The following is a 57,671-nucleotide window of genomic DNA, read 5'->3' as shown; positions in this document are numbered from 1 at the left end:
AAAGTTAGTAATATTTAACGAAGAGGCTGGTGGTTTTAGAAGATAAGTCTTATAAGTATAGGAATTAATATAAAAGCTATATTAATATATCTTATGAATTAGTATAATAATTAAATAAGATATATTATTAAGAAGGAAGGTGGATTAGCTCTGGGTATACTATTAAAGTATGCTGCAGACTAAAATGTAATTATGAATGAAAAGATTAGTACTATAATAAATGAAATGATAAAATACTATGCAAAAGATCCAAGAAGGGTTAATCACTTTTTAAAGGTATTTTCTTTTGCTAAATCTATAGGCGAACTTGAAAATATAGATAAGAAGACTCAGGAAATTTTAGAAGTAGCTGCAGTAATGCATGATATAGGAATAAAAATTAGTGAAGAAAAATATAATTCTTCTGCTGGAAATTATCAAGAGCTTGAAGGGCCTCCAGTTGCAAAGGAAATGCTTTCAAAATTTAATTTTAGTGAAGAATTTATTGAAAGAGTATGCTATTTGATTGGGCATCATCATACATATAGCAAAATTGATGGTATTGACTATCAAATATTAATAGAAGCCGATTTTTTAGTTAATATTTATGAAGATGAAATAAAAACTCCTCAAATTGAAATTATTAAAGAAAAGTATTTCAAGACAAAGGCAGGAAATGATTTCTTAGTTAATCTGTATTTGTAATAATTCTGAAGAGAAAATTATTTGAGAAATGTTTATAAAATATGTTGCAATAAATGAGTGACATATTCATATTATGTAGTAAATTTATTAATAAAACAATTAAGGGAATGATAATTGTGAATCTTTGCTATATAATAAAAAGTTTTAGTCAAATAGATTTACTAAGAAAATTTGTAAAGAGTAATATTAATATAATTGGGATTAATTCAATTTCGGAGTTAAAGGATGATTATTTATTAGTAATATCCAATAAAGATAGTGACTTTAATGAAGTGATGAACAAATTAACAAATGCTCTTGTTTGGGAAGAATTATATAATTATTTTTATGATTATTCCTTAGATAGATATATGAAGAATTATGATTTTTATCACTTAAAGTATTCATTAAAAAGAGCGCTAAAACCTGATAATGAAGCGATTGCAGTAGGTTCATCATATGCCTTATTTGGAATTGAAGAGAGTGTATTAAATTTTCCGTGTGTTAACTTGTCATTAGCGTCACAAGACATTTATTACGCATCTGTAATTGGAAAATATGCAATTAGTCAAAACAATAATATTAAAAAGATATTTATTGGAACTGGCTATTATTCATTTTATAATGATTTATCACTTAGCCAAGGTGGCGAATTGATGCGTTTAACAGACGTATACTACCCAATTTTTAAGGATAAGCATAATTGCAAGGAATTACCTGGTAATAATTCATGGATTTCATTTAAATATGAAATTTTTGACGTGGAACAAATATTGGATTTCTTTTCAAATAATTTTTTTGAAGAATCTGGTGGAAGGTATTTTGCTGGGACAAGAGATAGATTTAAATCGAGAATAGTCTTTGGAGAAAAAAAGGATGCTAAATGGTTTGAACTTGATGATAGTTTAAAGGAAAAGTCAGCATATGAGAGAGCTGATTCACACAATAAGGCTATTAAGTATATAGATTCGTATAAAGAAAATATCAATATTATGAATTCATTTGTATCTTTTTGCAATGAGAGAAATGTTAAAGTCTATTTGCTTGTATTTCCGGGAACTAAATTTTATAAAAAATATCTTTTGAAAGAGTACAAGGAATCTTATGCATCAGCCTTAAGTTTAATTAGTGGAGAAATAAGATTTATTGATCTTGACGAGTTTTGCGTATTTGATGATAAAGATTTTGTAGACATGGACCATTTAGATGAAGGTGGTGCAGTCAAAGTTTCATGGATTATAAACAATCTTAATTGACAGATAAAATATTAATTAGAGAATTTTAGGGTCATATTCTGAAGAATAGATATTTAAATATTCTTCAGAATATTTATTGTGAGGAATATTAGAATATAGAACACTTAATCATATATTCTAATTATTCTCTAGAATCGTAACTAGCACATTTAGTTTCGGTATATAATTGGGCTCCATTACCTGCTACTTGTATAGAATCTAAGCTACAAAGCTTGTTGTAGTTATGATTACATGTTTCAACGTTACAAGTTAGAGCATCGCATCTTCCTTGAGCATTAGTATTATTAGTTAAGTCGCTATAATGAGATTCTTGTAAAAATGAACCGCAGCAAGTTCCTCTTTCACTACTTGCAGACATTCCACCAATATCAACTCTATTTGAATAGCAAACTCCACTATTGTTATGTGAACAATTAGTTACTTCACAATTAATTTTTTCCACAAAAAACACACTCCTTTAAGTTAAATCTTAATCTAGTTATAATATTATTTGCTAAAGTATCTATCAAGTAAGCCTTTAAATGCTTTACCATGTCTTGCTTCATCTTTGCACATTTCATGAACAGTATCATGTATAGCATCTAAATTATGCTCCTTAGCTAAGGTTGCAAGTTTCTTTTTACCTTCGCAAGCACCATATTCAGCTTCAACTCTAGCACTTAAATTAGATTTAGTATCAGGAACAACAACTTCCCCTAAAAGTTCTGCGAATTTAGCAGCATGTTCTGCTTCTTCATAAGCAATTCTTTTATATGCTTCACCTACTTCAGGATAACCTTCACGGTCAGCTTGACGGGACATTGCTAAGTACATTCCGACTTCAGTACATTCACCTATGAAATTAGCTCTTAAGCCTTCTAATAATTCATCATTAAGACCGCCAGCAACACCGATTCTATGTTCATCAGCAAAATTTAATGAGTCAGTCATTTCCTTGAATTTGTCAGCACCTGCTTTACAGATAGGACAAAAGTCTGGTGGTGTGTCACCTTCATGGATATAACCACAAATAGTACAAACAAATCTTTTCATTTAAAATTCCTCCATAAACTATTATTGTATTTTTTAGGTATTAAACAACCTTAAAAATAGTATTACCAATTAAAACAAAAATATTAATATATAATTTTTATTAATTAAATTATTCAGGTGTCGTATAATTTTCTAAATATGTTATAATTTATTGGAGTGATTTAAGAGTGATAAACAAGGAGGAATTTTTACTTGAATAACAATTTTGAATATATATTATTTGATTTAGATGGAACACTTACTGATTCTGGCGAAGGAATAACTAAATCAGTTCAATATGCGTTAAAGTCTTTTGGAATTTTAGTTGATGATCTTAAAGAATTAAACAAATTTATTGGACCACCTTTAAAGGATTCATTTAAAGAATATTATAACTTCGATGAAGAAAAAGCACAGCTTGGGTTGGTAAAATACAGAGAATATTTTGCTGATAAAGGTATCTATGAAAATAAGTTATATGATGGAATACCAGAACTTCTAGAGGTACTTAAGAAAAATAATAAAAAAATTGTACTTGCTACATCAAAACCAGAAGTGTATGCAAGACAAATTTTACAATACTTTAAAATTGATAAGTATTTTGATTTTGCAGCTGGAGCAGATTTTGAAGAAACAAGAGTAAATAAAGGTGATGTAATAAAATATGCTTTACAAGAGGCTAATATTACAGACTTATCAAAGGTTATCATGGTAGGAGATAGAGAACATGATATTATCGGCGCAAAAGAAAATAATATAAAATCAGTGGGAGTTCTTTATGGTTTTGGAGATGTTATTGAACTAACCCAAGCCAGAGCAGAATATATAGTTAAGGATACAGAAGAACTATTGAATATTCTTCTTTAAAAAATTATAAATCAGTTATATAAGGATAATTATGTTGATACCTTCAATACTCAGTAAAGAAATATAAAAATTAATTTTATTGTAACATCAGTTACGGAAGTAATATGGAATAAACATTATAATAAGATTAAAGATAAACAATAAAAACTTAAAAGATAATTCATTAAGATATATGAGAGGAGAATGTCAACATGATAACTAAGGATTTAACAATAGGAGAAGTAATTCGTATAAAGGAAAATGCACCACAAATTTTAATGAGCTTTGGAATGGGATGTGTTGGATGCCCATCTGCACAAGCTGAAACAATTGAAGATGCAGTTAAAGTTCATGGAATAAATTTAGAAGAATTATTAGAACAATTAAATAAATAACATATTTAATAGAAAGGCTGCTTAAAACTAAGCGGTCTTTTTTTGTACAGAAAAATATAATCAAGTCAAATCAGTAAATAAATCTTGTAAGTGGCAGAAACACATCTCTGTAAAGTAGATTTTCCAATATTTTATTAAATCAATAGTTTAAATGTTATAAGAATAATATTTAAGTGTTAGATTATAATATTATCTATAATAAAAAATCGCAGTAAACTATGGTTAAGTGCCGTTTGTGCTTAGCACTCTATTTATATAAGTTACGTATTGTGCATAGCGCTCTTTTCATATAAGTTCCATATTGTGCTTCGCACTCTTTTAATATGTGTGGATTTTTTTGCGTATTTATCTTTTTAAGAAAATACACAAAAAATTTAGAAGGCAAATAGATTTGTCTTTTATTATCTTGGTTCACTTCAGATCAAGATAAATAGCCTGTTATATAATTCATGCTTTCAAGGGGCACCTTGCCCATAGATTTATCTGAGATATTATTTAAAATTTAAATAATCGAGAGGATTTTATATGAAAACTATTGAAAAAGAGTTTGTGGTTATTGCAGAGGGAAAATCATCTGAAACATGTTTGCAAGAATTTAACAGGATAGATATTAATTTGACTCAGCTAAGAAAAAACGTAGATATTTTAAGAAACACCTTAAATCCAGGAGTGAAATTTATGGCTGTTGTAAAAGGGGATGCATATGGACATGGATTAGTTCCTATAGCTCAGGAACTGGAAAAATGTAAATGTGATGCAATTGGAGTTGTGAGGCTGACTGAAGCTATTGCTTTAAGAAAAGGAAAAATTAAAATTCCAGTGGTAATATTGGCACCTTTAATGCCATCTCAATGCCAATGGGTTGTAGAGCATAATATTAGCGTAATGGTAGATAATGAGAAGATAGTTTCTGCGTTAGATAAAGAAGCCGTATCTAAAGATAAGATGGTTGACGTACATATAAAAGTTAATACAGGCTTGAATAGGTATGGAATTGAAACAGATGAAGTCGTAAGGTTTATTCATATTATCAATGAAAAATATCCTCATATAAATATAAAAGGTATATATACTCATTTCAAAGATCCAGAATATAATGAGCAGTTTACGTATGATCAAATGATGAAATTTAATAAGGTTTTGAAGAAACTTGAAGAAGTGAATTTAAGACCTCCAATTGCACATGCAGCTGGATCTGCAGGAATACTCATGTATCCAGAATCACATTATGATATGGTAAGATGTGGATTGATATTATATGGGCTTGAGCATAAGCCAGATGAAAAAATGCTGCCAGAAGGAGTAAGTCCTATTATGTCCGTAAAAAGTAAAATCATAAAATTGGATAAGGTTAAAGTAAATGCATCTGGTGGATATGGTGATAACTTTATAGCTAAAAGAGATAGTGTTGTTGCTGTTGTTGGAATAGGTTATGGAGATGGTATATCTAGAGGGTGGAAAGAAGTTTTAATTGCAGGAAAAAGGGTTCCAGTAGTAAATTACTTTATGGATGGTATGCTTGTTGATGTTACAGATATAAAGGAAGAAGTAAAAGAATTTGATGAAGTAGTTATAATAGGAAAACAAGGAGATGAATCAATCAGTTGGGAAGATGCTTGCCAGAGTATGAATTCATATATGGATGAGCAATTCCAAAGAATTACTGAAAGAGTGCCAAAACATTATTTTATTTATAAATGATAAAATCTAGATTATAATATCAAATAAAGGATTTTAGCTGAAAGGGGGGAAAACATTGACTTTGCAACAATTAAAATATGCTCTTGAAATTGCAAGGTGCGGGTCAATAAACGAGGCAGCTAAAAAATTATTTATATCTCAGCCAAGTCTATCTAATTCAATAAGAGAACTTGAAAGTGAACTGGGAATTGTAATATTTGAGAGGACAAATAGAGGAATTAGCATTTCTTCGGATGGGATTGAATTCTTAGGGTATGCTCGCCAAATAAGTGAACAAGCTGAATTTATTGAGGACCGCTATCATGGAAGAAAAGAAAAGATTATGCATTTCTCTATATCAACTCAGCATTATGCTTTTGTTGTAAATGCATTTACAAAACTCTTAAAGGAAATTGAAACAAATCAGTATGAGTTTAATTTAAGAGAAACAAAGACATATGAAATAATAGAAGATGTAAAAACTCTTCGTAGTGATGTTGGGATTTTATATATTAACGAAGTAAACTCTAAGGTTATGAATAGAATTTTTAGTGATAGTAATTTGAAATTTACTCCACTTTTTAATGCAAACCCACATATAATCATCAGTAATAATCATCCTCTTTCTACTAAAGAAAGTGTTACTACTAATGAGATGTTAGAATTTACTTATGTAACATTTGAACAGGGAATTAATAATTCATTTAATTTTTCAGAAGAAATGATGAATATGGCTAATGTACCTAAAAGTATTAAAGTTATTGATAGAGCAACACTTTCAACTTTATTAACCAGTACAGATAGTTACACAATAGGAACAGGATTTATAGACTCTGATTTTGATGAAAGCAAACTTAAAGCAATACCAATAGAATGTGATGAAATTTTCACAGTTGGATGGATAGCCCATAAGGATATTAAGCTTAATAAAATAACAACGCGCTACATTGAGATTTTGAACGAAATTATTTCAACAAATTATTTCGACTTAAATTATTATCTGTTATAGCAGTTTAAATGGAGGAAAATATGAGTAATGAGATTATAGGTACAAAGAGAAATAGTCCACCTTTTCGATATGATATAGTTGGAAGTTTTCTTAGAACTGATGAAATTAAGATTGCACGGAAACAATATAATAGAGGAGAAATAAATGCTCAAGAGCTAAGAAATATTGAAGACATAGAAATCAGGAAGCTCATAGAAAAGGAAAAAGAAATAGGATTAATAGCTGTTACTGATGGAGAGTTTAGGAGATCTTGGTGGCATCTTGATTTTTTTGTTGGAATAGAAGGTACAAAGAAAATAACATTAAATCAAGGAGGTAGTGTTCAAGGATCTAGAACAAAAGCTGAAAGCTTTCAAATTGTTGATAAGATAAGATTTAATAAGCATCCAATGTTAGAACATTTTAGGTATTTAAATAGTATTACTAAAGATGACAATATTGCTAAATTTACTATTCCATCACCATCTCTCTTTCATTTTGTTCAAAGTCACAACAAAAATAATGTATATAGTAGTGATGAAGAACTTATGGAAGACATTATTAGTGTTTACAAATCTGCAATAAAGGAGTTTTACGATGCAGGCTGTCGTTATTTGCAGTTTGATGATACTGCATGGGGAACCCTATGTAGTGAAAGACACAGAAGTTATTTTAAGAGTCAGGGAATTAACTCAGAAGCTCTTTCAAAGAATTATGTAAGATTGATAAATGAGAGCGTCAAAGAAAAACCAGAAGATATGATTATAACTTTGCATGTTTGCCGTGGAAATTTACATTCAATAGGATTTGCATCAGGTGGATATGAACCTATTGCAGAAGAATTATTTTCTAATGCTAAGGTGGATGGATTCTTTCTTGAATATGATAGTGAAAGATGCGGAGATTTTAAGCCGCTAAGATTTATAAATGATCAGTTTGTTGTATTGGGACTTGTGACAACAAAACATGGAGGCCTTGAAAGTAAAGAGCAATTAAAAAATCGTATTGCAGAAGCTTCTCAATATGTAGATATTAATAAACTTTGTCTAAGCCCACAGTGTGGTTTTGCATCAACAGAAGAAGGAAATATAATTACTGAAGAAGAACAATGGGAGAAAATTAAACTTGTTATTGAAACAGCTAATGAAATTTGGAAGTGAATTTGTTTGTTATAGGAAAATATTATAGCCAGTAATAGTTTTTTGAAGTTACCTTACTTGGGGTTAAACATGCTATACTGATTTCAAGAATAAAGCAAGGCAATTAAGGGGGATTAAAAAAATGAGTATAGAATTTAAAAATGCAAAACAAAGAAGTGTTGCACCATTTAGGGCTGATATTGTAGGAAGTTTTTTACGACCAGAGGTAATTAAAGAGGCGCGTGCTAAATTTCAAAATCAAGAAATTTTAAGTAGTGAATTAAGAAGAATAGAAGATGAAGAAATAATAAAATTAGTGAGAAAACAAAAGGAACTTGGACTTAAAGCAGTAACAGATGGAGAATTTAGGCGCTCATGGTGGCATCTTGATTTTATGTGGGGATTAGATGGGGTAGAAAAACGTGTACTAGAAGCAGGCTATAAATTTAATGGGTTAGAAACTAGAGCAGAAACAGCCACATTAACAGGAAAAATAGATTTTAGTAATCATCCGATGCTTGAACATTATAAATTTTTAAGAAGTATCTCTGGAGATGATATAGTGGCTAGACAGACGATTCCAGCACCTGCACAATTTCTTGCAGAACTTCAACGTGGTGAAAATAAGGAAATTACAGAATCTATTTATAAAAACATAGATGAATTAATTTTAGATATTGCTAATGCTTATAAAAAAGCTATTAAAGCATTTTATAACGAAGGTTGCAGAAATCTTCAACTTGACGATTGTACTTGGGGTATGCTTTGTGATAAAAAATATTGGGAAGCTAGACAACAAGAAGGCGTAGATACAAATGACATTGCTAAACTATATGCAAAGGTAAACAACTTAGCAATTGAAGACCATCCTGAAGATTTGGTTATTACAATGCATGTTTGCCGTGGAAATTATAATTCAACATGGGCAGGGTCTGGTGGATATGAACCAGTGGCAGAAATTCTTTTTGGAACTGTAAATGTAGATGGGTTTTATCTAGAGTATGATACAGATCGTGCAGGAGATTTTGCACCATTAAGATTTATTAAAAATCAACAAGTAGTTTTAGGGTTAATAAGTTCCAAGACAGGAATATTAGAAAATAAAGAAGAAGTTAAAGAAAGAATTAGAGAAGCAACAAAATACGTAGATATTAACCAAGTTTGCTTAAGTCCACAATGTGGTTTTGCCTCTACTGAGGAGGGAAATATTCTAACAGAAGAAGAACAATGGAATAAGATAAAGCTAGTAAGAGAAATTTCAGAAGAAATTTGGAAATAAAAATATATGATTTCTTCCTTAAGTGAGTATAATATAATTATATTTATAGGCTAATTTGAAAGATAAAAAGCAAATTAGAAGGAGGATTTAAATGAGAGTAATGACCTTTAATTTAAGACGCGATGTTCCTATAGATTTTAATGATAGATGGAATAATAGAAGGAGCTTGATTTATAACGTAATAAATGAGTATAAATGCGATATAATAGGGGTTCAGGAAATTAAAGATAATATGCTTAATGATATTAAAGAAAATATTGAAGGATATAATATTATTGGAGCTCCAAGAGGGAAAAAAGTTTCTTCAGAAAGAAATAGTTTATTAATCTCTAGAAATTATTTAATTGAAGATTATAAAACTTTCTGGCTATCTGAAACTCCAGATAAGATAGGAAGCCGCGTATGGTACTCATATCTTCCAAGAATTTGTACAACAGCCATTTTACAAATGGATAATGGAAGAAGAGTTAGGGTTTGTAATACTCATTTAGATAATCTGCTTCCAAAGGCAAGAATGTATGGTTTAAAAAAGATTTTAGAATTCATAGAAGATGAAAAACTTCCAGTTATATTAATGGGGGATTTTAATGATAGATCTAATAGTAAGTTGATTAAAAGTCTTAAAGAGGGGAAAATATCAAGTAAAAAATTATTACCAGTACAAGACGTAAATATGGGGTTATATAATGAATCTACAATAGGAAATTTCAAAAGGTCAGGAAAAGGGCTTCATATAGATTATATATTTGTATCGGAGGAAATAGATGTAGTTAATGCTGAAATAATTAAATATAATGTTAATGGGAAGTATCCCTCTGACCATTACCCGTTAATGGCAGATATATTAGTAAAATAGATTATATCGTAATCAATTCAAGTAATAATAGAAGAGTTGTTTATATAGTATATAAATAGAGAATATATGGCTTGGAATTATGTTATAACTTACAGAGATTACAAATATTTTAATCCTAAAAGCTATGAATATATTTATTATTTTTAGCGATGATAGATCTAAAATTTTAGCAAGAGTGTAGGTATATTTATCTAATAAGTCAGATCTTTAAATTGAATATATAAAAATTTAAATAAAGCATTAGTAAAAAAACTTGGAATTCTAAAATTATGAATCCAAGTTTTTTTATTGTCTAGAAAAGTATAAAAAAATTAAATTTTGAAAGCTAGTTATATCAATGGTTAAGAGGAGGTTGGTTTGTAAAAATATGATTAAGAAAATAAATCATATTCGCCTGTATAAAATGTTCTTATATGCACAATACGGAACTTAACCACAGTCGCCTGCGAATTTTTTACTTCTTTAGAATTTTATATTATAGTGGAATCTCAAGCTACACAGGCGGCTGGGATTTTGGTGTTATGTGATTTTTAGTAAATTAAGAAGTTAAAGTTATACTTTGTGCTGATTATACTGGATATAAATACATGATAACCCAATTAACTTTAAATTGAAGAAAAAGTGTTATATAATAGTATATATTGTAAATAAATTAAAAATAAAATAAAAAAATATATTATCTATATAAAGGAGAATAAATTTATTGTCGAAATTAGAGAAATGTGTATGCGTAACATACATATGTTTAGCAATTGTATTAGGTGGGCTTGCAGCTTATTATAAAGTAACATTTGGTGAAATAAATTACAGCAGCTTAATAGCTAGAAAAGATAAGGATACCTCTGATGCAAATGATAATGCTACTAATAAAAATGAGAATATAGAAAAAGTATTAACTGCCGCACCTAAAGTGCCCATAAAAGCAGAATTAACAGCCTACTGCAATTGCGCTATATGCTCAGAAGCCTGGGGCTCAGAAACTGCAATGCAAACCCATACTAGAGTTGGAACTATAGCTGTACCTAAAAATATTCCGTTAGGAAGTAAAATATATATTCCAGATTTAAAAGATTACAAAGATGACGGTATTTTTGACGCAGAAGATAGAGGTGGCGCAGTTAAAGTTAAAAGCGATGGCACCTACATAATAGATGTATGGCTTCCAACCCATGAGCAAGTCAAGGAATTTGGAAGAAAAAAGACTACGGTTTATTTAATAAAATAATAGTGGCTTGAAGTTTTTCCAATATTCAATTAAAATTATGTTAGTATGAGGAAATAAAGCAAGAAAAAAATAGAATATATATATTGCAAAAATAGTCCTTCATCATAATTCTAAAAAATATTACAAGAATTTTAGATGTAATTGTGAATTGTGAAATGTGCATTGTGAATTGCAATATATATTACATATATTTTGTTAAGAAGAGTCTTTTTTTAGACTAAGGGGGACAATAGGCTTATGGGTCAATCAAAAGAAAATGATCAAATATTTTGGGACAGTAGAGAAAACATTATATCACCAGAATTAGTTGAAGAAAGAATAGAAGAGATGAATGAAACGTTACTTGTTTATAGATCAGCAATAAAGGAAGTTAAGACTAAATTAGATATTTTAGATGATGAACTTAAGATAAAGAGGAAGAGGAATCCGATTGAATACATGAAATCTAGAGTGAAGACTCCAAGCAGTATTATGGATAAACTTAAACGTAAAGGATTCGAAATGAGTATTGAATCTGCTAAAAAGAATTTAAATGATATTGCGGGAATTAGAGTTATCTGTTCTTTTGTAGGTGATATATATGATATCGCCAATATGCTAATAAGACAGGATGATATAACACTAATTGAAGAAAAAGATTATATAAACAGTCCTAAGCCAAATGGTTATAGAAGTCTTCATTTAGTTATAGAGGTTCCAATATTTTTTTCGGATCATGTAGAGCCAGTCAGAGTTGAAGTTCAAATTAGAACGATAGCTATGGACTTTTGGGCTAGTCTTGAGCATAAATTATATTATAAGACATCTGGAGATGGACCACTGCATATTACACAAGACTTAAAGGAATGTGCAGAGCTTATAGCATCTACAGATATGAGAATGCAAGATATACAAAGAGAGGTAGAAAAACTAAGATAGGTGGGTTGTTAAAATGATAAAAGAGCTTGTATTGAAAAATAGATCATATAGGAGGTTTTATCAGGATAAGAGTATTGAAATGAATACTTTAAGAGAATTGGTAGATTTAGCGAGACTATCACCATCAGGAGCTAATAAACAAGTGTTAAAATACATTTTATCAAATGAAAAAGAACAAAATGAAAAAATAAGTAAATGCATATTTTGGGCAGGTTACTATAAGGATTGGGATGGTCCTAAAGAATGTGAAAAACCAAGTGCTTATATAGTAGTGCTAAAAGATACAAGTCTTGGCCAAGGTGCATCACAAGATGATGGCATAGCAGTACAAAGTATGTTACTTGGAGCTGTTGAAAATAATTTGGGCGGATGCATTATAGGAAATATAGATAGAAAGAATTTAAGAGAAGAACTAAATTTAGATGAAAAATTTGAAATTGCTTTGGTAGTAGCTCTTGGTTATCCTAAAGAAGAAGTAGTTATAGAAAATATAAATGAATCTGGAGATGTGAAGTATTGGAGAGATGACAACCAAGTACATCATGTTCCAAAAAGAACATTGGATGATTTGATTTTATAAGTAGTGAACTCGAATCTATTATTTGATGTGAATCGGTTAAGCAGACAGCTCAAAAGTGATGCTCCCAATCTTGTATTTGGCTATAAGTGAAGAGTTCTTAATTGCAGAATAGCTGTTTAATTTATAGGTGAAGAACTTTCTCTGTGAGCATCTATGATTTAATGATGGTTGCTTACTCTGTGAGTATCCAGTGAACAAATGAGAATTCATTTTCTTTAAAAAATATTGATATAATAGTGTGATTTTGAACATACTATACTTGTTACTTTGTAGAAAAAGGAGAATAGTATATATGGAAAGAATACATTATAATGTTGATGGATTAGCAAATGAAAATATGAAAACACAAGTTAAAAATGCACTGGAAAAAATCCAAGGTGTAGATAAGGTTTGTGTAGATCTTGCACGTGGAAGCGTTGAAGTAGTATATAATGCTCCTGCAACAGAAGAAGAAATTAAAAGCTGTATAGAGAATACAGGACATGATGCTAGATAAAAGAAAATATCTTTTTAGATTTATTGCTAAAGAGGAATGTATTTAGGTTTACATTCCTCTTTAGTTTTTATGTAAATATAAAATTTAACCAGGAAGGATTAGCCCTCTATTATTTTTACATAAAACATTCTATCCCTAGGGCCATCAAACTCGCAGAAATATACATTTTGCCATCTTCCTAAAATTAGATTGCCATTATTTAAAATTAGAGTTTGTGAAGCACCTACTGTTGAAGATTTTAGATGAGAATGTGAATTTCCTTCAAAATGCTTATAATTAGGATCTGTGGTTGGATAAGTTTTTTCAAAACCATATATTAAATCGCTAACTACATCTGGATCTGCATTTTCATTTATAGTTATTCCAGCTGTAGTATGAGGGCAATAAACTACTATGATTCCATTACTAATATTACTGTTTTTAATATCTTCTCTTATATAAGAAGTTATATCAACCATAGATTGTCTAGGTTTAATTTCGAGGGAGTGTTTAAATAAATTTGACATAATAAAGCCTCCTTAACATTGTTTTTACATAATATTATAATATACCAATTATGTAAATATATAAACAATTTTATAAATCTATATTGTAATAATAGACTTAGATTTTAGATTCTAATGAACCAGATGATTTATTGGAAGTAGAATGCAGAAACTTAATTGAACCATATATGCAGCAGTGTAATTGAATTTTTTTATTCTCTAGGAATTTTAAGTCTATTTTATAAATTATGTTAATAAAAATAATAGTAAATATAGATTTTTGATTTGGAGAGGATAAGAAAATGATAAAAACTATTAGTTTTAAATATATATTAATGTTAGGAACTTTATTAAGTATTGTATTTGCATTTCAATTAATTTGTGATGTAAAGGCAAATGGAGAATGGGTATATGTAAACAATAGCTGGCGATATTATAGTGGTCCCGAACAAAATACTGGTTGGTATAAATACAAAGATAATTGGTATTATTTAGATGAAAACGGTATGGCAAAAACCGGATGGCTTAAAAGTGAAGGCAAGTGGTATTATCTAGACACAGTTACAGGAAAAATGCTGACTGGATGGATTCAAAATAGAGGGAATTGGTATTATCTAAATAGTTCTGGAGAAATGGTGACAGGATGGCTTAGATATAATGGAAATTTATATTATTTAAATTCCTCTGGAGTAATGGTTAAGGACATATATATTGGAACCTATTATTTAGGACCAGATGGGGCATGGGAGGAAGGATAAATAGTTGAAATAAATTATCTTATAGATATAAAGTAAAATTATCAATTTATAAAAGCTTGAAAAAATAAAAAATACTATTTCAAAATGTATTAGTAAAAAACATTGAGAGATAGTATTTTTTTATAATAATTTTATATCTAAAAAGAAAAAAGCTTGTCCTAGAAAATGCTAAATTGTAGCTTTATTGACCTATCAACTTATCGTTTTCAAAGATATGTTCAATTAACCAATCATTTAAAAGTTGTAATAGAGTAGAAATCGATTCATTCTGATTTTCATCAATACTCCTAAAATCTACTTCATTAATTCTTTTTATAAAAGCGTCGTGTTCTATCTTTTGAGTGAACATTCTTTTATAGTTAATTTTCTTCATATATTCTTCTTCTGCTTTAAAATGGAATGAGGTATAATCACGTAGCTCATCTACTAACTCTAATATGTCATCATATTTATCAGTTGTAAAATCATTTTTTAGTAAATTGTAAGCTTTGTCTGCTATTTCGAAGAGAACTTTGTGCTGTTCGTCAATAAAATCAATTCCAGTCTTAAATTCTTCTTTAAATTCATACATTAAATGTTACCTTCTTTCTTATAATTGTATAATTACATATAAAATAATTATATATCACTTTTGTAAAATTTTCTAGATAAGGGATAAAGATAATTCCTATCAATAAGAGTAAATAACATTGGTATATATAAGAAACTATATAAATCCTGTTAAATTAATGATACAGTAGTATTAGATAATTTTGCAACAATTATAAATATAAACTATATACTGCAATTAAGTTTTACATTTTAAGATTAATTGAGCTCTTTTTTATTAATATTTTAAACGTAAACCGCTATTGCAATACAAAAACTATGAAAAAATAAATGAGAAAAGGAATTGGAATTATGGAAGTGATTCAGAACATAGATAATAATATTTTAGAATTTATACAAATCCATATGAGGACTCCCATTTTAGATAAGGTTATGCCACTTATAACTATACTTGGAAGCAAACTTACTATATGGACGTTTATTGCTTTAATACTTATAGTAGGAAAAAAATATAGGAAGTATGGTATTATGATCATATGCTCTTTGATATTATGTTTTATTGTAGGAAATTTAGGTTTAAAACCTTTGGTAGCAAGAACTCGTCCTTTTAATGCTGAACCAATATTAAATATGATTCATATGAAGCTGCCAACAGATTTTTCTTTTCCGTCAGGCCATACTATGTGTTCATTTGCACCAGCAACTATAATTAATTATATGAATAAAAGAGCTGGGATACTTGCATTAACTCTAAGTACATTAATAGGATTTTCAAGGTTATACTTGTATGTACATTATCCATCAGATGTTTTTGCAGCGATGGTTATTGGGCTTTTAATAGGTAATTTAGTTATTGCAGCATTTAATAAAAGAGCATTAAGTTCTATTTTGAGCTGAACCAAGTTACTATTGATTCCGATGTGATTTTTGAAGATGAAAGGAGATGTTAAGAATGAAAAACGAACAAGAAAGAATCCCATCCAGTTCACTGATCAAGACAAAGATAGCCGTATGATGAAGTTAAAGACGTTTTTTGATTCGGAAATAAAAGACGTTAAAATTATAGTTACTGGAAATGCTAAGGTATGGGATGTTAGCATCGCAGAAATAAAGCATTGGTGGGAGTAACTGCGATAACGAAGAAATATGTAATGTTAAGACAATCATCATCTTGGATATTATAAAGGTTATATAAAAACTAGTTATTCAACAACCCATATTTATTACTTTGAAAATAATTTTTTATTATTAGTAAATTATTATTTTGAAAATTAAAGATATACATTATAATAATTATGTGGAAGATTATTATAAAAGCAAATTAGTGAAAATGATATTGGAGCTTATTACAAAGGGGGAAGAATGTGAGTTGGGATTGTGCGGTATGGCACTGCAATAGTGTAAAAAGTAAAGAGGATGCAGAAATTCTATATAAACGACTATGCGAAGGAGATACTTCGTTAATTGGTCCTACACAAAAAATACAAGATTTTTATGAAGAATTAACAGCTAAGCATCCTGAAATTGATGATATAAGTGAAGAGGAAATTGGGGATTTAGATTTATGCCCATGGAGTGTAACTTTTGATAAATCAGAAGGACACATTATTATGTCTTGTGTATTTAGCAAGGCTGATTATGTAAGCGATTTAATAAAGGAATTAGCTCAAAAACATGAACTATCTTTCTACGAGCCTCAAAATAAAAATTTTATTTATAATTAAAAGTACATAGATAATAATCTTTGCTGTTTGTGGTTAAATGTGGTAATATAGAAAGGTGGTTTTTTATTATAATTTAAATTTTTTACTTTAAATTATAATGGGATATGAGAAAAATAAATTGGGGAGGGATATTAAATATTATATGGTCAAGGTAAAATATTCTGCTATATATACTGATAATTTTGGCTGTGAGCAGGCAGAACTATACTTTCTAAAAGGGGGACTTCAATTTAATATAAGAGATTGCGTCTTTTATGATGATCATTTTGATTTCGATTTTTATACTAAGAGACCTAATGAGCATAAACAACTTTTCTATTTAAAAGATGATGAATTAATAGAATATGTTATGGATGTAAGAATTCCATTAATAATGACATATGATGGTGAGGAATGTGTGAGAGAATCTATATTATGCATTAAGAGGCATAGAAATTCTTATAATAATATGCTTTCACTCGATCTAGATGGAAAATCTTATACTGTTGAAGGATATAATTTGCAAGAATTATTATATAAAATGAAGAAAAAACTGCCTAAAGAATATACTATGGAATCTGATTTTTCATGTATGCTGGGCGTATATTCTATTGAAACAAATAAAGAAAATGATTTTTATTGTTTTAGAAATTTCGAAGAGGAAGATGATGAAAGTGCTTCTAGCGAATCTTTTTATTTGGAATCCTCTGATTTTAGAAGTAGAGATGCTTTTGATGGACTTAAAAAGTATCCAATTACTTATATATTCAATGAATATTGTTTAAGTAAGATTTAATCAGTCATATTTATGTATAATAATATAAAAAAGAGATGGCGCATATAAGATGTGCTATCTCTTTTTGGTTAATACCACGATTCATAAGATCATGTTCATATAATAGTATAATCCGAATTTCAAAAAATTATACCAAGAGTTAAAAATTTATATTGCTTGATTTATTTTTTCCTTTGATTCTAGTGTTAGAGAAGAATTCAATTGTGTCATTAAATTTGGATCTAGAATTTGTTCTAATTCCTCAGAAGTTAATATACCTTTAGCTAGAACAAGTTCCTTTACAGAAATTCCTGATTTTAATGACTCTTTTGCAATGTCAGCAGAATTTTGGTATCCAATGTACGGGCAAAGTGCTGTTACAATACCAACACTATTGTCTAAGAGTTCTTTGCATCTTACTTCATTAGCAGTAATACCTATAATACAATTATCAACTAAAGTTGTAGTAGCATTTTGAAGCGTTTCTATTGACTCAAATAATTTATAGAATAGAACAGGTTCAAAAGCATTAAGTTCTAATTGACCAGCTTCTGCTGCCATAGTTATTGTTAAATCATTACCTATAATGTTAAATGCAACTTGTGAGACTACTTCTAAAATAACAGGATTAACTTTACCAGGCATAATAGAAGAACCATTTTGCATTGAAGGCAGATTGATTTCAGCAAAACCTGTTTTTGGACCGCTAGATAGAAGTCTTAAATCATTTGCCATTTTAGACAAATTAACTGCACATGTTTTTAGAAGCCCTGATACACTTACAAAACAGTCAAGATTTTGAGTCGCATCAATTAAATCATTTGATTGAGTTAAATTAAGACCGCAAATTTTTCTTAAATTAGGAGTTATATTATGAAAATATTCAGGGCTTACATTTATTGCTGTACCAATAGCTGTGCCCCCTATATTTAGAACAAGCATATCTTTTTCAGCCTCTTTTAAGCGTTCTATATCACGTTTTATCATCGATGCAAAAGCATTGAATGATTGTCCTAGTCTAATTGGAACTGCATCTTGAAGTTGAGTACGTCCCATTTTAATTATATTATTAAATTCTAGGGATTTTAATTTAAGAGTATTATATAAACGTTGAAGCTCTGCAATAGTTTTTGGAAGCATTTTTAGAACTGTAAGTTTTCCGGCTGTAGGAAATACATCATTAGTAGATTGGGCCATATTTACGTGATCATTTGGGTGTACAACATTATAACTGCCTTTAATTTCTCCAAGGAGTTCAATTGCACGATTAGCTATAACTTCATTAGCATTCATGTTAGCAGAAGTTCCTGCACCTCCTTGAATTGAATCTACTATAAATTCTTCATGTAATTTTCCACAAATAATCTCATCGCAAGCATTTATTATAGCATTGGCAATCGTTGAAGTTAAGAAATTTGCATCTCTATTTGTAATAGCAGCAGCTTTTTTTACTTCAGCAAGACTAATTATAAATTCCTTATTTAATTTCCTTTCAGTAATAGGAAAGTTGTTTTTTGCTCTTAATGATTGAATGCCGTAATATGCACTGGCTGGTACCTCCATAGTTCCTATTGAGTCTGATTCCATACGTGTTTTCATTTAAAAATTCCTCGCTTTCATAACTTAAATCATTTCAAAAATTTAAAATAATAGATTACTTAAAATAATTTCTAACAACAAAAGATAAATTTATAATCAAGATATATCTACCGTTATTTTTTTATTAATCTCTATGACTGAAGATTATCACGCTTTAAAATCAATGTAAATATTAGAAACAAAATTGTGAATAAAAGCTAAAAATTAGCATAATGCACTTAAATAAAATTATAGTAGATATAAAAATGCTTAATTTTATTAAGTCTGAAATTTTAAACAAAATGCGAACATAAGTATTGAATTATATCTATAAATTCGTAATGTTGCTAAAATTTTAGATGATGTTTTGCTTAATAATAAGAAAAAATTCATAAAGACAATAAAATAGTATAAAAATTGTGAATAAATAAGGAAAAGTTTGAAATATATAAGTAGCGTAATAGTTTATACTAAAATACAAAGTTAATTTTTTAAATCAAAACCTCAAAAAGTACTTGTAAATTTCTAATAATCACCTTAAAATATAAATATAACAGATAGGCAATTTGAATAAGTATGCAATAAGAATAGATTGCTGAAAATTTAATAATAGAGCGCAAAGGGGCGTATCAATAATCAGAAACTATTAGGATTATTTGATATGTTTTTTTATTCTTTAATTTTGCTATTATAATTAATTCATAAGGAGACAGAGGTATAGTATATGGACAAGATTGATTTTAAGATTATTGAACTTCTACAAGAAAATGCTCGTTATCCACTAAAGCATTTAGCAGAGGAAGTGTTTTTATCAACTCCCGCAGTATCAGCACGTATTGAAAAATTGGAACAAGCAGGTGTTATCACAGGATATTCTGCGCACGTTGATCCGCTAAAGTTAGGATATAATATTAAGGCGTTTATTAATTTAGAAATGACGCCTAAGCAGAAACCTGAGTTTTATCCTTTCATATCAAATTGCCCAAATGTACTTGAGTGCAATTGCGTAACAGGCAAGTATTCCATGCTAATAAAGGTTGCTTATCACACAACTTTAGAATTAGATGCCTTTATTGGAGAATTACAAAAGTTTGGAAATACGGAAACTCAAATAGTGTTTTCTACAGCTGTTGAGCATAGAGGAATAGATGTGACATCAGAAATTGGTGATAAATAGATTTAAGAAAGAAGACTGTTCTGAATATAAACATGGTTTATATTTAGAACAGTTTTTATTATTACAACATAAAATATAGAATAATCTGGAGGTCTATATCATAGAATTGTAATAGTATAAATATATGTCAAGGAAAGTTTCTATAAGAAAATAATTTGGGAATTATATATATGTCGAGTTGGAGGGAGGAAATATTGTGAGTGAATATGAAGAAAAGTTAAACGAAAATAAGAACATAATATTGAGAAACATTGAGCAAGGTAAAAAATCGGGGGTTAATAAAGTTTCTGCCGTTTTTGCCATAAGTAAAAGAGATGAGCTCCGAAAAAACATGGTTACAGATTTGGCTACATGGCTAATTACTGACGGATATAAAGTTTCTCTTAAAGAAGGGGAACTCGAGATATTAACTATTGAATGGGAATAAAACAGAAATTTGCACAAACCCTCAAAATAAGAGGGTTACATATATGCTATATAAAAAGCATAGTATTAAACATACTAACATAAATATCAAAGTTTTAAGCACCTAAACTTATAGGTGCTTTTTGTTATGTGAATAAATAATGCGATTTTTTTACAACAAAAAGAATTAATGCAAAAATATTGTTGTTTTATAGTCAGATTTGTGCGTTTAGAGTAAAAAGCATTTTTAAAGTTTGAATGTTGTGATAACATTTACAGTATAAGAGGTGAAATACTTATAAAATTAACACTTAATTTAAATTTTTTCTTCAGAATTTGCTACACAAATTTTACCAACTTAATTGTATTCTATAGAATATTAGAAGGGATGAGAATGGATGGGGAATATAATTAAAATAAACATATATTATGCAGAATTTACAAGAAAAAATAAAGGCAAATTAAGATTGGAAACAGTAGAAAAATCCATTTTGAGGTATGATAAATGGTTAAAGGATACAAATAGAAAAGATAATATAGAAACTTATGAAGAATTTTTACGGGCTCCGTAATATTGACGGGGGATAGTAAGTGATATTAATATTACTTACTATCATTTAGCGTTTCTAGTATTAGTTTGTTTATTATATTTGGTTGGCATGGAGGAAAACAAAATATATAGACATAAGTATAAGGAATTTTCATAAATATATTAATGTGGATACATATATAGATAAATCAGCTATAATCTAGACTTATGCGTATGTCTTGCCGAAATGAATAATATACTTAAATTTAACCACTAGAAGTTGTGTTTAGGTAGAAACGGAAGGACAAGTTATAGAGATATAATAAGGAAATTTAATATGTCTTTATAAAATTAATAATCTAAATAAGGGAGAGGTTTAAATGGTTAAAGATGAATTTAAAGGTTTAGTAAAAGAGTATAATGATGAAAGTTGTTCATGGTGCAAAAGCGAATCGAACTGCTTTTATAAAAGAAAGGCAATGGAGGCGACTAGAGAAGCTATAAAAGAAATCGTAATTTGTACATCAGCTTATTGCACTGCAAAGGTTTCTTGCGATTATTATAGAAGGGACAGCGAGAAATACAATCTTTATAATGTTAAAGAAGCTTAGGAATAATTGATAATTCTATGAAAGGTGCTACTTTTTATTGTGGTGCCTTTTTTATTTAAAAAAGTTAAGTATTCAATTAAAGCTGGAATATAGAACTTCAATTTGAATGTATATCTTTATTTGGAATTAGCTATAGATATCCAATTTAAGAATTCGGCTTATTAGATGAACAGATTTACAAAATTGCTAGAATTTTAAGCTCATATCTTTACTAGAAATCATAAATATATTTTCATAGCTTTTCGGAACAAAATATTTATGATTTCGGCGAGTTATATGCATAAGTTCAGGTCTTAGTTGGGTTATCTATAAGAGTACTAGCAAGAATATAAATGCTTTTATAAAATAAATAAGCAAAAAATATATGCTAGATAGGAATATAATTAAATATTACTCATATACATCTATATTGTCTGATAATATTATAGGACTAATATATGGATGCGTTATGGAGGGCAATATGAAATTCGACTATAATTTATTAATTTTAATGCTAATTAATTTCTTTTTGTTATTCATAGTTATAGGTGTAGTATTTAAAGTAGTTAGAGGTTATAAGGCACATGTAGACAGGAATAAAAAAATTGAACAGAAATTTGATGAGATATTAAATGAGTTTATAATAAAAACATTAAATAATAGTAAATAAAGCGTTAATACAAGAATATTGCTGCTTTAGGCGAATATATCAATGAATAACATGTAAGTAAATCCACTAAGTACTTAGGGACGTAAAGTAATATTAACTAATACAAGCTATCAATACTATTTTTGTTAATATTTTTATAGATTATATTTTGTGTTATTGGTTAATATATTACTGCCAAACAAAATTAAAATAAAAGGAGGTAGATTCAAATGGCATCAAATAATAGTGGAAGCAATAGAACATTAGTACCTGAAGCAAAGCAAGGTTTAAACAGATTAAAAACTGAGGTTGCATCAGAAATCGGATTACAAAACTATGAAAACATCGATAAAGGGAACCTATCTTCAAGGCAAAATGGTAGCGTTGGTGGAGAAATGGTAAAAAGAATGATAGAAAGCTACGAACAAGGGTTATAAAAAATAACTATACAAAAAAGGCATTCATAGAAGTATGAGTGCCTTTTTAATATAAAAATGTATATTAGTTTATATGTTAAAAACAGTTAATAACATATATTGCTACAATGAACGTATGTCTAATATTCTAATAAACCTAGGATCAATTAAGGAGAAATGTATAAACTAAATTCGGGTATATCACATTCTTTATAAATTAAACAATATGAACCATAAAATATGATATAATTAATATTATAAAAAATATTATAAAAAATATGGAGGGACTATTAATGAAAATAAATGATAGAGTTGAATTTTTAGAAAACGATAATAAAGGTAAGAAAGGTACTGTGATTAAGTTGATGGGAGAACATAGTGCTGTTGTTGTAATAGACGGAGAAGAAGATGATGTTCCAACTTTGGCAAGAGTGACGAACTTAAAGGTGATTTAATTGAATTTTTAAATTTACATATACATTAATATATATTTAGAATTTTATTATATGTTACGTATGAAGCATAAAAATAATTTCCTCTTTTTCATATAATTGGTTATATATTTCGTTTGATTATATATAATTAATTATATATAAAGGAGGGAGACTTATGTTAGACGGTAAAAAAGAGATATTAACAATGTTTAAAAATAAAAATGATGGGTTGACATTTGAAGAAATACACACTAATGAAAAATTTCAGCCAGAGGTATATTTTAAAAATGGAACCTTAACTAAAATAAATATTTTCTTAGTTGGAGCTTTAAATCAAATGGTGAATAGTGGCATACTTGTTTGGAGACAAGGAAAGTATTACTTAAAAGAAAACGATATAGGTTAATTTTCTAATGAAGAATAAGCGAAGAAAATGGCTCTATACACAATTTTCTTTGCTTATTTAATGTTCTCTTTGAATATCAAGCTTCTCCTAGAATTTTATATATGAATTTCGTAATATCTGGAAGATTTAATCCATCATGTCCTTTTTCTGGCTCATAGCGTAAAATTATTTCAATATTATTAAAGTTATCAATATTATTCATGCGTTCCATACGTTTCAATAATGGTACTATCTGGGTTGAATTGTCTGCATGAGAGCATAAATTAGCGAGGATATATATCTTAGGAACATAATTGTTTTTTTCAAAAGCATCTACTACGTTAAATCGATCGTTAAATTTTTCAAAAGGTTTATCATCATCAAAGCAAAGTGTTACAACAGTTTCGAATGCTTCCTTAACAATCCAATTGGAGATGTCAAATTGTGAGTTGTCGACAACTACTGATGATCCTCTAAGATATATCCCCATAATTACTGAAAGGTAACCACCTGCTGATGTGCCGTAGATAACTGTATTCTCGAGCTTAATATTCATTTTAGCAATAATTTGTTTTAGTATTAAACTACTATTTTCAAGATAATAATTTTCATTTTTTCCGACGCCCCAAGCAACTTGTAAATATCCATTTACATAAAGTGTAGGATCCATGCAGAAAATAGAGGAGGTTTTCAACATCTGTGACCAACTATGCCTTTGGAAGATTGGGACATTAACATTTCCGCCGACTACAGCACCATTGTTAAAAACAATAAGTTTATCATTTCCACTTTTTCTGTTTATTAGATATTCATAAGGTACACCATTCTGAATGACTCTTAGTACATATATATAATCGCTTGGTATTTTTAACTTATTAATTTCAGAATAATCTATTGTGATTTCAGGGTATGGAAGTTTTACATATTTTGCATTGCTTGTCCTTTGAATAGTGTTGTCGATTATTAATTCGGTTTTTTTAACTTCTGTCATAAGATCATAATCATTGTTAATATTGAAAACTCTGTTATATCTATAAGGATTGTTCAAATACCAAAGTAAAATTCCCAATAATTCTTTTTCATCAAAGTGAATGATATTACCGCATTTATATTTTTCTACCAGCTCTCTTGCTACACCAACATCTGTTGAAATAATAGGAGTATTTAGTATTACGCTTTCAACTAGAGCAAGAGAAAAACCTTCGCTAAGAGAAGTTAAGATTGTTGCTGTTGAGTTTTTTATATACGGATATGGGTTTTCTACATATCCTATTAGTTTAACATTTTCCGTAAGTTCATTGTCTTCTATATATTTCTGAAGAATTAATTTGTAATCCCCATCTCCTAAAAGATAAATCATAAAATCATCACGATATAGCTTAAGTTCTTTTGCAGCTTTTAATAGCAAAATTTGATTTTTGTTGAAATCAAGTCTACCAACAGATGTAAAGAGCATTTTATCCGGTATGCTAATTTTTTCGTTACTTAAGATGTGGATTTTCTCTCTATTAACAGAGTTCGAAATTTTAACAACATTTTCGGTTATACCAAAAAGCTCGGACAAAGATTTTTCTACTACATCTGAAATTACTACTATAGAATCAAATTGCTTTAAAACTGAAGCCTGCATTTCGTGTTCTTGTTTAATTTGTCTATATTCATTCGAATTTTTATCTAGCCAATTATAGTCAAGCTCACGCATATCACCTCTAATCCAAATTATTTTTGTTGCACAATTTAAATATGAGGCAAAGTAAGATGGAGCACTATGATTACAAGCAATGACACAATCATATTTTTCATTAATTAGTTTATTGAAAAGTAAGGGAGACACAAGTAATTTATAATAGTAATCAAGGGAATCTTTTTCGTTATAACCCTCCTTTGTTGAATCAATAAGCGCATCTAATATTTTAATATTACTATTATAGACATGAACATTGGAGGTTTTAAATAATGGCAAGATGCTTATATCATATTTATACTTATCTAATAGATTTAAAACATCTGCTAAAGATTTTTCTGTTCCATAGCCAGAAGTTATATTCCAAGTTATAAACAATAATTTTTTCATTAGTTCACCTTCTTATTAGATTATATGTTAAGGCAACGGAATTCAACTTTCCTATTAATATATGAGAAGCAACATAGTTTTGTTAACTACATAGTTAAGTTAACTTCTTTTTTTTGATTTTTTTAATAAAATAAAGTATAATTAAATGTATATTAAAAAGGAGGGCGAAATTTGTGGAATTATTTGAGGTAGGGAAACCATTTAAGGATGGTATTACAAGGTATCCAGAAGGAATAAGTTTCGATATAAATAAAAATGGGTGCAATTTGTTAATTTATACTACGAAATTTACAGAAAAATCTAGACAAGCTATTATAAAAGGTGATCTGAAATACGGATATTTCAAAGAAGATAATGTTATTATCATGCTATTCAGATTCGGTAATCACCAATGGATAGAAGTTCCGTATTCTATACATATGTGTAAAAATTCTGTTGAATTAGAAGAAGTTACAGAAACTGAGGGCTTCTCTCTTAATATATATATTATTAATTCGGGAACAGGGGTTTTAGAAGATACTAGACAAGTTGAACTTGATATTAGATTATCTAAAATGTTAAGAGATGATGTCTTAGAACAGAAAAGTATGCCGTATAGTGGCTTTAATATTAGAGTAAGTGAATTTAATAGAAAATATTCAACTAAAGCATTAGTTAGCATGTCTAGAGCATTAGTTTAAAATAATTTTAGGTATGTGTAGATAGCTCATATTTCAAATTAAGATATTTTTAGTAAACAAAATTGTAAGATATGTATATGCTGCAATAATAAATTTATATTTAAAACGCTGGTAAATTACGTGTTAGATTAAAAACTAGAATGTAGAAATTTAATTGCAACATATACATACATAAATATTAAATTATAGAACGGATAAGTAAGTATAATATTACTTTCATAAGCTAATTGCTATTCATAAGTCTAATCCCTAGATTTTAGATATTGAAATAATAATTCTTAATTTATATAATTTTAGTAACAGAAAGGGGTGGAAGCTATGAAGGTTGAGTTTTGTCTTGTAGAAAGTGATGATATTGTTTTTACAAAAGAATCTAAAGATTTGAAGGATATAATAAATGTCATTACCAAAGTAGGTACAGAGATCAATTTGTTTTTTAGCAAAGATGATTTCATCCATGGTTACGTACAAAATGTAGCATATCAAGTTAATGCAGAAAGTAATGATGAGAGTCTAATAATATATTTTTCAAATGATTATAAAAAATCTAAGAACACAGAGAGAATATCAGCTGAACATTTAAGTACTACGAAAATAAGTGCTAAAAATAATGATAAGGCGTGATCGGAAAAATAATAAGTCCATCTGCTAAGTATGTTTTACAGCATTCTGAGTAAGTAGGTTGTCATAGTAATTTTGCTATTAGATAAATATACTTACGTGTCTAAGAAGAATAAGACTGGTATTTTGTACTTGTTATTTTCATCTATATGCCTAAATAAAAATTAAGGTGAGATAGTAAATTTTATGATTTATTTACTATTTCACCTTAATTTTTTTATGCTTTAGTAATTTATAATCTGATAAAATTGCGGATGATTTAAAAAAGGTTGATTGAATAACTTTTGTGTTTTAAAAAGAATAAAAATAAATAGGAACATGTGCTGTAATTGAAGTTTGTACTTTATCTTTAAATTGAGTAATTTTTGAGTGCTGGAATATTAAGCGTAAATTTATTATTGAAATATAATTGAAATATCTATTATTTATAGGTTTGAGTTATTTGAAAATAATATATTTTAGGATTTAATATATACATATTTTATAAATGTTGCCTTGTGTGCTATAATTTATATGAATTTTTATTTATAAATTGTAATTTTTGTGAAGTATATTGAAAATAGTGAAGGTTACAAGTAAAAGCGGGTGAACTTTGTGATACATATAGGCTAAATATGAAAGAAATTATATATGAATAAAATTAAATTTGTAACTATAAAAAATAAAGTTTAAGATAAATTTATGCTTTATATTATAAGGAGATATATTATGAAAGAAAAAAAGAATAGAAAAAGATTTAATAATAGCAGGAGAAGTAATTTTATAAAATTAGTTAAAATAGTATCACTTTTAGTTGTGATTGGGATAATTGCTTTTATTGGGATTAATAAAGGAATAAATTCTTTTGCTAATATGGCTACTAGTCAAAATAGTGATAAAAAAGATGTTATCGAAAACCCATCAGAGGATGAGAAAAAAGAGTTTGGGGAAGTTCCGTTAATAAATGATAATAGAGGCGTGCCGGTAATTTGTTTTCATTCTATAAATGATGATCCTTCAGTAAAAAGCCCTATTATTATTTCAAAGGATAAATTTAGAACACAACTTCAAGCTATTAAAGATAATGGATATACGACATTAACAATGGCTCAACTTAATGATTACCTTTTTAAGGGCAAGGCTATTCCAGAAAAAAGTGTTGTTCTAACATTTGATGATGGATATAGAGATAATTATACTAATGTATTTCCAATCTTAAAAGAGTTTAATATGAATGCAACAATTTTTGTTATACAAAGTTATTTAGATAGAGATGGATATCTAACTACTGACCAAGTTAAAGAGTTGAGTAGTAGTGGAATAATTGATATAGAGTCTCACACGATTTCTCATATTGATCTTCCGACTATGTCATATGAAGATCAATTAAAAGAACTAAAAAATTCTAAGGAAAAGTTAGAAAGTTTAATTAATAAGCCTATAATTTCGATTGCTTATCCAGAAGGAAAATATAATGATGATACTAAGAAAGCTTTTAGTGAAGTTGGTTATTCAATGGGATTTACCACTGAAAGAGGGTATGCTGACAGAGATGATAATTCTGCAGAGCTAAATAGAATATGTGTAGATTATACATATAAGCCTAAAGACATTCTAAAGGTATTAAAAAACTTGAAAAAGTAATGTGAGATTTTCTTTTGAATAAGAATAACAAAAATCCGAACGAAAAGAAAAAATATTTACAAAACGTTCTCTTAAAATTGACAAAATATAATATAAATTATAGAATAAAGAGAGCAATAAAGATGCTTATTAGATATTATCCAATTCAATTAGAATTGGATAATATTTTTAATAAGGATCTTAAAAATAACTTATGAATGGAGTAGATAAGCATGAAAGCAATATTAACAGTAATTGGGCAGGACAAAGTTGGTATTATAGCAGGGGTTAGTCAGAAAATGTTAGAATATAGTATCAATATATTAGATGTTAATCAAACTATAATGCAAGGTTTTTTTACCATGATAATGGTATTAGACTGCAAAGATATGAATGCGACTTTTGAGGAAGTTCGTGCAGGACTTACAGCAGAGGGTGAAAGACTTGGGGTAGAAGTAAAGATTCAAAGAGAAGAAATATTTAAGTCAATGCATTCACTATAATAGGAGGGGCTTATGAATACTAATAATATACTTGAAACGATAAAAATGATTGAGGAAGAAAAACTTGACGTTAGAACTATAACAATGGGAATATCTTTGCTTGATTGTATAGATCCAGATGGAGATAAAGCTAGAATTAAGATATATGATAAAATTACAAAATCTGCAGAGCATTTAGTAGAGGTTGGAAGGCAAATAGAAACAGAATTTGGCATTCCAATAGTAAATAAAAGAGTTTCAATAACTCCTATGTCAATAATTGCTGGAGCTACTAATGAAACTAGCTATGTTGAATTTGCAAGAACTTTAGATAGAGCAGCAGAGACTCTTGGAATAGATTTCTTAGGTGGATTTTCAGCATTAGTTCAAAAAGGTTGTACAAAAGGTGATAAGATTTTAATAAGTTCAATCCCAGAAGCTTTAGCAGTAACAAAAAAAGTTTGTGCGTCAGTTAATGTAGGATGTACAAAATCAGGAATAAACATGAACGCTGTAAGAGATATGGCAGATGTTATAAAGAGAACTGCAGAACTTACAAAAGATCAAAAAGGCTTTGGTTGCGCTAAGTTAGTTGTATTTGCAAATGCAGTAGAAGATAATCCTTTTATGGCAGGAGCTTTCCACGGAGTTGGAGAAGCTGAGAGAATCATAAATGTTGGTGTAAGCGGACCAGGAGTTGTTAAGAGAGCACTTGAGAAAGTAAGAGGAGCATCTTTTGATGTTGTTGCTGAAACAATTAAGCAAACTGCATTTAAAGTTACAAGGATGGGAGAATTAGTTGCTAACGAAGCATCTAGAAGATTAGATGTACCTTTTGGTATAGTTGACTTATCTTTAGCTCCAACACCAGCCGTTGGTGACTCTGTTGCAGAAATTCTAGAAGAAATAGGATTAGAACAAGTTGGAACTCATGGTACAATTGCAGCGCTTGCTATGCTTAACGATGCAGTTAAAAAAGGTGGAGTTATGGCATGTAGCCATGTTGGAGGCTTAAGTGGAGCTTTCATTCCAGTATCTGAAGATGCAGGTATGATTGATGCGGTTATAAGTGGATCATTAAATTTAGAAAAATTAGAAGGAATGACATGTGTATGCTCAGTTGGTCTTGATATGATTGCAATTCCTGGAGATACTCCAGCATCTACGATTGCAGGAATGATAGCCGATGAAGCTGCGATTGGAGTAATAAATAATAAGACTACAGCGGTTAGAATTATACCAGCACCAGGTTGTGAAATAGGTGATATGGTGGAGTTCGGTGGATTATTGGGTAGAGCACCTGTAATGAAGGTAAATGGTAAATCATCAGAATTATTTGCTCAAAGAGGTGGAAGAATTCCTGCACCTATACATTCATTTAAAAATTAATAAACATACAAATAAGACCTAAAAGATATTAATATATCTTTAGGTCTTATTTCATATTCTATATTATTTCTAAAATAAGCAATTATAGAAATCTTTTCTTTTGTAATATCGAGGTGTAAAAATAGCCTTACAGGATAAAATTAGTTAGTTGTTTTATAATAAGAATAATAGTGGCCATAATGCCCATGCATTATTAAAACCATATCCACCACCATATCCGCCATAACCACCGTATCCACAAAAGTTTCCGTAATTGTATCCACAGCAATTATTGCAACATCTGTTATAACAGCATCTGCTCATAGTTCATTTCTCCTTTGTTAATCTATATCATTTGTTATATTAATAATATATTAAACATAATTAAAAATTGTTACATATTAAGCTTAAAAATAAAATTATCTATAATGATATTAACCTGCCATATTTTCATTATACAAATTTATGTAAATAAGAGCTTATAGGTGTACATACTGGGGGAGAATAGTTTAAATAAAGCATTTTAATACAAGAATAATTGGAAATAATGTTTAAAAAGACATGAAATTAATAAATAACATAATACGGATTTAGAATTTGGTGTCTTTATGTTATAATAGGCAAAGAGAAAATAAGGTGTGTATGATTTTTTAAAATTAAACCATAAGAAGAATAAGTAGGTGAAGATATGACAACTGAAAGAAAGTTTTTGCCCATAAGCAAAAAAGATATGAGAGAAAGAGGTTGGGAGCAATTAGATTTCATAATTGTTACAGCTGATGCATACATTGATCATCATAGTTTTGGTACTGCAATTATTTCGAGAGTACTTGAAGCAAATGGATATAAAGTTGGGATAATACCACAACCAGATTGGGATAATATTTATGATTTTCAGAGATTTGGGAAGCCTAAATATGCTTTCCTAGTTAATGGTGGAAATATGGATCCTATGGTCAATCATTATACTGTAAGTAAAAGATTAAGAGAAAAAGATTTTTATTCTCCAGGTGGACAAATGGGACTTAGGCCTGATAGAGCAACAATTGTTTATTGCAATAAGATAAGAGAAGCTTATAAAGACATAGATATTATAATAGGAGGAATAGAAGCAAGTCTTAGAAGATTTGCTCATTACGATTATTGGAGTGATAAAGTAAGAAAATCAATATTAATTGATAGTACAGCTGACTTGCTAATTTATGGTATGGGTGAAAAACAAATAGTGGCCGTTGCAGAAAGTTTAAAGAATAAAGTTCGAGCAAAGGATATAACTTATATTAGAGGCACTTGCTATGCTACAGAAAGTTTAGAAGATGTGCAGGATTATATTGAAATTCCTTCGTATAAGGAAGTATCTACAAATAGATATAAGTATGCAGAAGCAAGCAAAGTAGAATATGAAGAACAGGATTCGGTTCGAGGTCATATTATCGTGCAAAAGCATGGGAGTAAATATGTGGTACAAAATATTCCAGAAGCCCCTTTAAATAGAGAGGAATTAGATGAAGTATATGGACTTCCATATATGAGAGATTACCATCCTGTTTATGAAGGGAAAGGCGGAATAGCTGCAATTGAAGAAGTTAAATTTAGTACAGTAAGTTCAAGAGGCTGTTTTGGAGATTGTAAATTTTGTGCTATAACTTTCCATCAAGGAAGAGTTGTTCAAAGTAGAAGTAAAGAATCAATATTACAAGAGGTTGAAGATATTACAAAACTTCCGGATTTTAAGGGATATATTCATGATGTAGGAGGGCCGACTGCAAACTTTAGAAAACCAGCTTGTTCTAAGCAGTTAGCTTTTGGAGCATGTAAAAATAAAGAGTGTTTATCTCCAGATGTTTGTAGAAATATGGATGTAGATCATACTGAATACCTTGATTTGTTAAGATCTATAAGGAATGTACCAAAAGTTAAAAAGGCATTTGTGCGCTCAGGTCTTAGATATGATTATATTATGGCTGATAAAGATGATACGTTTTTTAAAGAATTAGTGGAACATCATGTAAGTGGAAAATTAAAAGTTGCACCTGAACATATTTCAAAAGATGTACTAAAATATATGGGTAAACCGGCTGGCGAAACTTATGATAAATTTGTAAATAAGTTTGAAAAAATAACAAAGAAACTTGGAAAAAAACAATATATAATTCCATATTTAATGTCATCTCATCCGGGAAGTACTTTAGAATGTGCAATTGAGCTTGCTGAGTATCTAAGAGATATTAACTATCAACCAGAGCAGGTACAAGATTTTTATCCAACACCAGGTACATTGGCTACAACAATGTATTATACTGGATTAGATCCAATGACAATGAAAGAAGTTTATGTACCAAAGACTAAGCATGAAAAAGCTATGCAAAGAGCTCTACTTCAATATAAGAATCCAAAGTACTATACACTGGTCTATGAGGCATTAACACAAGCTGGTAGAACTGATTTGATAGGAAATGGTCCGAAATGTCTTATAAAAGACAAAAATAAAAGTGTCAAAGGTTATAATTCCAACGTTTCCAGAGGTAATGAAAGCCAAGGAATTAATAAGAAAAAGGCTTCAGACAGATTAAAGGGTGATAGAATTTCTGATAGAAGAGAAAAAGGTAAGAAAACAAAAGAAAAAAACTCGCCAAATGGCAAAAAGAAGACTATTAAGAAAAGAAAAAATAGTAAATAGCATTGTAAAATTGCTGCAATGAAAGAATAAAATGTTTTTGTTAGATCTTATATTTAGTTCATGAGTTGTAGCAATTTACTAATTTAATCGATAGTATATATTGAAATTAAGAATAAGTTATTGATTTTTCAGCATGTATTTGCATACATGCTGAAGTTGAATTTCTACATTTTGGTCCTGATTTGGTAGTTAACGTATTAGAGTGCTAGATGTGGATTTTTATTATTTCGATATAATTAAGAGAAAGGGGTAAAAATGGGGGATATTTTAATAAAAGCATTTAGCTTTATACTGATTATTGCGATAGGATATAGTTTCAAAAGGATAGGGGTTTTTGGACCTAAAGACTATAAAATTATAACTAAAATTATAATGAATATTACTTTACCGTGTGCACTTGTTACTGGATTTGCAAATTTTAAAATGGATACATCAATGCTTTTTATTATTTTGCTTGGATTTTTGGGAAACATTATAATGTCTTTCGTTGGCTTTGTTTTAGGTAGGAATAAGGATAATAAAGAAAAAGCCTTTAATATGTTAAATTTAGCTGGATACAATATAGGATGTTTTACACTCCCATATGTGCAGAGTTTTATGGGAGCATATGCTGTTGGGATAACAAGTCTCTTCGATATAGGTAATTCGATTATGTGTACAGGAGGCACATATGCACTTGCATCAGGTGTTGTTGGGGAAGGAAACGACCAAAGCATTAGAGCATTTCTTAGAAAAATGTTCTCATCTGTACCTTTTGATACTTATATGCTTATGTTTATAGTGACAATTACAGGTATTAAGTTGCCACAGGTGGTATATACAATAACTTCAAATCTAAGTGCAGGAAATGCGTTTTTGTCCATGCTTATGATTGGAATGGTTTTTGAATGCAAATTCCACAAAGAGCAGTTAGTTAAAGTTGCATCTATTATAAGTATACGTTACTTGTTTGCAGCAATATTTGCAGTTATTATTTATTTTTGTGTACCATTTTCAATGGAAATTAAGCATGTACTAGTTATTTTGGTATTTGGTCCAGTTCCTGTTCTTGCACCAGTCTTTACGGCTAGATGTAAATGTGATGAAGGCTTAGCGGGGGTAGTAAATTCTTTATGTATACCTATAAGCATAGTCATAATAACTTTATTGTTGTTTATCATTAATTAGTATAATCGAAAAAGTAATATTTTGATAAATAGATTAAACCACTAGGCATAAAAAGCATGTGGTTTTTTTGTTATGTTAATAAATTATTTACTAATATAATATGTATGCTCTAATAATAAGTCTGCATTTAAAACTCTACATGCCAAAGTGTCCAATTAAATCTAATAGAAAGTAGAAAGATAATTGTGATATATATAGATAATATTTCTAAAATATTATATAATAATAATTATTATTTAAAATTTTAAGGAGGAGATGAAATTGAAAAAATTAATCTCATGGAATGTAAATGGGTTAAGAGCCTGCGTAAAAAAAGGCTTTTTAGAATATTTTAAGGAAATAGATGCTGATATATTTTGCATACAAGAAAGTAAACTTCAAGAAGGTCAAATAGATTTAGAACTAGATGGGTATGCAAGTTACTGGAATTATGCTGAAAAGAAAGGCTATTCAGGTACTGCTGTATTTACAAAAGAGGAGCCTTTGACCGTAAAAAGAGGTATTGGAATAGAAGAACATGATAACGAGGGAAGGGTACTTACTTTAGAGTATGGTAATTTTTACTTAGTAAATGTTTATACTCCTAATTCTAAGCAAGGATTAGAAAGACTTGATTATAGAATGGTATGGGAAGATGTGTTTAGAAAATATTTAAAAGAACTTGAGAAAAACAAACCTGTAATAATTTGTGGAGATTTAAATGTTGCACATAAGGAAATAGATCTAAAAAATCCTACATCTAATAGAAAAAATGCAGGATTTACAGATGAGGAAAGATCTAAGATAAGTGAACTATTAGAAGCAGGATTTATAGATACATATAGATATTTCTATCCTGACAAAGAAGGCATGTATTCATGGTGGTCATATAGATTTAATGCTAGAGCTAATAATGCTGGATGGAGAATAGATTATTTCTTGGTTTCAGAAAGTCTTAAGGATAAATTAGACGATGCAAAAATTCATATGGAAGTAACAGGATCAGATCATTGTCCGGTTGAGTTGACAATTAATCTATAATAAATAAAAAACAAAGCATAACAGCTATATTTGAGTAGTTGGTTATGCTTTGTTTTTTTACTCATTGTACAATAAATCTTTTTATGCCTATCCGAGCTGTAAAGCTGGAAATGAAAGATAGTTAATAGTTTTATATTAATCAATCTCCTCAAATAAAATTTATCTCATATTATTGATGTATTTATTTTAGATAAGTTTAAAGATAGTATATCATTTGAAAATTTAAAGTCCAACATTATAAAAACAGTTACATACCATTAGGAGGTTCATTATAATATAAACCATCTAAAGTTTTGTATAAAAAGGTCAAAATATGTTTTAAATAAATATAAAATAATTTAAAGAATTATAACTTGAAAGTATTGACTTTAATACATATAAGTATATAATAAATTTATGATAATAAGTTGCAACTTAAAAATAATGCATATGAAAAGGATTACCAGTGGCAAAATATCTATAAATTAACAAAAAGTCTAAATAAACTAAAAAAATATATACATAAAATAATTTAAAATAAATACAAGTTTATTGATATACTTTAAAATTAATTAAAATAAAGCGCGTATTTGTACAGGCTTTGCTTATAAAAGTTATTTTGATCACTGTTTTTAAGGACATATTTTTAACTAACAAAAATGAAATGGTGTTCACTAAATATATTAACTTCAAATAAAATAATGGGAGGTAAAAATATGAAAAGTGTAAAAATATTAAAAAAACTTGCGGCTATTGCTGCTATAACATCTATTGCTGCAACAATGTTAATCGGATGTGGTGGAAGTAGTTCAAGTACTAGCTCAAGTGGAGGAAAGGATTCAGCATCATCTGCTTCAGGAGATCAGTTAGAAATGTGGACATTTATTGAGATGCATAAAACGTTTTATGAAAAGATGTTAGAAAAATGGAATCAGAAAAATCCTGATAAGAAGTTAAATATTAATTTTACAGTTCTTCCTTATGATGATATGCATAATAAATTGCAATCTGCACTCTTGTCCGGACAAGGAGCTCCTGATGCGTGTGATATAGAAGTTGGCAAATTCCCTAATTTTCTTAAAGGAGACCCACAATTAGAGAATCTTGATGATGTTATCTCACCTTATAAAGATAAGTTGGTTAAATCTCGTATAGATCTTTACAGTAAAGATGGACATAATTACGGACTACCAACACATGTTGGAGCATGTGTTGCATACTACAATACTGAACTATTAGAAAAGGCAGGGATTGATTATAAATCGATAGTAACCTGGGATGATTTTAAAGCAGCAGGTGCTAAATATTATGCTGCAACTGGTAAAAACTTTGGGACAGCAGATACAAGTGCTCAATGGCAAGAAAGTCTTATGTTAGCAGAACAAAAATCAGATTTTACTGATGCTGAAGGTAAGCCACAATTAAACAGCCCTCAAATGGTTAAAGCGCTTACTACTTTAAGAGATTTACAAGATGCTCATGCAATAGCTACTATTCCAGGTGGACAACCTGATACAACAGATGCTGAAGGTGCAATAAATAATGGAGATTATGCAGTTGTAATAAAAGCTTTCTGGTATATGTCAAGATTCTTACAATACATGCCTGATCAAGCAGGTAAATGGGCAATTGCTCCAGCTCCAGTATTTGAAAAAGGTCAACCACGTTCTGTAGGTTTAGGTGGTACAGGTACAGCTGTAACTAAAACAGCTAAGAATAAAGAAAATCTTAAAGAATTCTTAGCATATGCAAAACTTTCAGATGAAGGTGAACAAGCAATATGGGAAGATTTAGGCTTCGATCCATGCAATACGGATTTATGGACTAAAAAAGATATTACTCATAATCCAGAAAATAAGTTTGTAAAATACTTTAAAACTAATCCTTTTGATACATTAAATGAAATCAAAGATGAAATACAATTAATTAAATCAAATGATGCTATTCCAAGTATAAACAACGTTTTAAATACAGTTACATTAAATAGCATATTTGAAGATAAGAAAGATATAAAACAAGCATTAGATGAAGCACAGCAACAAGTAGAAAATGAATTGAAATAATTAAAAAACATCCACACAGAGAAGCTTTTTATAAGCATATTCAGTTACAAAGATGGCTTCTCTGTATTATTTAAGCGTGGGAGGAGGAAGTTAAGAAATGGTAAAGAGATTTATATATAATAAAAAAGCAGCACCATATGTATTCATATTACCATTTATTCTTGTATTTTTACTTTTTTTCATATCTCCAATGGTAAATACGGTAATAATGAGCTTTGAGAATGTATTACCAGGATCAAGAAAATTTGTTGGGTTTGAAAATTATACAAAACTATTAGGGGATAAGGTTTTCTTAGTTGCGTTATGGAACAGCTTCAAATATATGATATGGACATTGATATTGCTTATTCCAATTCCAATGATACTTGCATGTATAATAGACAGCAAACTAATGGTTGGAAAAGAATTCTTTAAATCTGCATTATATTTACCGGCTTTAACATCTGTTGCTGTGGCAGGAATAATATTTAGATTTGCCTTTGGAGAACAAGCTACTTCGTTAATGAATCAGGTTGTTGCGTTATTTGGAATGGATCCATTTAAATGGCTAAAAAATGGAACTACAGGATTTATAGTATTGCTAGTATTGGCATGTTGGAGATGGACTGGTGTTAATATGTTATATTTCTTATCAGGACTTAAAAACATTCCTGCGGAATTATATGAATCAGCTGATATTGATGGAGCAAATACATGGCAAAAGTTTATATATGTAACAATACCTCAACTTAAACCGACAACAATTTATGTGCTTACTATATCTATTTACGCAGGTCTTGCAATGTTTATAGAAAGTTATATGGTGTTTAATGGTAATAACTCGCCTAATAATATAGGTCTTACAATTGTAGGATATTTATACAGACAAGGTATTGAAAAAAATGCAATGGGCTATGCATCTGCTGTAGGATTAGTATTGTTTATTATAGGAATGGCTATTAATTTAGTACAATTAAAACTAAATGGAACATTTAAGAAAGGAGATTAGTATGCAAAGTAATATTAGTTTGAATAATAAAAAAAATACACAAAAAAATGCAGTGAGTCATGTAAAAAATTTGCCAAAAAGAATATTAATTTTTATGCTTTTTGCAGTCATAGCTGTAATACTACTAATTCCCTTTTATACATTGTTTGTTTCTACGTTCAAGGATGGTGCATTAGTAATAGCAAATGGTATGGATGTATCAATAGATACTGCTAAAATGTCGTTTAAAAATTATATAATTCTATTCACAGAAAAAAATAGCTTATTTACATGGTTTTTTAATAGTTTATTCTTAACTATAGTACAAGTAGTCTGCCAATTATTTATCAGCGCATTTGTTGCATATGGTTTCGCAATGTACGATTTTAAGGGAAAGAATTTTCTATTTATATGTGTTTTATTCGTTATGATGGTACCTTTTGAAATTTTAATGTTACCTTTATATAACCAAATAAGTGATATGCATTTAACAAATACCTACATTGGAATTATTTTGCCGACTATAGCAAGTGCATCAACTATATTTTTCTTTAGGCAATACCTCTCAGGAATACCAAGAGACCTTGTTGAGGCAGGTAGAATAGATGGGGCATCGGAATATGGTATTTTCTTCAGATTAATTTTGCCGATTATGAAGCCATCTTTTGCGGCAATGGCGATATTAAATGCAATGTTTAGTTGGAATAACTTATTATGGCCAATGTTAGTGTTGAAAGATAGTGCAAAATTTACTTTACCAATAGGATTAAATACATTATTAACACCTTATGGAAACAACTATAATTTATTATTTGTAGGTTCTTTCATTTCAGTAATACCAGTGTTTATTTTATTTGCGTGCTTCCAAAAATATTTTGTTGAAGGTATGACAGCTGGAGCTGTAAAGGGTTAATATGATTTGATTTTCACTAAGGACTAGAAAGTCCAAACTAAATACTTAAGGAGATGAATTATAATGGCAAAAAAAGCAAAAATGGTAGTAGACAAAGACTTTAAAATATCCGAAATAGATAAAAGAATTTATGGTTCTTTCATTGAACATTTAGGAAGGGCAGTATATGGAGGGATTTATCAGCCAGGCCATATGTCAGCTGATGAAAATGGCTTCCGCACTGATGTAATGGAATTAGTAAAAGAATTAGATGTTCCTATTATAAGATACCCAGGTGGTAATTTTGTATCAAATTTCGTTTGGGAAGATAGTGTTGGACCAATAGCAGAAAGGCCAAAGAGACTAGAATTAGCTTGGAGAAGCTTAGAAACTAATGAAATTGGATTAAACGAATTCTCAAAGTGGACTAATGCTGTAGGATCTGAAGTAATGATGGCAATAAATCTTGGAACAAGAGGAATTGCAGATGCCTGCAATCTTTTAGAATATTGTAATCATACAAGTGGTACAAAATATAGTGATTTAAGAATAAAGCATGGTGTTAAGGAACCACATAAAATAAAAACATGGTGCTTAGGAAATGAAATGGATGGACCATGGCAGATAGGACATAAAACTTCTGAAGAATATGGAAGATTAGCTCTAGAAACAGGTAAAGCTATGAAATTAATAGATCCAGATATTGAATTAGTTTCATGCGGAAGTTCAAATACAGCCATGCCTACGTTCCCTGAATGGGAAGCATCAACTCTTGATCATACTTACGATGTGGTAGATTTTATATCGCTTCATCAATATTATGGTAATAGATTAAATGATACTGCAAACTTCTTAGCACAAAGTGATGATATGGAGCACTTTATTAAAACAGTTACTTCAACTTGTGATTATATAAAAGCAAAAAAACGTAGTAAAAAAACTATGTACTTAAGCTTCGATGAGTGGAATGTATGGTTCCATTCTAATAATGAAGATGATGATATAATGAAGAATCATCCATGGCAAAAGGCACCTGCACTTTTAGAAGATGTGTATAATTTTGAAGATGCACTTTTAGTTGGATTAATGTTAATTGTTTTAATGAAACATTCTGATAGAGTTAAAATGGCATGCTTAGCGCAATTGGTTAATGTTATCGCACCAATTATGACAGAAGAAAATGGACCAGCTTGGAAGCAGACTATATACTATCCATATTTGCATGCATCTAAATACGGTAGAGGAATTGCACTTCAACCAGTAGTTTCTTCACCAAAACATGATACTATAGATTTTACTTATGTAACAGATGTTGAATCGATAGCTGTATATAATGAAGAAAAGGAAGAAGTTACAATATTTGCAGTTAATCGTAATTTAGAGGAAGATATTGAATTAACTTGCGATGTAAGAAGTTTTGAAGAATTTAAAATCATTGAACATATTGTGTTAGAGCATGATAATATGAAAATAGTGAATTCTCCAACAGGTGAAGCTGTTACTCCAAAATCTGTAGATAGAAGTAATATGGTTGATGGAATTATAACTTCATCTTTAGGAAAAGCGTCTTGGAATGTAATTCGTTTAGGAAAGAATAAATAAAATAAGAAGTGATATTTATGCCTTATAAATATCACTTCTTATTTATTATAAAAACGAATCTAATTCAATATATTTTAATATATATTGAATTAGATTCGTTTTTATAATTCAAAAATATTGCAATAATTTTAGTTGCAATTGTGAATTGTGAAATGTGCATTGTGAATTGCAACATATATATAATTAGATACAATGAGCAACATCAAGATTCTTGAGTTAATGTATTATAAACAAGTCTTATGCTTATGCCTTGATTGTAATTGCCAAAGTTCTTTCCGAAAATAGTTAATCCGCCAACATGTTTTGTTTCTTCTGGAACAGCTAACTTTAAAAGAATATCACTTTTATAATTTAATTCTAAATCTTCTAGAGTGACATCTGAAATCTTTATTCCATCAATAAAAGTTCCGAAGGAATTTATGGTTAAAAGTTTTAATAATCCGTATTGATTCCAATGAGGATTCCACCAAGATGGAGTCAAAATACCTTTACTATCACCAAAATCTCCAGGACTGGTCCATCTACCAACATTGACATTATTTAAATAGAAATGTATATCAGATGGCCATATGCTGCATACTCCAGGGGCTTCTGAACTTATTTCCATAGATATTTGCAATTCAGAGAATACTTCACTTGGTTTTAAATAGTTAGGAATTCTATATTCTATACTTCCTTTAGTGAACCAAAGAATATCTGCATTAATTCTTTCAGGATCAGCAAAGTAATTTGGATTGTCTACTTCTCCTATAATACTATCCTTAGTTGCGATGCCGCATGTAGGAGCAATATCATAATTAGAATAGTGACCTATATTTAAATCTATATGATATGAATTTTCTACATCTTGTTTACCAATATCAATTACAAATTTATCCTCGTGAAGAGAACATATCTTTTGTAATCCATGCTTTCCAGTTAAATTAGTTGTTTTTATTAATCCGCACTCTTCTAATTTTTTTATATGCATAGTAACTGCACCATTAGTTAAATCAAGTTTCTCTGATAACTCATTCATATTTAATTGCTTGTACTGTGATAAAATCTCTAATATATTAATTCTTACATCCGAACTTAAAGCTTTGAAAAGTGGCAAACTTTCCTTTAGATTTGTAATGTGAATCATAATAATCTCCTCTGTGTTGTTAATATTCGTTGAATTGAAATTAATGTTGAAATATTAATTTCAGAAAAATTATACTTAAGTTATAGTTCGTTATAAAATTATCAAATAATAATATACTATGTTAAGATAATTATACCCTTTTATGAATTAGATGTGAATAATCATTTTAAATATTTTTAAAATAAAGTCACAATACAAGAAATTATTTTTTGTTTAAGTTCTTTCTAAAATATGCATTTTTATATTCAGTTGGCGTGACATCTTCAAATTTTTTAAAAAGTTTCATAAAATGCTTATCATCATTAAATCCAACCTGAAGAGCAATTTCTTTTATTGAGAAAGATGAATTTAATAGAAGTTGTTTAGAAGCGGAAATTCTTGTTTTATTGATGTATTTTAAAAGGGATATACCAGTATATTTTTTAAATGCCGAAGAAAGATAATCCTGATTGTAGTTAAATGTTTCGGCGATCTTATGCGCAGTTAAATTTGAGTTATAATTTATATTTATCCAGTTTGCAATTTCATTTATTTTGCAATTAGCATTAGATAATTTTTCGTTTTTATGAATTATATTATCCATGAAATCTTGAGAGATTTCCATTGCCAACAGGCTTAATGCATAATTTGTTAAATATTCTGAATAACTCTTTTTGTTTGATAGATCAAGTAGTTGACGAAAAATAAGGCTTGTTCTTGCAGCAGAAGAAATTGAACCATATTCAGGTAAAATATAAACATCTGAAGAGGCTTTTTTTAATTCATTATCGAGATTGAATATATAATCATTAATTTGTTCAGCGTTTAAAAGCTTATATTCAGCAGAAGTAATCCTAAAATGACACCAATAGTAAGAAAGATTCCCTTCAGATTTTTTATAACCGTAGTGGGTATGGAATGGAAATAATATAATAAACTTATTTGGAGTAAGTTCATATCTTTTATCATCTTGTGCAATGTATAGTGTTCCCTCACAACCAATTAGAATAACAAAAGTATCGAGGTTTCTTTTAGAATGTATAAAATTTTCATTATTTATTAATTTTCCACTAGAACAATGAGTAAGGGGATATTTATTATCAGACACAAAATAAAACATATAGGATTTCACCACCTATTATACTAAAATGAAAGTTGTTTCCATATAATAAATATACTATAGTTATATGTATAAAAGCTAGTCATATGCTTAAATAATAGCATTTGTATTTTAGAGGAATTAATAAAATAGTTTTTGATAATTATAATAAATTAACCACCATAAAAATAAATTTAGGAGGAATTAATAATGAACTCAAATACTTTTAGTAAACCTTTGCAAATAAATAATATAAATGTAAAAGATAATTTCTGGAAGAAAATGATGGAGCTAGCAAGAACTCATGTGATTCCTTATCAGTGGGAAGCATTGAATGATAGAATAGAAGGAGCGGAGCCAAGTTATTGTATGCAAAATTTTAAGATTGCAGCTGGGATGATGGAAGGTGAATTTAAAGGTTTTGTATTTCAAGATAGTGATTTTGCAAAATGGATAGAAGCGGTTGGATATTCTTTTATGTGGAATAAGGATGAAGGACTTGAAAAAATTGCAGATGGAGCAATTGATATTGTCTGTGCGGCACAGCAGCCAGATGGATACCTAGATACTTATTACATTATAAACGGATTAGATAAAAGATGGACAAACTTACGTGATAATCATGAATTGTATTGTTTAGGCCATTTGATTGAAGGGGCAGTAGCTTATTATGAGGCAACTGGAAAAGATAAGTTATTAAATGCAGTCGTAAAATATGTAGACTATGTGGATACCATATTTGGTCCAGAAGATGGCAAATTGCATGGATATCCAGGTCATGAAGTAATTGAATTGGCCTTAATTAAACTCTATAAAATAAAAAAAGATAAAAAATATCTAAATTTAGCAAAATATTTTATAGATGAAAGAGGCAGATCACCATTATATTTTGAAGAAGAAGGGAAAAAGTATGATAATAAGTTCTGGTGGGAAGATAGTTACTTCAAATATCAATATTATCAAGCAGGTAAACCAGTAAAAGAGCAGGAAGTTGCAGAGGGGCATGCTGTAAGAGCTGTATATTTATATTCAGGAATGGCTGATGTAGCAAGAGAAACAAATGATGATGAGCTGCTAGAAGCTTGCAAGCGCTTATGGAGTAATATGACTAAAAAGCAAATGTATATAACAGGTGGAATTGGATCATCACAATATGGAGAAGCATTTACTTATAATTATGATTTACCAAATGACACTATTTATGCTGAAACTTGTGCATCTATTGGATTAGTTTTTTTTGCAAGAAGAATGCTTGAAATTGAGCCTAAATCACAATATGCAGATATAATGGAGAAGGCCCTGTACAACGGAATTATAAGTGGAATGTCAATTGATGGAACTAAGTTTTTCTATGTAAATCCATTAGAGGTAGTTCCAGAGGCTTCTGAAAAAGATCATTTGAGAGCACATGTAAAAGTTGAGCGTCAAAAATGGTTTGGATGTGCATGCTGTCCGCCTAATCTAGCAAGGCTTTTGACCTCTATAGGAAGTTATGCATATACATTAAGAGATAATACAATATTTATGCATTTATACATGGGAGGAGAAATATCAGCTAATTTCTCTGGAAAGAGTGTAGCATTTGATATTAAAACAAACTATCCATGGGATGAGAGTATAGACATTAATTTAAATATGAAGGAAGAAGCTTATTTTGAATTTGCATTAAGAATTCCTGAATGGTGTAGAAATTATGAAATAAAAGTTAATGAAGAAAGGATGAATTTCAGTATAATCGATGGGTATGCGTATATAAATAGAAAATGGAAAGATGCTGATAAAATTAACATTTTATTTAAGATGCCTGTAGAAATAGTTAGAGCAAATATAAATGTAAGAGAAGACATGGGAAAAGTTGCTGTAATGAGAGGACCAGTTGTTTATTGCTTAGAGGAAGAAGACAATGGACCTGATCTGCACAGAGTTTATTTAAAGAGTAATCCTAAATTTACTTATGAATATGACAAAGATTTCTTAGGAGGCACAATAGTACTTGAAAGTGATGGACTAGTAGTTAAAGAGCAAGATTGTGATAAAGATAAGTTATATGTATATGACTATAAAATTGAATTTAATGAAAAGAAGTTAAAATGGATTCCATATTATTTATGGGCTAACAGAACACCAGGAGAAATGATAGTGTGGGTAAGAAGATGTATTTAGTTCAATAAAGCTTAAAATTAAGTAACTTGTACGCTGTTTATGCAGATGAATATAGTATATAATTTTAAATGAACCTAAAGCAAAAAGCATAAACGTAGGAGGTACTTAATTTTGAATGAAATTTTGACTAAAACAATAGAAGAAATGGCGGATATGGAATTTGACTGTAGCTGCGGCAAAAAACATAGAATAGACATAAAACATATCTATGTTGGAGAAAATGCATATAATAGAATTCTAGATGTCGCAAAAGAAATTTTACCTAAAGAAATCTTATTGGTCAGTGATAATAATACTTATAAAGCACTTGGCAAGTGTGTAGAAAATGAACTTACTGAATCAGGTTATAATATAAATAATATTATATTAGTTAGTGATGGAGATTTAATTCCAGATGAAAAAGCAATTGGAAGAGTATTGGTTGAAGTAAATAATGAAACAGAGCTTATAGTTGCTGTGGGATCTGGAAGTATTAATGATATATGTAGAATAATAAGTGCAAAAACTCATATTCCTTATGTTATAATGGGAACAGCTCCATCAATGGATGGATATGCATCAACAGTATCACCTCTAATTATTGATGGAGCAAAGGTAACATATCCAGGGACTAATCCATATGCTATTATAGCTGATTCAAATATTATGAAAGATGCTCCATTTGAGATGATATGCGCTGGATTTGGTGATATACTAGGAAAATATACAGCACTTTCTGATTGGAGATTATCTAATACGATTCATGACGAATATTTTTGTGATACAACAGAAAAGCTAGTAAGGAACGCCATGTATAAATGTTTTGAAAATATAGAAGGAGCTGTTAAGAGAGAGGTTAAAGCAATAGAATATATATCAGAAGCACTTATACTATCAGGAATAGCAATGACTCTTTCTGGAAATTCAAGACCAGCATCAGGAGCAGAACACCATCTTTCTCATTATTGGGAAATTGATAAGCTTTCAAGAAAATTAGAACATCCTTTGCATGGCAATTCAGTTGGAGTTGGTACAGTAATATCAGCATGGTTGTATAAAAAGCTTAATATTGAAGAAAGGTTTGGGATAGAGACTCCTGTGCCAGAAATAATAATTAAATTTATTAAATTCTATTGGAGCTAAGTCTAATCCAAAGACTTTAGGAATTGAGAAAGAATTATTTCATAGGAGTGTAATTCATGCTCTTGAAATCAGACCTAGATATACGATTCTGCAATATGCAAAAACTGAAAATATGTTAGAAGAATATGCAAATGAATTAACGAATTTATTTTACGGAGAATGATAATATGCTAAAAGATAAAAAATTATTTTTATTAGATATTGATGGTACAATAGCTTTAGATACAACATTAATCGATGGTACATTAGAATTTATGGATTATGTTTTAAGTATAGGCGGTAAATATATATTTATAACAAATAATTCAACAAAAAGTATAGAAGATTATATTATGAGGTTTGATGACTTTGGAATTAAAGTTGATAAAACAAGTTTTGTAACATCATCTTATGCAACCGCAATATATCTAAAAGAAGTATATAAAGATAAAAAAATATTTGTTCTTGGAACAAAATCATTTATTAAAGAACTAAAAAGATTTGAGCTTAATATTACAGAAGATAAAGATGAAGATATTGTTTGTGCAGTAGTAGGCTTTGACAATGAATTAAATTATAAAAAGATAGAGGATATATGTGAATTACTATCAACAAGAGATATTGATTATATAGCTACTAATCCAGATCTTGTTTGTCCGACTAGCTTTGGTTTTGTACCAGACTGTGGATCAATATGTGAAATGATTGAAAATGCAGTTAAAAGACAACCTTTATACATTGGAAAGCCTAATAAAACGATAGTGGAAATGTGTCTAGAACAAACTGGATTTACAAAAGAGCAAACTTTAGTTATAGGAGATAGATTGTATACAGACATTGCCTGCGGTATTAATGGTGGTGTTGATACAGCTGTAGTATTCACTGGAGAAGCAACAAAGGAAGATTTGAAAGATACAGAATTTAGACCAACATATAGCTTTAGTACAATCAAAGAGTTATATGAAAAGTTAGCTTTTTAATATACTTTTAGTAAAGCAAGGATTACAAGCTGTTAAGAATGAAATTCAAATTTTGTTTTTAGCAGCTTTTTTATACTGTAGATAATAACATTCCATGATAGTTTTGGACTTATTATTTATTTTATGTGCTTAATTAATTATATACAATTTGTTTATAATAATTATTAGAAGAATATAATTTTCATATCGCTAAGATAATGATTTTGATATAATATTTTTATAACATAACTAGATAGGAGGAGATTATAGGATATGAATTTAGAATATATTATGAATAAGTTGAAAGATGAGAAACCATATATTAATGGCTGGAAAAGAATGAGAAGGTCAGCTATAATTATTCCACTAGTTGAGATTAATAATGAAGTACATGTATTATTTGAAGTTAGGTCTAAAAAATTAAGGAGCCAGCCAGGAGATATATGCTTTCCAGGTGGGAAAATAGATGGAAATGAATCTCCTAAGGAAGCTGCACTTAGAGAAATATCCGAAGAACTTGGCGTAAAAAGTATTAATATAGTAAATGAATTAGATACTATAGTAAGATATGATGGAATAATAATCCATCCGTATGTAGGAATTATTAAAGATCTTGATGAAATAAAGATAAGTGAAGATGAGGTTGATCATGTGTTTTATGTACCGTTATCCTATCTTTTAGATAATAAGCCTCGTGTATATAATAATAAAATAAATATTGAGAGAGATAAAGAATTTCCATATGATTTAATTGTTAATAGGGAAAACTATAAATTTAGAGAAGCTAATTATAGATCTTTATTTTATAAATATGAAACTTATAATATATGGGGAATCACAGCTGAGATGCTGCAAGATTTTTTAGAGAATTTGTAGCCAACTATAAAAAATGAAGCATTTCTATCAAACTCATAACAATTCCCATAAAAATTAGTTTTTTTACTCTAAACATTGCAGGAATAGCTATATTGCTTGGGAGTATGTATAAACAGGAATTAACGAAAGAAGTCTAGAGCTGAGAGTAAATCTTGGCTCTTTTTTCATACCTAAAAATAGAGTTAGAGGATAAGTAAGATTGGATTAAGTAGTAATCTACAGACAAATACATTAATGGATTATGGAGAATGATAGGGCTTTAAGATGATAATTAAAAATTATATTATTGTACAGCATTAATATGATGGTTGGGAGTAAGGAGAAAAATTAAATATAAATATAATGAAAGAAACAAGTATTATTAGATAGTGATAAATTTATTTATATTTAATGAAAATAATTGTAAGGAAATGATATAATTTACATAAAGTGAAACGAAATTATAATTTGTATGATAGGTTGGATTAACAATTTGCTGGTAAATGAAATTCTCTGATACCACGATTTAAATTATAACAATATATGTGTAATATTTAAGTCAAAAGAATCAAAGCTATTTTACAGTAATATTTATGAGTCGTGAATATTGAAAAATGTGTAGTGGGAAAAATATTATATAAATAATATTAAAGAAAAAACAAATTTATACAGGAAGAGAATTTAAAGTAAGAATATAATTATAAAATTTTTGGAGGTAAGTATGGATCAAAAAAGAGTTGCAGGAGAAAAATCAACAGAATATATAAAAGATGGAATGATATTAGGGTTGGGAACAGGCTCTACAGCTTATTATATGATTAAAAAAGTTGGAGAATTGATTAAAAATGGAATGAAGATAAAAGCTGTAGCAACATCAAAAAGTACTGAGAGTTTAGCAAGAGAACTTAAGATTACTTTATTATCAATTGATGAAGTTGATAGGATTGATTTAGCAATTGATGGCGTAGACGAAATAGATAATGAATTTAATGCTATTAAAGGTGGTGGAGGAGCCTTATTTAGAGAAAAAATTGTGGCTAGTTTAGCTAATGAAGTTATATGGATTATGGATGAAAGTAAATTAGTTGATGGCATTGGAGAATTTCCTTTACCAGTTGAAATATTACCATATGGATACAAACATGTAATTAAAGAATTACAGGATTATTCATTAAATCCCAAAATAAGAATGAAGGAAGAAGAGATTTTTGTAACTGATAATGGTAACTATATAGTTGATTTGCATATAGGAAAGCCAATGAACATTAGTGATGTTTTTAATAAAGTTAATAGAATAACTGGAGTGTTAGAAACAGGATTATTTATTAATATGTGTGATCGTATTATCATTGGGACAAATAGCGGCGCCAAGATTATAAATAATATCAAGAGCCAAAATGTAAAGGTGGATTAATCCACATAAAGACTATTTCATTTTAGAATGTACGGAGGGGGATGATGACATGATAAGGGAAATAATAAATGAAGATTTTAATGGATTAATGCAATTATATATGCAACTTCATGGTGATTCTATGCCAGAGAAAACACCTGAAATAATGGAAGTATGGAATAGAATTTTGGAAGATAAAGAACATCATATTATTATTGCAGAGGAAGAAGGAAAGATAGTGTCTTCGTGTGTTTGTGTCATAATACCAAATTTGACACACAATCAACGACCATATGCATTTATTGAAAATGTAGTGACTGATAAACATTATAGAAATAAAGGATTAGCAACAGCTTGCTTGAACTACGCAAAAGAAATAGCGCTTAAAGAGAAGTGTTATAAATTAATGTTATTAACTGGCTCTAAAAAAGATAGTACGCTAAACTTCTATGAACAAGCAGGATATAATCAAAATGATAAGACCGCTTTTATACAGTGGATATAATATAAATTGCAATTTATCTGAGAAGGAGAAAAGAGATGGTTTATTTGAATTATTTTACATTCCCTAATGAGGATATGGAATTTAACTTTTTCATGGGGGTAAAAAGAACCTGTTATGACTCGTTTTATCCGTTTAAGGTATTGTCACAACATGGTCTTAGAAGAATTGATTTTGAACCAGTTACTATTCTATATGGAGGAAATGGTTCTGGAAAATCAACAGCGTTAAATATTATAGCAGAAAAAATAGGAGTAAGCCGTGATTCTATCTATAATAAATCTAATTTTTTTCCTGACTATGTCAATATGTGTGATATATATGTTGAAACAGATATTCCTGAAAATAGCAGGATTATTACTAGTGATGATGTATTTGATTATATCCTAAATATTCGTAGTATAAATGAAGGAATTGACATAAAGAGAGAAAAGCTTTTTGAAGAATATTTGGAGTCTAAATATTCTCGCTTCCAAATGAAGTCGATGGCAGATTATGAACAATTAAAAAAAGTAAATACTGCTAGGAGTAAAACACAATCAAAATTTGTGAGAAATAGATTAATGGATAATTTCAGAGAATATTCAAATGGAGAAAGTGCATTTATATATTTTACTGAAAAAATTGATGAGAATGGACTGTATATATTGGATGAACCTGAAAATAGTCTTTCGCCAAAACGTCAAATGGAATTAATGAATTTTATTGAGGACTCTGCACGGTTTTTAAGATGCCAGTTTATTATATCAACGCACTCACCATTTATACTTGCTATGAAAGGCGCGAAAATATATGATCTAGATGAAAATCCTGTTGATGTAAAACGGTGGACAGAATTGGAGAATGTGCGTACATATTATGACTTTTTCAAAATGCATGAAAAAGAGTTTAAATAATAAAAGATGGGAGTATTAGAGTGAATAAGGAATTTTTAGAATCTGAAAGATTATTTTTGAAGCCTTTATCTTTTGAGGAATTACAATGTATAATTAATAATCAACTTAATAATATTGAAGCTAAAATCGAATTAGAAGCACTATTAGATTCTGTTAAATTAGCAATATCAAAAAAACTAATTAAAATGAAAAACATTGATGAAGATATCCATGAATGGTACACATACTGGCTAATTATTAATAAGGAAAATCAAAAAGGAATAGGATTTATTGGATTTAAAGGATTACCTGATGCAAATGGTTATTTAGAAGTTGGATATAGCATCTCATCTAATTATAGAAGAAAGAGATTTATGACAGAGGCTTTAGAAACATTAATAAGATGGGCGGGTAAATTTCAAATGGGTAAAGGTATAACAGCCAGAGCTTTGAAAACGAATTTTGGTTCCATTAAAGTATTAAATAATTGTAATTTTAAATTATTCAGCTCTACGGAGCAAGAGATTATTTATATTAATAAGCTTAGATAAATTAACTTATATGTATTTAACAATGTTTAGGATCAAAAAAATATAAAAACTAGAATTTTTGTATTGCTATAAAACCTTGAAATAACGAGTATTTATATAATTTATTCTTAAGAAGGACAGATACATATGAATTTTGAAACAAGATAATTCAACAAAAATAGCCATGGTAATATTGTTGCTAATATGTTTATGAACATGATTCATTGCTTAGTTTTAGGAGAAATTAAAAATATAAGGAGAATTTAATTTATGAATAACGATGTCTACAAAGAGTGTCCTAAATATAAAAATAAATTAATTACATTAAGAAAAACAAGCGAGGATGATTTAGAAGAGTTGCTCAAATGTTATTCAGATGAAAAAGCAGTGCCATTATTTAATTCTGACAATTGTCATGGAGATAATTTTAATTATGAAACAATTGAAAAAATGAGACAAGCAATTGAGTTTTGGGAATATTCATATGAAAATAGGCAATTCGTAAGATGGACAGTAATTTTAAATGATACTAATGAAAAAATTGGAACTATAGAAATGTTTCACAGGTTAGCAGAAGATGAATTTAATCACTATGGTATTTTAAGAATAGATCTGAAAAGTGAGTATGAAATCCAGAATATAATAAAAAATATATTAGCTATCACAAATGAATTCTTTTATGGCGCTTTTGATGTTAAGCATATATTAACGAAAGCAGTTCCAATGACAACTGAACGTATAAATGCATTAATGGAGATGGGCTATAAGTCGATTAACAAAAAATTTATTATATATGATGATTATTACTGTAGATAAATTTAATATTAAAAACAATATAAAAAATAATATAAAACTTATTTTTTTAGAACATAGGCATAATTAAAAGAATAAGAAGTCCATCTGCCAGGCCTATTTTCCACCATGCTGCGTCAGCAAATTACCCTAATAGACATGCTATGAGATCAATTTGCTTCCTTGCCTGATGAGAAATAATCATAGCATTTTGGACTTGCTATTTTCTTTAATATGCCTTAAAATTATAAAAATTCTAAGCTCTTAATCAATTATAAAATTAATTATTGAAAATCTCCTTTGCAACCGCTACAGCATTTAATACCTTTGGAAAGCCGACATATGGAATACATTGTAAGAATACTTCTATTATTTCCTCTTTAGATATCCCAACGTTTAGTGCTCCATTAATATGAACCTTTAATTGGTTTTCACATCCTCCTAGTGTAGTAAGAGCAGATAAAGTAACAAGCTCCCTTTGTTTTAAATCAAATGTTGGCCTTGTATAAATATCTCCAAAAGCAAATTCAATGATGTATTTTCCGAGGTCTGGAGCTATATCCTTAAGTGATTCTATTACAGCTGTTCCAGCATTTCCATCAACCTCATTGAGTTTATTTAGTCCTTTTTCATATCTATTTTCCATAATTGTAATACCTCCTATTTTTTGATAATATTATCGTATATGCTGGAGTTAACTCCATGTCAAGAGGTAGGTGATTATTTTGAATTATTATATAGGAGAGTTTTCTGAAAAAATTGGTTTGAGCATTGATACTTTAAGATATTATGAAAAGCTTGGTCTGATTTATCCTGAAAGAGATGAAGCTAATAAAAGGGTATATTCTGAAAAAGATATTGAGTGGCTAAAATTTATAATCCGATTAAAGGAAATAAATATGCCAATTAAGCAGATACAATACTATTCTAAATTGAGATATGATGGCGATGGTACAATTAAGGAAAGATTAGAATTACTTGAAGAACAAATGGACAGGTTAAATATTGAAAAAAGAAAAATTGAAGAAAATATAATACACTTGGATAAAAAGATTAGTATTTATAAGAAAATGATAGATAAAAAATAACTAATGTCTGTTAATCTAATTTTTATTAAATAATATATGGGAGGATTGAAATGAGCAATATGCAAGTAATTATATGGTTTTTTCCTATAGTATTTATTATCCATGATTTTGAAGAAATAATTTTTATACAATCATGGATAAGTAAAAATAGGTATTATTTATCTGAAAAGTTTCCAAAGTTATCAAAAAAGTTATTGCCTCATTTCGATAATATTACAACAGCATCTTTTGCTTTTGGGGTAGATGAAGAATTTATTACTTTATTGTTGAGGTAGATAAACTTAATCTGTAAGTACCATATTCCATGATTTTATCAAGTAATAAATTAATTTCATCCATATTAGAGCATATGACTTTAAGCAAATAGCAGCCATCTCCACTAATCCTATGTGCCTCAGTTATAATTGTATTTTCTTTAATAAATTTTGTTAATTTATCATGTTGTATGGTTTTCATGAAAATAGTAATAAATGCAGTAATGTTTTTGCCTAGCAGAGAATTATTAATGCATACAGTATACTGTGTTATTATACCTAAATCCTGAAGTCGTATAATTCTATTGGATACTCCTTGAGGGGGTAGATGTACATGCTCACCAATTTCCTTAAGTGGTATTTTTGAATTAATCAATAGCATGTCTAAAATCTTCAAGTCTATTTCATCAAACATAGAGCATAAAATCCTTTCGTTTTTAAAGAGAAACTAATGAATCTCTTTCACATTTCAACCTTAATTTAAGATACTATTAGTATAACAAATATAAGTAAATCAGCAAATATAAAGGTGGAATGAAAATGAAAAAGGCATTACTAGTAATTGATGTGCAAAATGAATATTTTACAGGTAAACTAAAAGTAACTTATCCTAATAATAGCTTTGATAATATATTGAAGGTAATGGATTATGCAAAAGAGAATAATATGATTGTTATAATTGTACAGCATACAGCAATTTCTGGAGACACATTTATTAAGAATTCAAATGGATGGGAACTACACCCAATGATTCTCGAGAAATCTTACGACTATCTTATTGAGAAAACTAAGCCAAGCAGTTTTTATGAAACAAATTTAGAAGAAATATTAAAAAAAGAAAATATAACTGAGATAGTTATTTCAGGATATATGACTCAAATGTGCTGTGACACGACAGCAAGGGAAGCTTTCCATAGAGGCTACCACGTTGACTTCTTGTCAGATGCTACAGGAACTATAGATGTAAATAATGAAGTGGGTTCTATAAGTAGTAAAGATCTTCATAAAGCTACTTTAATTGCTCAAAGTTTAAAATTTAGTAATGTAATAAGTACTATGGAATGGATAAAATCATCTAACATTTAATTTTGCATAGTACTTATATTATAAATAGAATATGAATTATATCTATAAATGATGCTAGGGTTAAAAGTTGCTTTCTTTGTTACTTCTAACCCTATTATTTTTCTAGCTAGAAAAGTATAAATGTTTAGCCTTCAAAAATGTTTATAGATCTGAGAAGTATAGAGTGGTCAAAGTTCAGCTAATTAAGCATTCACAGCTATTTTATTCTCTTTAGTTTAAGGAGCTTATATTATCTACACAAAATTACAAATATGAAAAGTGAGCAATAAAAGATTTTAAAATTTACTAAAGAAACCATTTTATAATTTTAATAAACGTTTATTTATGATATTGTTATTTTATCTCTTATGAAAAGCTATACAAAAATATATTGACTTAGAAAAAGAACAAATATAGAATAACATTATTAAAGGACATTTAAAAAGTGGTTTTATAATTCTATATATTTCATCAATTTTATTAAAAAGGAGATTTTGTTAATGAAATACTTAAAGGGCGTTTTGGTCATTATACTTATTGCTCTTTTTTTAGGGAGCAATTTATATTTTATTAACTTGTTGAGGGACAAGAAAGTAGAAAAAGAACCGATAAAACCTAAAATAGTGTTGATTTCACATATAAAGACTAATCCATATTGGCTTGATATAAAGGCTGGCGCGGAAAGAGCGGCTAAAGAAAGAGGTGCAGTGGTTGAATTTTTAGGACCTACAACTGCAAGCACTGAAGATGGGCTAAAACTTTTTGATATGGCTACATCAGCTAAGGTGAGTGGCATAATAACATATGTTCAAGAAGAAGGACAATATAAAAAGAAAATCAATAGCGCAATGGAAAAGGGTATTCCAGTAGTCACAATAGATTCAGATGAAGAAGATAGCAATAGAATAGCATATGTTGGCACAGATAATGTTTTGGCTGGACAAGTTGCCGGGAAGGAAATGGTCAAGCAAATAGGAACGGCTGGAAATGTAGCAATAGTAATGGGAGGAAAAAACGTAAAGAATCAGAAAGAAAGGGTAGAAGGCTTTACAGAATATATAAAATCGAATTCGAACTTGAAAATTGTAGATACAGATTCATCGGATGCAATGCTTCTTGAGGCAGAAATTATAACAAGAAAAATATTAAATAGAAATGATAACGTAAATGCTTTATTTTGTACCTCGGCTCTTGACGGGATAGGCGCTGCAAGAGCAGTAAAAGATTTAAATTATAAAGATAGGGTAAAAATTATATGTTTTGATGATTTGGATGATACTTTAAGCAATATTAGAAATGGATTAGTTTCAGCAACAATAGTGCAGAAAAGTAATGAAATGGGTTATAGGGCAGTTAATATTATTATGGACAAAATTGAAGGGAAATCAAATAAGTTTTCAAAATCACTAATCGATGTAAATGTAATTAATAAGAGTAATGTAGATAGCTATAAGCGAGGAGATGATAAAGTTGAAAACTAAAAGCTTAAATAGTAAATTTATAATGTTTGTTATATGCTTAATTATTCCTATATGTATATGCAATATTATATCCCTGGCGATGAGCAAAAAAATTGAGGACGGGTATGTTAATATGCTTAACAATATGCTCATTACTAATGAAATTAAGCAGCATGTTGACAGCTCTTTAGATAATTTTAATCAATATATATTGAATGGAACTCCAAGTAAGAAAGAAAGCTATAATAATGAGGTGATTCTTGCAAAACAAAAAATTGGCAGGCTTAAGAAAAATTCTGATGATGTAAATCAATATATTTTAAGAGATCTAGATAATACTTTAGATTCTTATATAGAAAGTTCTAAAAATACAATATCTGCTTATGAAAATAAGGAGGGATACATTTTTTACTATGATGATTTTGTAGCGGCCAAGAATATTGCATCATATTGTGATGCATATGCATCGACTTTAATGCAAAATTTCCTAGAGGCTAATAGCATAGCATATAAAGAACTAAATAGAAATAGCAGCGTAATATATATAGGACTAGCTACATATCTTATATTAATTTTAGCTTTATGTGTAGTTTATGCATTAACATTTATAAGGCATATATCTGAGGGCTTAAAGGGTATGGTTGAAATATCAAACAAAGTATCAAAAGGTCAATTTGAATATTATGAAGGTAACAAAACTGACATTTATGAGTTAGATATTCTAACAAAAACATTTAATACTATGATTACAGATATAAAAAATCTTATTAGCTCGCTTAATGGGAAGATCGTATTAGAAAAAAAATTAAAAGAGGAGGAGATGAAAAATCTAAAATATGAAAATGCTTTAAAAGAATTTGATTTAAAGGTATTACAGTCTCAAATAAACCCACATTTCTTATTTAATACCCTAAATTGTATAAACGCAACAGCAATAATGGAAAATGCGATAACTACAAGTAAATTAATTAAATCAGTATCTAATATTTTAAGATATTCTTTAAGAAGTATGAGTACAAATGCACTATTGGAAGATGAAATAAATATTGTAAAGGATTATATTTATATTCAGGAATGCAGGTTTGATGATAGGGTAAAATTTAATCTGAGTACAAATATGGATATGAAAAAAGTTAAAGTTCCCGGAATGACAATACAACCATTAGTAGAAAATGCATTTATACATGGGATTGAAGGGAAAGAAGATGGTGGATATATAAATATATATATTGATGAGGAAAATGGTGAGTGTAATGTTTTAATTGAAGATAATGGTGTTGGAATTTCTAAAGAAGTTTTGGATAAGATTAATAATTATAATTACGATGCAAAACATACAGGGCATACAACAGGCCTTGGAATAAATATAGTAGAAAAGAGGCTTAGATATTTGAGCAAATTTCATATTTGCTAAATAGCTAATTTTCTAGTTTTAAGTTATTTAAAAAAGGAAAATCACCCCAAGTGT

Annotated in this window: 63 protein-coding genes (1 of these 63 running past the window's edge); 52 read left to right on the top strand and 11 right to left on the bottom strand. The window is 28.9% G+C overall.

From position 1 onward, the window contains the following. The 3 genes from ACJDTP_RS15735 to ACJDTP_RS15725 all read left to right on the top strand — a co-directional run. A protein-coding gene (locus ACJDTP_RS15735) for a hypothetical protein (protein WP_406761772.1) crosses the window boundary here: on the top strand, nucleotides 1-46 show its final stretch. The gene continues 95 nt to the left of window position 1, outside the view; only the last 46 of its 141 coding nucleotides appear in the window; its start codon lies beyond the left edge, outside the window; it ends in the stop codon at nucleotides 44-46. Nucleotides 47-192: 146 nt separating this feature from the next. Next, nucleotides 193-684 carry an HD domain-containing protein gene (locus ACJDTP_RS15730; RefSeq protein WP_077844936.1) on the top strand — a complete coding sequence of 164 codons (492 nt, stop codon included), beginning with the start codon at nucleotides 193-195 and terminating at the stop codon, nucleotides 682-684. Between the two features lie 107 nt (nucleotides 685-791). Continuing rightward, the gene (locus ACJDTP_RS15725) at nucleotides 792-1,919 is read left to right on the top strand and encodes a hypothetical protein (RefSeq protein WP_406761797.1); all 1,128 of its coding nucleotides are present in this window, start codon (nucleotides 792-794) and stop codon (nucleotides 1,917-1,919) included. Nucleotides 1,920-2,040: 121 nt separating this feature from the next. Here the strand turns inward: ACJDTP_RS15725 and ACJDTP_RS15720 are convergent, their stop codons facing one another. After that, a complete protein-coding gene (locus tag ACJDTP_RS15720) occupies nucleotides 2,041-2,361 on the bottom strand; it encodes a DUF1540 domain-containing protein (protein WP_077840638.1) in 321 nt (106 codons plus the stop codon). A 44-nt stretch (nucleotides 2,362-2,405) separates the two neighbouring features. Further along, the gene (locus ACJDTP_RS15715) at nucleotides 2,406-2,951 is read right to left on the bottom strand and encodes an NADH peroxidase (RefSeq protein WP_012058541.1); all 546 of its coding nucleotides are present in this window, start codon (nucleotides 2,949-2,951) and stop codon (nucleotides 2,406-2,408) included. A gap of 192 nt (nucleotides 2,952-3,143) precedes the next feature. On the opposite strand from ACJDTP_RS15715, the gene ACJDTP_RS15710 reads away from it, so the two are divergent. From ACJDTP_RS15710 to ACJDTP_RS15660, 11 genes are all read left to right on the top strand, one after another. Beyond that, entirely contained in the window at nucleotides 3,144-3,797 is a 654-nt protein-coding gene (locus tag ACJDTP_RS15710) for an HAD family hydrolase (RefSeq protein WP_077840637.1), read from the top strand. A 191-nt stretch (nucleotides 3,798-3,988) separates the two neighbouring features. Continuing rightward, complete coding sequence (locus ACJDTP_RS15705) at nucleotides 3,989-4,171, top strand: DUF1858 domain-containing protein (RefSeq protein WP_077840636.1); 183 nt, start codon at nucleotides 3,989-3,991, stop codon at nucleotides 4,169-4,171. 525 nt (nucleotides 4,172-4,696) lie between these two features. Further along, nucleotides 4,697-5,872: an alanine racemase gene (alr, locus tag ACJDTP_RS15700; protein ID WP_406761771.1), complete on the top strand. Its 1,176-nt coding sequence runs from the start codon at nucleotides 4,697-4,699 to the stop codon at nucleotides 5,870-5,872. Between the two features lie 55 nt (nucleotides 5,873-5,927). Then, entirely contained in the window at nucleotides 5,928-6,860 is a 933-nt protein-coding gene (locus ACJDTP_RS15695; RefSeq protein ID WP_406761770.1) for a LysR family transcriptional regulator, read from the top strand. A 20-nt stretch (nucleotides 6,861-6,880) separates the two neighbouring features. Continuing rightward, the gene (locus tag ACJDTP_RS15690; RefSeq protein ID WP_406761769.1) at nucleotides 6,881-7,999 is read left to right on the top strand and encodes a 5-methyltetrahydropteroyltriglutamate--homocysteine S-methyltransferase; all 1,119 of its coding nucleotides are present in this window, start codon (nucleotides 6,881-6,883) and stop codon (nucleotides 7,997-7,999) included. 121 nt (nucleotides 8,000-8,120) lie between these two features. Continuing rightward, complete coding sequence (locus ACJDTP_RS15685) at nucleotides 8,121-9,257, top strand: 5-methyltetrahydropteroyltriglutamate--homocysteine S-methyltransferase (RefSeq protein WP_406761768.1); 1,137 nt, start codon at nucleotides 8,121-8,123, stop codon at nucleotides 9,255-9,257. A gap of 91 nt (nucleotides 9,258-9,348) precedes the next feature. After that, nucleotides 9,349-10,113, top strand: coding sequence for an endonuclease/exonuclease/phosphatase family protein (locus tag ACJDTP_RS15680; protein WP_406761767.1), 765 nt, complete (start codon nucleotides 9,349-9,351; stop codon nucleotides 10,111-10,113). A 703-nt stretch (nucleotides 10,114-10,816) separates the two neighbouring features. After that, nucleotides 10,817-11,338, top strand: a complete 522-nt coding sequence (locus ACJDTP_RS15675; protein ID WP_077840630.1) for a 3D domain-containing protein — start codon at nucleotides 10,817-10,819, stop codon at nucleotides 11,336-11,338. Between the two features lie 237 nt (nucleotides 11,339-11,575). After that, on the top strand, nucleotides 11,576-12,256 hold the full coding sequence (locus ACJDTP_RS15670) for a GTP pyrophosphokinase (protein ID WP_078115664.1): 681 nt from the start codon (nucleotides 11,576-11,578) through the stop codon (nucleotides 12,254-12,256). A 13-nt stretch (nucleotides 12,257-12,269) separates the two neighbouring features. After that, nucleotides 12,270-12,836: a nitroreductase family protein gene (locus tag ACJDTP_RS15665; protein ID WP_406761766.1), complete on the top strand. Its 567-nt coding sequence runs from the start codon at nucleotides 12,270-12,272 to the stop codon at nucleotides 12,834-12,836. Nucleotides 12,837-13,128: 292 nt separating this feature from the next. After that, complete coding sequence (locus ACJDTP_RS15660) at nucleotides 13,129-13,332, top strand: heavy-metal-associated domain-containing protein (protein WP_077841071.1); 204 nt, start codon at nucleotides 13,129-13,131, stop codon at nucleotides 13,330-13,332. Between the two features lie 98 nt (nucleotides 13,333-13,430). Here the strand turns inward: ACJDTP_RS15660 and ACJDTP_RS15655 are convergent, their stop codons facing one another. Further along, on the bottom strand, nucleotides 13,431-13,838 hold the full coding sequence (locus tag ACJDTP_RS15655) for a secondary thiamine-phosphate synthase enzyme YjbQ (protein ID WP_406761765.1): 408 nt from the start codon (nucleotides 13,836-13,838) through the stop codon (nucleotides 13,431-13,433). Nucleotides 13,839-14,119: 281 nt separating this feature from the next. Between ACJDTP_RS15655 and ACJDTP_RS15650 the strand changes: the two genes are divergently transcribed. Beyond that, nucleotides 14,120-14,575, top strand: coding sequence for an N-acetylmuramoyl-L-alanine amidase family protein (locus tag ACJDTP_RS15650; protein WP_168982233.1), 456 nt, complete (start codon nucleotides 14,120-14,122; stop codon nucleotides 14,573-14,575). A gap of 181 nt (nucleotides 14,576-14,756) precedes the next feature. On the opposite strand, the gene ACJDTP_RS15645 is transcribed toward ACJDTP_RS15650, so the two are convergent. Further along, on the bottom strand, nucleotides 14,757-15,146 hold the full coding sequence (locus ACJDTP_RS15645; protein WP_077841074.1) for a bacteriohemerythrin: 390 nt from the start codon (nucleotides 15,144-15,146) through the stop codon (nucleotides 14,757-14,759). A gap of 329 nt (nucleotides 15,147-15,475) precedes the next feature. Here ACJDTP_RS15645 and ACJDTP_RS15640 point away from each other — a divergent pair, with 329 nt between their 5' ends. The 3 genes from ACJDTP_RS15640 (at nucleotide 15,476) to ACJDTP_RS15630 (ending at nucleotide 17,623) form a co-directional block, all read left to right on the top strand. Then, on the top strand, nucleotides 15,476-16,021 hold the full coding sequence (locus ACJDTP_RS15640) for a phosphatase PAP2 family protein (RefSeq protein ID WP_077844925.1): 546 nt from the start codon (nucleotides 15,476-15,478) through the stop codon (nucleotides 16,019-16,021). 467 nt (nucleotides 16,022-16,488) lie between these two features. Beyond that, the gene (locus tag ACJDTP_RS15635) at nucleotides 16,489-16,848 is read left to right on the top strand and encodes a hypothetical protein (protein WP_406761764.1); all 360 of its coding nucleotides are present in this window, start codon (nucleotides 16,489-16,491) and stop codon (nucleotides 16,846-16,848) included. A 142-nt stretch (nucleotides 16,849-16,990) separates the two neighbouring features. Further along, complete coding sequence (locus ACJDTP_RS15630) at nucleotides 16,991-17,623, top strand: DUF6304 family protein (RefSeq protein WP_406761763.1); 633 nt, start codon at nucleotides 16,991-16,993, stop codon at nucleotides 17,621-17,623. Nucleotides 17,624-17,770: 147 nt separating this feature from the next. Here the strand turns inward: ACJDTP_RS15630 and ACJDTP_RS15625 are convergent, their stop codons facing one another. Beyond that, a complete protein-coding gene (locus ACJDTP_RS15625; protein ID WP_270568023.1) occupies nucleotides 17,771-19,201 on the bottom strand; it encodes an aspartate ammonia-lyase in 1,431 nt (476 codons plus the stop codon). Between the two features lie 703 nt (nucleotides 19,202-19,904). Between ACJDTP_RS15625 and ACJDTP_RS15620 the strand changes: the two genes are divergently transcribed. From ACJDTP_RS15620 to ACJDTP_RS15585, 8 genes are all read left to right on the top strand, one after another. Beyond that, on the top strand, nucleotides 19,905-20,357 hold the full coding sequence (locus ACJDTP_RS15620) for an Lrp/AsnC family transcriptional regulator (protein WP_012058559.1): 453 nt from the start codon (nucleotides 19,905-19,907) through the stop codon (nucleotides 20,355-20,357). Between the two features lie 196 nt (nucleotides 20,358-20,553). After that, a complete protein-coding gene (locus tag ACJDTP_RS15615; RefSeq protein ID WP_012058560.1) occupies nucleotides 20,554-20,784 on the top strand; it encodes a hypothetical protein in 231 nt (76 codons plus the stop codon). A 376-nt stretch (nucleotides 20,785-21,160) separates the two neighbouring features. Then, nucleotides 21,161-21,334 (top strand): hypothetical protein, encoded by a 174-nt coding sequence (locus ACJDTP_RS15610; RefSeq protein ID WP_406761762.1) that lies wholly within the window; start codon nucleotides 21,161-21,163, stop codon nucleotides 21,332-21,334. 337 nt (nucleotides 21,335-21,671) lie between these two features. Continuing rightward, nucleotides 21,672-21,902: a hypothetical protein gene (locus ACJDTP_RS15605; protein WP_078115658.1), complete on the top strand. Its 231-nt coding sequence runs from the start codon at nucleotides 21,672-21,674 to the stop codon at nucleotides 21,900-21,902. A gap of 460 nt (nucleotides 21,903-22,362) precedes the next feature. Beyond that, nucleotides 22,363-22,551, top strand: a complete 189-nt coding sequence (locus ACJDTP_RS15600; RefSeq protein ID WP_406761761.1) for a hypothetical protein — start codon at nucleotides 22,363-22,365, stop codon at nucleotides 22,549-22,551. Between the two features lie 209 nt (nucleotides 22,552-22,760). Then, nucleotides 22,761-22,967, top strand: coding sequence for an alpha/beta-type small acid-soluble spore protein (locus tag ACJDTP_RS15595; RefSeq protein ID WP_017209309.1), 207 nt, complete (start codon nucleotides 22,761-22,763; stop codon nucleotides 22,965-22,967). 272 nt (nucleotides 22,968-23,239) lie between these two features. Continuing rightward, a complete protein-coding gene (locus ACJDTP_RS15590) occupies nucleotides 23,240-23,401 on the top strand; it encodes a hypothetical protein (RefSeq protein ID WP_168982226.1) in 162 nt (53 codons plus the stop codon). Between the two features lie 154 nt (nucleotides 23,402-23,555). After that, a complete protein-coding gene (locus ACJDTP_RS15585; protein WP_077840619.1) occupies nucleotides 23,556-23,786 on the top strand; it encodes a hypothetical protein in 231 nt (76 codons plus the stop codon). 76 nt (nucleotides 23,787-23,862) lie between these two features. Here the strand turns inward: ACJDTP_RS15585 and ACJDTP_RS15580 are convergent, their stop codons facing one another. Beyond that, complete coding sequence (locus tag ACJDTP_RS15580) at nucleotides 23,863-25,839, bottom strand: glycosyltransferase (protein ID WP_406761760.1); 1,977 nt, start codon at nucleotides 25,837-25,839, stop codon at nucleotides 23,863-23,865. Nucleotides 25,840-26,012: 173 nt separating this feature from the next. Here ACJDTP_RS15580 and ACJDTP_RS15575 point away from each other — a divergent pair, with 173 nt between their 5' ends. From ACJDTP_RS15575 to ACJDTP_RS15555, 5 genes are all read left to right on the top strand, one after another. Further along, nucleotides 26,013-26,519 carry a hypothetical protein gene (locus tag ACJDTP_RS15575; protein ID WP_012058564.1) on the top strand — a complete coding sequence of 169 codons (507 nt, stop codon included), beginning with the start codon at nucleotides 26,013-26,015 and terminating at the stop codon, nucleotides 26,517-26,519. 318 nt (nucleotides 26,520-26,837) lie between these two features. Next, the gene (locus tag ACJDTP_RS15570) at nucleotides 26,838-27,143 is read left to right on the top strand and encodes a hypothetical protein (protein WP_077840622.1); all 306 of its coding nucleotides are present in this window, start codon (nucleotides 26,838-26,840) and stop codon (nucleotides 27,141-27,143) included. Nucleotides 27,144-27,848: 705 nt separating this feature from the next. After that, nucleotides 27,849-28,763, top strand: a complete 915-nt coding sequence (locus ACJDTP_RS15565) for a polysaccharide deacetylase family protein (RefSeq protein ID WP_168982224.1) — start codon at nucleotides 27,849-27,851, stop codon at nucleotides 28,761-28,763. A gap of 212 nt (nucleotides 28,764-28,975) precedes the next feature. After that, nucleotides 28,976-29,245 (top strand): ACT domain-containing protein, encoded by a 270-nt coding sequence (locus ACJDTP_RS15560; protein WP_012058567.1) that lies wholly within the window; start codon nucleotides 28,976-28,978, stop codon nucleotides 29,243-29,245. Between the two features lie 12 nt (nucleotides 29,246-29,257). Then, nucleotides 29,258-30,613: a PFL family protein gene (locus ACJDTP_RS15555; protein ID WP_012058568.1), complete on the top strand. Its 1,356-nt coding sequence runs from the start codon at nucleotides 29,258-29,260 to the stop codon at nucleotides 30,611-30,613. A 153-nt stretch (nucleotides 30,614-30,766) separates the two neighbouring features. Here the strand turns inward: ACJDTP_RS15555 and ACJDTP_RS15550 are convergent, their stop codons facing one another. Further along, nucleotides 30,767-30,916: a hypothetical protein gene (locus tag ACJDTP_RS15550; RefSeq protein WP_017209305.1), complete on the bottom strand. Its 150-nt coding sequence runs from the start codon at nucleotides 30,914-30,916 to the stop codon at nucleotides 30,767-30,769. 364 nt (nucleotides 30,917-31,280) lie between these two features. Between ACJDTP_RS15550 and ACJDTP_RS15545 the strand changes: the two genes are divergently transcribed. The 7 genes from ACJDTP_RS15545 (at nucleotide 31,281) to arfA (ending at nucleotide 40,962) form a co-directional block, all read left to right on the top strand. Then, nucleotides 31,281-33,272 (top strand): YgiQ family radical SAM protein, encoded by a 1,992-nt coding sequence (locus ACJDTP_RS15545; RefSeq protein ID WP_406761759.1) that lies wholly within the window; start codon nucleotides 31,281-31,283, stop codon nucleotides 33,270-33,272. 255 nt (nucleotides 33,273-33,527) lie between these two features. After that, the gene (locus ACJDTP_RS15540) at nucleotides 33,528-34,439 is read left to right on the top strand and encodes an AEC family transporter (protein ID WP_406761758.1); all 912 of its coding nucleotides are present in this window, start codon (nucleotides 33,528-33,530) and stop codon (nucleotides 34,437-34,439) included. A 255-nt stretch (nucleotides 34,440-34,694) separates the two neighbouring features. Then, entirely contained in the window at nucleotides 34,695-35,459 is a 765-nt protein-coding gene (locus ACJDTP_RS15535) for an exodeoxyribonuclease III (RefSeq protein WP_406761757.1), read from the top strand. Nucleotides 35,460-36,154: 695 nt separating this feature from the next. After that, nucleotides 36,155-37,501, top strand: a complete 1,347-nt coding sequence (locus tag ACJDTP_RS15530) for an ABC transporter substrate-binding protein (protein ID WP_078115650.1) — start codon at nucleotides 36,155-36,157, stop codon at nucleotides 37,499-37,501. Nucleotides 37,502-37,598: 97 nt separating this feature from the next. Beyond that, on the top strand, nucleotides 37,599-38,489 hold the full coding sequence (locus tag ACJDTP_RS15525) for a carbohydrate ABC transporter permease (protein WP_406761756.1): 891 nt from the start codon (nucleotides 37,599-37,601) through the stop codon (nucleotides 38,487-38,489). Nucleotide 38,490: 1 nt separating this feature from the next. Next, complete coding sequence (locus ACJDTP_RS15520; RefSeq protein WP_406761755.1) at nucleotides 38,491-39,381, top strand: carbohydrate ABC transporter permease; 891 nt, start codon at nucleotides 38,491-38,493, stop codon at nucleotides 39,379-39,381. A 63-nt stretch (nucleotides 39,382-39,444) separates the two neighbouring features. Then, nucleotides 39,445-40,962, top strand: a complete 1,518-nt coding sequence (gene arfA, locus ACJDTP_RS15515; RefSeq protein ID WP_406761754.1) for an arabinosylfuranosidase ArfA — start codon at nucleotides 39,445-39,447, stop codon at nucleotides 40,960-40,962. 202 nt (nucleotides 40,963-41,164) lie between these two features. Here arfA and ACJDTP_RS15510 read toward each other — a convergent pair whose 3' ends face one another. Continuing rightward, the gene (locus ACJDTP_RS15510) at nucleotides 41,165-42,088 is read right to left on the bottom strand and encodes an ArsR/SmtB family transcription factor (protein ID WP_171771380.1); all 924 of its coding nucleotides are present in this window, start codon (nucleotides 42,086-42,088) and stop codon (nucleotides 41,165-41,167) included. Between the two features lie 202 nt (nucleotides 42,089-42,290). Next, nucleotides 42,291-43,187 (bottom strand): AraC family transcriptional regulator, encoded by an 897-nt coding sequence (locus ACJDTP_RS15505; protein ID WP_171771381.1) that lies wholly within the window; start codon nucleotides 43,185-43,187, stop codon nucleotides 42,291-42,293. A gap of 189 nt (nucleotides 43,188-43,376) precedes the next feature. Between ACJDTP_RS15505 and ACJDTP_RS15500 the strand changes: the two genes are divergently transcribed. From ACJDTP_RS15500 to ACJDTP_RS15460, 9 genes are all read left to right on the top strand, one after another. Then, nucleotides 43,377-45,329 carry a glycoside hydrolase family 127 protein gene (locus tag ACJDTP_RS15500; protein WP_406761753.1) on the top strand — a complete coding sequence of 651 codons (1,953 nt, stop codon included), beginning with the start codon at nucleotides 43,377-43,379 and terminating at the stop codon, nucleotides 45,327-45,329. A gap of 111 nt (nucleotides 45,330-45,440) precedes the next feature. Next, nucleotides 45,441-46,451: a sn-glycerol-1-phosphate dehydrogenase gene (locus ACJDTP_RS15495; RefSeq protein WP_406761752.1), complete on the top strand. Its 1,011-nt coding sequence runs from the start codon at nucleotides 45,441-45,443 to the stop codon at nucleotides 46,449-46,451. 167 nt (nucleotides 46,452-46,618) lie between these two features. Beyond that, a complete protein-coding gene (locus ACJDTP_RS15490) occupies nucleotides 46,619-47,410 on the top strand; it encodes an HAD-IIA family hydrolase (protein ID WP_078115644.1) in 792 nt (263 codons plus the stop codon). Nucleotides 47,411-47,662: 252 nt separating this feature from the next. After that, nucleotides 47,663-48,265 (top strand): NUDIX hydrolase, encoded by a 603-nt coding sequence (locus ACJDTP_RS15485; RefSeq protein ID WP_077838937.1) that lies wholly within the window; start codon nucleotides 47,663-47,665, stop codon nucleotides 48,263-48,265. Between the two features lie 700 nt (nucleotides 48,266-48,965). Continuing rightward, complete coding sequence (gene rpiA / locus ACJDTP_RS15480) at nucleotides 48,966-49,658, top strand: ribose-5-phosphate isomerase RpiA (protein ID WP_406761751.1); 693 nt, start codon at nucleotides 48,966-48,968, stop codon at nucleotides 49,656-49,658. A gap of 49 nt (nucleotides 49,659-49,707) precedes the next feature. Continuing rightward, nucleotides 49,708-50,142 carry a GNAT family N-acetyltransferase gene (locus ACJDTP_RS15475; RefSeq protein WP_406761750.1) on the top strand — a complete coding sequence of 145 codons (435 nt, stop codon included), beginning with the start codon at nucleotides 49,708-49,710 and terminating at the stop codon, nucleotides 50,140-50,142. Nucleotides 50,143-50,177: 35 nt separating this feature from the next. After that, entirely contained in the window at nucleotides 50,178-51,035 is an 858-nt protein-coding gene (locus tag ACJDTP_RS15470; RefSeq protein ID WP_078115641.1) for an AAA family ATPase, read from the top strand. 20 nt (nucleotides 51,036-51,055) lie between these two features. Beyond that, nucleotides 51,056-51,565 carry a GNAT family N-acetyltransferase gene (locus tag ACJDTP_RS15465; protein ID WP_406761749.1) on the top strand — a complete coding sequence of 170 codons (510 nt, stop codon included), beginning with the start codon at nucleotides 51,056-51,058 and terminating at the stop codon, nucleotides 51,563-51,565. Nucleotides 51,566-51,814: 249 nt separating this feature from the next. Beyond that, entirely contained in the window at nucleotides 51,815-52,360 is a 546-nt protein-coding gene (locus ACJDTP_RS15460; RefSeq protein WP_406761748.1) for a GNAT family N-acetyltransferase, read from the top strand. Between the two features lie 256 nt (nucleotides 52,361-52,616). Here ACJDTP_RS15460 and ACJDTP_RS15455 read toward each other — a convergent pair whose 3' ends face one another. Then, nucleotides 52,617-52,982 carry a carboxymuconolactone decarboxylase family protein gene (locus ACJDTP_RS15455; RefSeq protein WP_017209288.1) on the bottom strand — a complete coding sequence of 122 codons (366 nt, stop codon included), beginning with the start codon at nucleotides 52,980-52,982 and terminating at the stop codon, nucleotides 52,617-52,619. 79 nt (nucleotides 52,983-53,061) lie between these two features. Here ACJDTP_RS15455 and ACJDTP_RS15450 point away from each other — a divergent pair, with 79 nt between their 5' ends. Then, complete coding sequence (locus tag ACJDTP_RS15450) at nucleotides 53,062-53,424, top strand: MerR family transcriptional regulator (RefSeq protein ID WP_406761747.1); 363 nt, start codon at nucleotides 53,062-53,064, stop codon at nucleotides 53,422-53,424. 50 nt (nucleotides 53,425-53,474) lie between these two features. Further along, nucleotides 53,475-53,699 carry an HXXEE domain-containing protein gene (locus tag ACJDTP_RS15445; protein ID WP_406761746.1) on the top strand — a complete coding sequence of 75 codons (225 nt, stop codon included), beginning with the start codon at nucleotides 53,475-53,477 and terminating at the stop codon, nucleotides 53,697-53,699. Here ACJDTP_RS15445 and ACJDTP_RS15440 read toward each other — a convergent pair. Further along, nucleotides 53,680-54,093, bottom strand: a complete 414-nt coding sequence (locus ACJDTP_RS15440; protein ID WP_406761745.1) for an Lrp/AsnC family transcriptional regulator — start codon at nucleotides 54,091-54,093, stop codon at nucleotides 53,680-53,682. The genes ACJDTP_RS15445 and ACJDTP_RS15440 overlap by 20 nt on opposite strands. Nucleotides 54,094-54,218: 125 nt before the next feature. Between ACJDTP_RS15440 and ACJDTP_RS15435 the strand changes: the two genes are divergently transcribed. The 3 genes from ACJDTP_RS15435 (at nucleotide 54,219) to ACJDTP_RS15425 (ending at nucleotide 57,617) form a co-directional block, all read left to right on the top strand. Next, nucleotides 54,219-54,764, top strand: coding sequence for a cysteine hydrolase family protein (locus tag ACJDTP_RS15435; RefSeq protein WP_173707733.1), 546 nt, complete (start codon nucleotides 54,219-54,221; stop codon nucleotides 54,762-54,764). Between the two features lie 479 nt (nucleotides 54,765-55,243). Continuing rightward, nucleotides 55,244-56,224, top strand: coding sequence for a substrate-binding domain-containing protein (locus tag ACJDTP_RS15430; protein WP_078115636.1), 981 nt, complete (start codon nucleotides 55,244-55,246; stop codon nucleotides 56,222-56,224). Then, nucleotides 56,214-57,617 carry a sensor histidine kinase gene (locus tag ACJDTP_RS15425; protein WP_406761744.1) on the top strand — a complete coding sequence of 468 codons (1,404 nt, stop codon included), beginning with the start codon at nucleotides 56,214-56,216 and terminating at the stop codon, nucleotides 57,615-57,617. Before ACJDTP_RS15430 ends, ACJDTP_RS15425 begins: the two co-directional genes overlap by 11 nt. Nucleotides 57,618-57,671: the final 54 nt, after the last annotated feature.

Origin of the sequence: Candidatus Clostridium helianthi (assembly GCF_045310795.1) — a bacterium.
Taxonomy (GTDB): domain Bacteria; phylum Bacillota; class Clostridia; order Clostridiales; family Clostridiaceae; genus Clostridium; species Clostridium helianthi.
The sequence above is the reverse complement of the archived record's forward strand: the minus strand, read 5'-3'. Positions and strand labels throughout refer to the sequence as shown.

What these genes read in the sequence shown, in the direction of transcription:
- ACJDTP_RS15645 (WP_077841074.1), bottom strand. Translation starts at nt 15,146, where the DNA reads ATGTATGAATTTAAAGAAGAATTTAAGACTGGAATTGATTTTATTGAC.
- ACJDTP_RS15690 (WP_406761769.1), top strand. Translation starts at nt 6,881, where the DNA reads ATGAGTAATGAGATTATAGGTACAAAGAGAAATAGTCCACCTTTTCGA.
- ACJDTP_RS15490 (WP_078115644.1), top strand. Translation starts at nt 46,619, where the DNA reads ATGCTAAAAGATAAAAAATTATTTTTATTAGATATTGATGGTACAATA.
- ACJDTP_RS15725 (WP_406761797.1), top strand. Translation starts at nt 792, where the DNA reads ATGATAATTGTGAATCTTTGCTATATAATAAAAAGTTTTAGTCAAATA.
- ACJDTP_RS15520 (WP_406761755.1), top strand. Translation starts at nt 38,491, where the DNA reads ATGCAAAGTAATATTAGTTTGAATAATAAAAAAAATACACAAAAAAAT.
- ACJDTP_RS15590 (WP_168982226.1), top strand. Translation starts at nt 23,240, where the DNA reads ATGAAAATAAATGATAGAGTTGAATTTTTAGAAAACGATAATAAAGGT.
- arfA (WP_406761754.1), top strand. Translation starts at nt 39,445, where the DNA reads ATGGCAAAAAAAGCAAAAATGGTAGTAGACAAAGACTTTAAAATATCC.
- ACJDTP_RS15430 (WP_078115636.1), top strand. Translation starts at nt 55,244, where the DNA reads ATGAAATACTTAAAGGGCGTTTTGGTCATTATACTTATTGCTCTTTTT.
- ACJDTP_RS15475 (WP_406761750.1), top strand. Translation starts at nt 49,708, where the DNA reads ATGATAAGGGAAATAATAAATGAAGATTTTAATGGATTAATGCAATTA.
- rpiA (WP_406761751.1), top strand. Translation starts at nt 48,966, where the DNA reads ATGGATCAAAAAAGAGTTGCAGGAGAAAAATCAACAGAATATATAAAA.
- ACJDTP_RS15665 (WP_406761766.1), top strand. Translation starts at nt 12,270, where the DNA reads ATGATAAAAGAGCTTGTATTGAAAAATAGATCATATAGGAGGTTTTAT.
- ACJDTP_RS15650 (WP_168982233.1), top strand. Translation starts at nt 14,120, where the DNA reads ATGATAAAAACTATTAGTTTTAAATATATATTAATGTTAGGAACTTTA.
- ACJDTP_RS15600 (WP_406761761.1), top strand. Translation starts at nt 22,363, where the DNA reads ATGAAATTCGACTATAATTTATTAATTTTAATGCTAATTAATTTCTTT.
- ACJDTP_RS15660 (WP_077841071.1), top strand. Translation starts at nt 13,129, where the DNA reads ATGGAAAGAATACATTATAATGTTGATGGATTAGCAAATGAAAATATG.
- ACJDTP_RS15680 (WP_406761767.1), top strand. Translation starts at nt 9,349, where the DNA reads ATGAGAGTAATGACCTTTAATTTAAGACGCGATGTTCCTATAGATTTT.
- ACJDTP_RS15620 (WP_012058559.1), top strand. Translation starts at nt 19,905, where the DNA reads ATGGACAAGATTGATTTTAAGATTATTGAACTTCTACAAGAAAATGCT.
- ACJDTP_RS15540 (WP_406761758.1), top strand. Translation starts at nt 33,528, where the DNA reads ATGGGGGATATTTTAATAAAAGCATTTAGCTTTATACTGATTATTGCG.
- ACJDTP_RS15485 (WP_077838937.1), top strand. Translation starts at nt 47,663, where the DNA reads ATGAATTTAGAATATATTATGAATAAGTTGAAAGATGAGAAACCATAT.
- ACJDTP_RS15555 (WP_012058568.1), top strand. Translation starts at nt 29,258, where the DNA reads ATGAATACTAATAATATACTTGAAACGATAAAAATGATTGAGGAAGAA.
- ACJDTP_RS15685 (WP_406761768.1), top strand. Translation starts at nt 8,121, where the DNA reads ATGAGTATAGAATTTAAAAATGCAAAACAAAGAAGTGTTGCACCATTT.
- ACJDTP_RS15640 (WP_077844925.1), top strand. Translation starts at nt 15,476, where the DNA reads ATGGAAGTGATTCAGAACATAGATAATAATATTTTAGAATTTATACAA.
- ACJDTP_RS15550 (WP_017209305.1), bottom strand. Translation starts at nt 30,916, where the DNA reads ATGAGCAGATGCTGTTATAACAGATGTTGCAATAATTGCTGTGGATAC.
- ACJDTP_RS15730 (WP_077844936.1), top strand. Translation starts at nt 193, where the DNA reads ATGAATGAAAAGATTAGTACTATAATAAATGAAATGATAAAATACTAT.
- ACJDTP_RS15500 (WP_406761753.1), top strand. Translation starts at nt 43,377, where the DNA reads ATGAACTCAAATACTTTTAGTAAACCTTTGCAAATAAATAATATAAAT.
- ACJDTP_RS15670 (WP_078115664.1), top strand. Translation starts at nt 11,576, where the DNA reads ATGGGTCAATCAAAAGAAAATGATCAAATATTTTGGGACAGTAGAGAA.
- ACJDTP_RS15630 (WP_406761763.1), top strand. Translation starts at nt 16,991, where the DNA reads ATGGTCAAGGTAAAATATTCTGCTATATATACTGATAATTTTGGCTGT.
- alr (WP_406761771.1), top strand. Translation starts at nt 4,697, where the DNA reads ATGAAAACTATTGAAAAAGAGTTTGTGGTTATTGCAGAGGGAAAATCA.
- ACJDTP_RS15610 (WP_406761762.1), top strand. Translation starts at nt 21,161, where the DNA reads ATGGGGAATATAATTAAAATAAACATATATTATGCAGAATTTACAAGA.
- ACJDTP_RS15535 (WP_406761757.1), top strand. Translation starts at nt 34,695, where the DNA reads ATGAAATTGAAAAAATTAATCTCATGGAATGTAAATGGGTTAAGAGCC.
- ACJDTP_RS15545 (WP_406761759.1), top strand. Translation starts at nt 31,281, where the DNA reads ATGACAACTGAAAGAAAGTTTTTGCCCATAAGCAAAAAAGATATGAGA.
- ACJDTP_RS15570 (WP_077840622.1), top strand. Translation starts at nt 26,838, where the DNA reads ATGAAGGTTGAGTTTTGTCTTGTAGAAAGTGATGATATTGTTTTTACA.
- ACJDTP_RS15595 (WP_017209309.1), top strand. Translation starts at nt 22,761, where the DNA reads ATGGCATCAAATAATAGTGGAAGCAATAGAACATTAGTACCTGAAGCA.
- ACJDTP_RS15455 (WP_017209288.1), bottom strand. Translation starts at nt 52,982, where the DNA reads ATGGAAAATAGATATGAAAAAGGACTAAATAAACTCAATGAGGTTGAT.
- ACJDTP_RS15580 (WP_406761760.1), bottom strand. Translation starts at nt 25,839, where the DNA reads ATGAAAAAATTATTGTTTATAACTTGGAATATAACTTCTGGCTATGGA.
- ACJDTP_RS15460 (WP_406761748.1), top strand. Translation starts at nt 51,815, where the DNA reads ATGAATAACGATGTCTACAAAGAGTGTCCTAAATATAAAAATAAATTA.
- ACJDTP_RS15655 (WP_406761765.1), bottom strand. Translation starts at nt 13,838, where the DNA reads ATGTCAAATTTATTTAAACACTCCCTCGAAATTAAACCTAGACAATCT.
- ACJDTP_RS15565 (WP_168982224.1), top strand. Translation starts at nt 27,849, where the DNA reads ATGAAAGAAAAAAAGAATAGAAAAAGATTTAATAATAGCAGGAGAAGT.
- ACJDTP_RS15435 (WP_173707733.1), top strand. Translation starts at nt 54,219, where the DNA reads ATGAAAAAGGCATTACTAGTAATTGATGTGCAAAATGAATATTTTACA.
- ACJDTP_RS15440 (WP_406761745.1), bottom strand. Translation starts at nt 54,093, where the DNA reads ATGTTTGATGAAATAGACTTGAAGATTTTAGACATGCTATTGATTAAT.
- ACJDTP_RS15470 (WP_078115641.1), top strand. Translation starts at nt 50,178, where the DNA reads ATGGTTTATTTGAATTATTTTACATTCCCTAATGAGGATATGGAATTT.
- ACJDTP_RS15605 (WP_078115658.1), top strand. Translation starts at nt 21,672, where the DNA reads ATGGTTAAAGATGAATTTAAAGGTTTAGTAAAAGAGTATAATGATGAA.
- ACJDTP_RS15445 (WP_406761746.1), top strand. Translation starts at nt 53,475, where the DNA reads ATGAGCAATATGCAAGTAATTATATGGTTTTTTCCTATAGTATTTATT.
- ACJDTP_RS15625 (WP_270568023.1), bottom strand. Translation starts at nt 19,201, where the DNA reads ATGAAAACACGTATGGAATCAGACTCAATAGGAACTATGGAGGTACCA.
- ACJDTP_RS15510 (WP_171771380.1), bottom strand. Translation starts at nt 42,088, where the DNA reads ATGATTCACATTACAAATCTAAAGGAAAGTTTGCCACTTTTCAAAGCT.
- ACJDTP_RS15505 (WP_171771381.1), bottom strand. Translation starts at nt 43,187, where the DNA reads ATGTTTTATTTTGTGTCTGATAATAAATATCCCCTTACTCATTGTTCT.
- ACJDTP_RS15705 (WP_077840636.1), top strand. Translation starts at nt 3,989, where the DNA reads ATGATAACTAAGGATTTAACAATAGGAGAAGTAATTCGTATAAAGGAA.
- ACJDTP_RS15530 (WP_078115650.1), top strand. Translation starts at nt 36,155, where the DNA reads ATGAAAAGTGTAAAAATATTAAAAAAACTTGCGGCTATTGCTGCTATA.
- ACJDTP_RS15715 (WP_012058541.1), bottom strand. Translation starts at nt 2,951, where the DNA reads ATGAAAAGATTTGTTTGTACTATTTGTGGTTATATCCATGAAGGTGAC.
- ACJDTP_RS15585 (WP_077840619.1), top strand. Translation starts at nt 23,556, where the DNA reads ATGTTAGACGGTAAAAAAGAGATATTAACAATGTTTAAAAATAAAAAT.
- ACJDTP_RS15525 (WP_406761756.1), top strand. Translation starts at nt 37,599, where the DNA reads ATGGTAAAGAGATTTATATATAATAAAAAAGCAGCACCATATGTATTC.
- ACJDTP_RS15560 (WP_012058567.1), top strand. Translation starts at nt 28,976, where the DNA reads ATGAAAGCAATATTAACAGTAATTGGGCAGGACAAAGTTGGTATTATA.